We start from the raw sequence: 57,671 nt of genomic DNA, 5'->3' as shown, positions 1-57,671 counted from the left end.
GAATAATTCAGAATTAGCAGATTTGTATATGAAGCTTTCTATGAGGTATGAAGAAGAGTTTCCTGTTGAATGTGGTTTTGAAATTGCTACTAAAGAGCGAATGAATATGATAGATAAAATTCGCGTAGGGTCACTTTCAAATAAGGATATCAGAACTATCGATCCTATATTCTCTTATGGGAATGTAGATATATCTGACCATATAAAACCCAAAAAGAGATTTCTCTTTTTTTAATTGATGACGTGGCTTCTAACTAAAGCTAACAATGGTTTTCAAGTCGGACAAAAAACAGTTGGTTTTTGCTCCTTCGTCGCTATTTTAACCAACTATTTTATTGCCGCTTAAAACGGCGTTAATCTCAATTCATCACCCTTTATGTAATGCGAACCATACTCTTTGAAGCATTAGCTCTAAGCCGTTTATGTCCAATAACGTGCTAGAACGCAATAAAAACGGTTGTGAACACCAAGGGACTCTGTCGTACCATAACTACCAAGCGACTTTAAATAGGCACAAAAAAACGGATATAACCAAAGGCTATATCCGTTTTTTATTATCTGTGATTTATCCGCGCTTTATCTGTAATATTAATCACCGTTATTGTAGGTAAATAGCGGTGAATAAAATTACTCTGCGTCAGTCGCTTTCTCTTTCTTCACTACAGCAATGCTTAGCTCTTCAAGAGAAGCTGGGTTTGCTTCGCTTGGTGCCGATGTTAATAAACACGCAGCCGTTGTCGTTTTAGGGAATGCGATAACGTCACGGATGTTATCAGTACCCGTTAATAGCATAGTTAAACGATCTAAACCAAATGCCAAACCAGCATGTGGTGGCGTACCATATTTAAGTGCTTCAAGTAAGAAACCAAACTTGTCTTGTTGCTCTTTATCTTCGATACCTAAGATTTCGAATACCGCTTTTTGCATTTCACCTTTGTGAATACGCACAGAACCGCCACCAACTTCATAGCCATTAATAACCATGTCGTATGCGTCTGAGATTGCGTCAGCTGGGTTAGCTAGTAACTCTGCTGCGTTAACATCCATCGGTGCAGTGAATGGGTGGTGAACCGCGTGTAGGTTACCTTCTCCATCTTCTTCAAACATTGGGAAGTCAACAACCCAAAGTGGTTTCCACTCGTTTGAAGTAAGCTCTAAATCAACACCTACTTTCAGACGTAGTGCGCCAAGTGCTTCAGTTACAACTTTATTTGTATCTGCACCAAAGAAGATAATGTCGCCATCTTTCGCGTTAGTACGCTCAAGTAACGCAGTGATCACGTCAGCGCTTAAGAACTTAGCGACTGGTGATTGTACGCCTTCAGCGCCAGCTGCAACGTCTTTCACTTTCATCCATGCCATGCCTTTCGCGCCATAGATGCCAACAAACTTAGTGTATTCGTCAATTTGCTTACGAGACAGTTTAGCGCCGCCAGTAACACATAATACCGCTACACGCCCTTTCGGGTTGTTTGCAGGTTCTGCGAATACTTTAAATTCAACGTCTTTTAGTAAGTCAGCAACATCAACAAGCTCTAACGGGTTACGTAGATCAGGTTTATCTGAACCAAAACGACGCATTGCTTCAGCATAAGTCATGCTTGGGAACGCTGGTAATTCAACGTCTAAAATCTCTTTCCACATGCTCGTGATTAAACGTTCAGTCACTTCGCGCACTTGTGCTGCACTCATGAATGACGTTTCAATATCGATTTGCGTGAATTCTGGCTGACGGTCAGCACGTAAATCTTCATCACGGAAACATTTTACAATTTGGTAATAACGATCAAAACCAGACATCATCAACAGTTGCTTAAATAACTGTGGTGATTGTGGCAATGCAAAGAATTGACCTTTGTGTGTACGGCTTGGTACCAAGTAATCACGTGCGCCTTCTGGCGTCGCTTTCGTTAGTACTGGCGTTTCAATATCAAGGAAACCGTGGTCATCCATGAAACGACGTACAAAGTTACTTGCTTTAGCACGTACTTTTAAACGGTTACTCATTTCAGGACGACGTAAATCGAGAAAACGATATTTTAGACGTTGTTCTTCAGTATTGGTTTGGTTGAAATCAAGTGGCAGGATGTCTGCTTTATTGATCACTTCAAGTTCTAAACCTGAGACTTCAACACCACCAGTTGCCATGTCTTTGTTTACTTGGCGTTCGTCACGCGCACGCACCTTACCGGTGATCTTCACGCAAAACTCTTGACGTAGTTGGCTAGCACGTTCAAAAACATCGGCTAAATCTGGATCATAAACAACTTGCACAATACCTTCACGATCACGTAAATCGATAAAAATAACACCGCCTAAATCACGACGACGATTAACCCAACCACACAACTCAACCTGTTGGCCGATATGTGCTTCATTTACCTGTCCGCAATACACTGTACGCATCTGTATAATCCTACTAAATCGATGAATCGGGTAGCTACGCTTAGCTATCCTCAAAAAATTACCGTTATTGTAATAGAAATTAGCACGGCAACCAATAGCTATACTAAAACAACTTCAAGTAATGCCGAAACTACTAACAGTTATAGCCAAACGACTTAAAAAGCCGCTGATTCGTTGCTGTTCCAATTGCGTCTTGCTGGTTAAATAACCGTTATTTTATTAACAAAAAAGTCTTTTAAACCGATGAAAAAACCAACACGATAACGAAACAATGAAATTATTCACCCTATATACTGTTTAAGTAGAGACAAAGCGGGTCATTTTAACTAAAATACGCCGCCTTATTTTGATAATTTTTATTGCAGGTTATAACAATGCAACAACGCGATCAGATTTTCTCAGCCCCGTTAGATCAAATCGGTGATTTCACCTTTGACGAACGTGTTGCAGAAGTCTTTCCAGATATGATAAAACGTTCAGTACCTGGTTACTCTAATATCATTTCTGCGATAGGTATGATGACCGCGCGCTATGCCCAAGACAACACCCAACTTTACGATCTGGGTTGCTCACTTGGCGCTGCGACCATTTCAATGCGCCGTAACGTGCAAGCGCAGAACTGTAATATCGTTGCCATAGATAATTCACAAGCAATGCTTGAGCGTTGTGAACGCCATCTATCCGCTTATAAAAGCGATACACCAGTGCAAGTTCTGTGTGATGATATTTGTGCGGTAGAGATTCATAACGCCTCAATCGTTGTACTGAACTTTACTCTGCAATTTATTCCACCAGCAGAGCGCCAAGCTCTACTGACCAAAATTTATGATGGTTTAGTACCCGGTGGTATTCTTATCTTGTCAGAAAAATTCTGTTTTAGTGATGACAAGGTCAACGACTTACTCATCAATTTACACGAAGATTTTAAACGAGCAAATGGCTATAGCGAGCTAGAAATTAGCCAGAAACGCAGCGCAATTGAAGATGTCATGCGCCCAGACAGCATTGAAACCCACTTGAACCGTTTTAAAGAAATTGGCTTTAGCAGCGCAAATTCTTGGTTCCAGTGTTTTAACTTTGGCTCTATGGTTGCTATCAAATAAGCGGATCATTAACACCATGTTTAACATAACTATTTAGCACATACATCAAATTAATTTAAAGCAGTACACATAGGTTACCCATGATCGACTTTTCAAATTTTTACCAGATAATTGCGAAGAACAAATTACACCATTGGCTTTACACGTTACCAGCACAAATGCACGAATGGGAGCGCGAACATAAACATGGTTTTTTGCCGCGCTGGGAAAAAGTATTAAAAAAACTACCAAAAGTCGAAACCAAACACATCAATATCACTGACAAGTTTGAAGTTGGTGCGCCGGGTGAATTAAGCGAAAGCGACCTGCGTAAAACCGAGAGCTTATTACAAAAATTCCACCCGTGGCGTAAAGGTCCCTTCAACATTCATGGTATTCATATCGATACAGAATGGCGCAGTGATTGGAAGTGGGAACGTCTACGCGAGTTTATCTCACCACTAAAATACCGTTATGTACTCGACGTAGGTTGCGGCAGCGGCTATCACATGTGGCGTATGCTCGGTGACGATGCTGAATTTGTTGTAGGTATCGACCCAAGCCAATTATTCTTAGTGCAATTTGAAGCGATACGTCATTTTGCTAATAATGACCAACGCGTGCATTTATTACCACTTGGTATTCAAGAATTACCTAAATTACGTGCATTCGACACGGTTTTCTCTATGGGTGTCCTGTATCATCGCAAATCGCCGATTGATCACATTGAACAACTTAAAAACCAATTACGTGATGGTGGTGAGCTTGTTTTAGAAACGCTGGTGATTGATGGTGATGAACAAGCAGTATTAGTACCCGGCGATCGTTATGCACAAATGCGCAATGTTTGGTTCTTACCAAGTTGTGCCGCATTAAAACTGTGGGTTGAGAAACTGGGTTTTGAAAATGTCCGTATCGTCGATGTATCTGATACCAGCATTGAAGAGCAACGCGCAACTGAATGGATGAGAAACGAATCACTGGTTGATTTTCTTGATCCAAACGATCACAGTAAAACGATTGAAGGCTACCCAGCGCCTAAACGTGCTGTACTTATTGCCACTAAACCTTACGCCGAACAGCTAGACGAATAACACGATATCAGCACCGGAAACGGTGCTCGATAAAGAATATAGAGAATAGCTTATGCACATTGTCAATTATTTAGCATTAGGAATGGATACGTTGAAAACGCACCGTCAATTACTCACTGGCATTATCCTTAGCGCCTTACTTTCTGGATGTGCGAGTGTTGACCAGTTTCTAAATCAAGGCGGAACATCGACGCAAACACTGCATTCACAAATAGTACAACAGAGCCAACAAATCGAGCAATTAGTTAAACAGCAAAATACCATCTTGGCTGAATTACAAAAACAACCTGAATTATTTGCACAACAACAACTGGGTATCGCACAACTGAGTCATAAGCTTGAAAATTATATTAAATTACGTCAACAAGTAACCAACAATAGCCAACTTATCGCGAGTTGCCAAGCAGATAAATCTGTTGAAGCAATCAAGGATACTGAAAATTTTTCCCTTGTGCAGTCTTCAGAAGCGATTACGCCCATTGATAAATTAGTCATTGGCTCAGAAGAACTGGTATTACTCAGCGATCTGCAAAACAAATATAAAGCCCGCATTGATACAGGTGCAACAACATCATCACTTAATGCAACCGATATTATTGAATTTGAACGCGATGGTAAAAAATGGGTTCGTTTTAACTTCAGCCAAGCCATCGATAACGAAACACAAATTATCGAAGCAAAAATTGCGCGTACCATTTTGATCCGTCAAGCAAACAACAGTGAATCCACGCGTCGCACGATTATTGAATTACCCGTGCAACTCGGTGATATAAAAATGCTAACAGAGTTTACACTTGCCGACCGTAGTCACATGACGTTCCCTGTATTACTGGGTCGTACATTCTTAAAAGATATCGTCATGGTCGATGTAGCGCGTACTTATACACTGGCAGGATCTGCGATATAGTAATTTAAATATTCCATTAAGATAAAATACGCATCTACACTTTAGATGCGTATTTTATACAGACCAACACGCTTCATACTTTCGTTTTATACTGCATATAATGCTCCCCCTCCGCCTTTTTCCTCTCCTGTCATATAATAAAGCATAGCGATAAATTGCTATTTACAAATAACTGACGTATAAATATTTGATATATAAGAATTGTATGAGATATGATTATTATCTCAATAGCGATTATAATTTGTTGAATAATGTTATTTATTAAATAGATAATTATATTTTGGGAATGTAAGTGCCATTTTCGACTATAAATAATATGATTTATAATCAAATGACGGAACTATTTACCCACTTTAGCGAACTAACCCTCTTTTTCATCAGCCAACACAGGGCCAAATATCGAATGAAAAATACAACAGTATTTCGCACATTTAAAACATCAAAGATAGCTATTGCTAGTGTACTTAGTCTTGTATTTTTAAATGGCTGCGCCATGACACAAAATAAAGCTAATACTGCGATTGTGACAAAGCAACAAGCACAAATAGAAACCATTCTGCAGCAACAGCAACAAATATTAACGACATTGCAATCACAACCAGATAAGTTCAGCGAACAAGATAAAGCGATTGCCAAATTAACAGATCAACTTGACGAACTAGGAGCTAACCCTCCCGTGAAACAAACAACACCCATCGTGGTTCTCATGAAGCCAACAGCTAAAAATAATATCTCAGGTAAGGTGATCCTTGGTCAAGAAGAATGGGTATGGTTTGATAAATTGCAAACCAACTTTAAGTCACGTATTGATACTGGAGCAACAACATCATCATTAAATGCAACAGAGATAGTTAAATTTGAACGCGATGGTCAAGACTGGGTTAAATTCAACTTATCCCACAAAGATGATAAAACGGAGCTCCCAATGGAAGCACCTGTCGTACGTACAATCAAGATCCGTCAAACCAACGCAGTCGAAGCATTACGACGCTATGTAGTCAGCTTACCCGTCGAACTGGGCGATATTAAAACCGAAACAGAATTCACCCTAGCCGACCGTAGTCGTATGATCTTCCCTATCCTCCTCGGTCGAACTTTCTTAAAAGATATTGCGATTGTCGATGTTGCACAAGAATACACTCAACCTAAAAAACAACCTAAACCTGCCAGCAAAGGGGCTAACTAACCATGCCGTCTAAGATCCCATTTCGCATTTTTGTTGCAATACTTTTTCTCCTTGGTGTAGGCTCTATTGCCCAACGCCATTACAGTGGTGAGATCCCTTGGTTTCCCGGAGAAACCTACTCAACGTGGATGATTGAAGCGAAAGTTGAATTTACAGCGCAAGGCGACGCCGTTAATGCATCCTTCGCCACACCGTCTACCCAGTCTAACTTCACCGTATTAAGCCAAACAGCGGCATCGCCTGGTTATGGATTATCCTTTATTGATAATCGCGCACAATGGACAATTCGTAACGCCGAAGGCAAACAAGATTTATACTATAAAGTTAACGTATTGACGAATGACATCCCACAAGATGTCATTAATGAGCAAGACGTGACAATTAATAAAACCACCTGGCTACCACCGTATGATATAGCCGCAGAGCAACTCGTTAATAGTGCGATGGAAAAAAGCGCCGATGCTTTTTCATATAGCCGTGAATTACTCAAGCTACTGTCTGGCGATGATTTAGGTCAAAATGCGAAATTAATGCTACAAGAAAATAGCAAATCAAAATTATTTGTTGCTCTGCTAAATGAAGCCAATATCCCCGCATTACTGGTTAAAGGTCTGTATCTTGAAGATGGTCGTCGCCAGCAGCAATTACAACCATTTGTACTGGTATTTGGCGAAGATGATACGCGTTTAATCGATGTCAAATTAGGCAAAATAGCTGACGCGAAAAACTTGCTACTGTGGGAACAAAATGGCGAACCGACGTTAGATCTGATTGGTGGTACAAATTCTCGAGTTAGTTTCTCTGTTATTCAGCAAACTCAGCCTGTCATGCAAGTATTAAAAGAAAAATCAAACGATACGAACCTGTCAAACTTTAGCATCTATAGCCTGCCACTCGAAGAACAAGCACTATTCAAAGGGATTTTACTTATCCCATTAGGTGTGATGATCGTGGTAATGATGCGTATTCTTATCGGCTTACGCACGTCTGGTACTTTTATGCCCGTGTTAATCGCAATGGCATTTGTACAAACCAGTTTAGCAACCGGTTTGATTGGCTTTACGTTAATTGTCGGTGTTGGTCTTGTGATCCGCTCTTATCTGTCTCGATTAAACCTCTTGCTCGTATCACGAATATCCGTGGTGATCATTACTGTTATCGCCATTATTTCGCTGTTCTCAGTTTTATCATACAAAATTGGGCTCACAGAAGGATTAAAAATCACTTTCTTCCCAATGATCATTCTATCTTGGACCATTGAACGTATGTCTATTCTGTGGGAAGAAGAAGGCCCGAAAGAAGTACTTGTACAAGGTGGTGGCAGCTTGTTTGTGGCGGTACTTGTGTACCTCACCATTAGCAATGAATTATTACGCTATTGGGCATTCAACTTCCTTGGTCTGCAACTTATCATTATGGCAATCATCTTAATGTTAGGTACTTATACCGGCTACCGTCTGTTAGAACTACGCCGCTTTAAAGACATGCAAGGTGAGTAAAGATGACATTTTCGTTTTTTAAAGAATTCGCTACGCCGAATAAGTTAAAACAACAAGGTATTCTGGGGATGAACCAGCGCAATAATATGTACATATCGCGCTACAACCCCAGAAAGCTATTTCCATTAGTGGATAACAAATTAAAAACCAAAGAGATAGCCGAAGAGGCCAATCTCAGCACTCCAGAACTTATTGGCGTCGTTGATAGTCAACACTCTGTTAAATCAGTTGATAAGCTTATCGCAGGTTTAAATGGCTTTGTAATCAAACCGGCAAAAGGCTCAGGTGGTAAGGGTATTCTAGTGATCACCAAAGTAAAAGATGGTCGCTATTACAAACCCAGCGGCAGTGAATGTTCACTCGATGATATTGAACGTCATTGCTCGAATATTCTAGCCGGTCTATTTTCACTCGGTGGCGGTATTGATGTGGCTGTTGTTGAAGCGCTTATCGTATTTGATGATAGCTTTGAGGGTTATAGCTTTGAAGGTGTGCCTGATGTACGTGTGATTGTATTTAAAGGTATCCCGATGATGGCCATGATGCGGTTATCAACATCCATGTCGGATGGTAAAGCCAATTTACACCAAGGCGCTGTCGGTGTGGGTATTAACATCACTACAGGCGAAGCGCTCAACGCCGTGCAATATGATGAAGTTGTCACCCATCATCCTGATACACAAAAAGAATTAGGCCTATTAAAAGTGCCTCATTGGGAAGAAGTTATTCGTTTAGCGGCACAATGTTACGATATCTCAGGCTTGGGTTATTTAGGTGCCGATGTGGTGTTAGATCGTCATCACGGTCCTATGCTATTAGAACTCAATGCACGTCCAGGACTGGCTATTCAAATCGCGAATGGCATGGGGTTGCTACCAAGGTTACAACAAATTGAAGCGGCGAATACCGAGAGTATGGATCTAGACCAGCGTCTTGCTTATTGTAGACAACACTTCGGCTAAATGTTTTGTAGAAGCGAATAAATAATAAAGGCATACAGTAGATTTTGTATGCCTTTAATCATTGAGCTACTTTAAAAGACGAAACCTTTTAAGCCAATAAATGACGTAAATTCATTTCAAAAATCATTTTTTCTGCAGTACAAGTAAAGCTCAATGTTACTAAATAAGCATGTTCATCTTGCGCGGTAAAGGTAATCGTGACTTCTTCATCAAATTGCTCATTAACATAAGCCTCAAGCTCACTGCGTTTTTCATCAGCAGCCTGTTGCGAATCAAATGTAATAGGAAATGAGAGATCAGTATCATCAGGCTGAATAATACTGCCAATTTCAGCAAACGCACCACAGCAATCTTTAATATCAGTATTGTTATTATTCGACATAATTATTCTACCTATTGATTAAATCCACGATTAACACTGCAATAGTACCACTAAAGTATAACTTGTAAAAATAAAAAACCGCTTACACCAAGGTCTAAGCGGTTTTTATATTCAAATAATCGACTTTTTTAGCGTATATAAATTTGTTCGCTAAGGCAGATTAAATAACAATTCGAGCCGGAGCTGGTGCTTTGCTCATTGCTTTCAATTCTTGATCCATAATAAATAGACCGTAACCATTATCAACACCAACACGACGAATTTGGCTGACGATACCATTAAATAATGCTTCTTCTTCTGTTTGCTCTTCCATCAAGGTATTCAGATGAGCTACAGATTGGAAATCTCTTAATTCATGCGCTAAGCCAAGGATCTCAGAGATAGACTCAGTGATCATCACTTCATGTGCTAACGCTTGGTTAAATACATCAAGTAAATCTGTAAATTCAGACTCAGCGCCAGGAATAGCTTCCATTAATGGCTGAATGCCACGGTCGATCATATAACGAAATAATAGCTGCGCATGTACCTGTTCTTCAGCTGCGTGCTTATAAAAGAAATCACCCGCGCCAATAAAATCAGAGGCATAGCAAAAAGATGCCATGCTGCGGTAAAGGTGCGATGCGGTAAACTCTTTTGTCATTTGTTGGTTAAGCGCTGTCGCCATAACCTTAGATAATTTTGGCATAGTATAAGTTCCTTTAGAAAACAGTTTAGGCATGCTACCTCAACAAGTCTAAAATTAACAATAACTTTGTTAAATTAACGTCTTTTTTTTTAAATTCAGTTAGTTACAGCCCTATAAATGAGTCTTAGTCGTATTGAAATAAAATTACATATGAAATACTTTAAACATAAAAATGACCGAGTTAACACTATTTTGAAAATATAATACGTAATATTACTACAATTGATTTAAATCAATTTTTAATCCTTAAGATTACCTATAATTAAAATCAAAGGTATTCACTAAGAGGTAACCCTTAGTAAATAACTTTTAGATTTTAAATGAATTTTAAATGAATTTTAAGGATAGATTATGACTGTCAAAAACATAGAAACACTCAATGCAATGGTTGCGAAAGTGAAGGTAGCGCAACAAGAATTCGCTACATTTAATCAAGAACAAGTTGATAAAATCTTCCGTGCAGCAGCGCTTGCGGCATCAACATCTCGTATCCCGCTAGCACAAATGGCTGTTGAAGAATCTGGTATGGGGGTTCTCGAAGATAAAGTAACTAAAAACCATTTTGCATCTGAATACATCTACAATAAATATAAAGATACCCTAACGTGTGGCATCATTGAAGAAGATAACGAGTTTGGTACTATTACAATCGCAGAACCAACAGGCATCATTTGCGGTATCGTACCAACGACAAACCCAACTTCAACGGCTATTTTTAAAGCGTTAATTTCGCTTAAAACACGAAACGGCATCATCTTCTCGCCACACCCACGTGCAAAAAATGCCACCAATACCGCCGCTAAGATTGTATTAGATGCGGCAGTTGCAGCAGGTGCACCAAAGCATATCATCGGTTGGATTGATGAACCATCGATTGAATTATCTAATGCATTAATGCACCACGAAGATATCAACCTTATCCTTGCAACAGGTGGTCCAGGCATGGTTAAAGCGGCTTACTCATCAGGTAAACCTGCGATTGGCGTTGGTGCGGGTAATACACCGATTGTTATTGATGAAACAGCCGATATAAAACGTGCCGTATCTTCAATCTTAATGTCAAAAACATTCGACAACGGTGTGGTGTGTGCCTCTGAGCAAGCTGTTATTGTGGTTGACGAAGTATATGACGCAGTGAAGGCACGATTTATCACACATGGCGGCTACATCTTATCGAAGAAAGAAGCAGATAAAGTCCGTGCTATCGTATTAATCAACGGCAATATGAACCCTGCTATTGTGGGTCAATCTGCAATTAAGATCGCGGCGATGGCGGGTGTAACAGTGCCTCCTTTCACAAAAGTACTGATTGGTGAAGGTCCAGAAGTACACGTTGATGATGCATTCGCTCACGAAAAACTATCTCCAACATTAGGTATGTTCCGTGCTCGTGATTACAATCATGCTGTAGAGCAAGCGATCACTATGGTTGAGCTTGGCGGTATCGGTCATACATCTGGTCTTTACACAGACCAAGATGCCAACGAAGATCGTATCAAAGACTTCGGCGATAAAATGAAAACCGCACGTATTCTGATTAACCAACCAAGCTCACAAGGTGGTATCGGTGATTTATATAACTTCGGTCTAGCACCATCTCTCACGCTAGGTTGTGGTTCTTGGGGTGGTAACTCTATCTCAGAAAACGTGGGTCCTAAGCACCTTATCAATAAAAAAATTGTTGCAAAGCGAGCTGAAAATATGTTGTGGCATAAACTACCTGAATCAATTTACTTCCGCCGTGGTTCACTACCTATTGCGATGGATGACCTTGTTGGCAAAAAACGGGCTTGTATCGTTACCGACAAGTTCTTATTCAACAATGGCTATGTTGATGACTTAGTAACGATTCTAAAAGAAAAAGGCATTGATACCGAGATATTTCATGATGTAGAAGCCGATCCGACACTGGCTATCGTAAAGAAAGGTGCAGCAGTGATGAACAGCTTCCAACCTGACGTGATCATTGCCTTTGGTGGTGGTTCACCAATGGATGCAGCGAAGATTATGTGGGTAATGTACGAACATCCAGATGTACACTTCGAAGACCTTGCAATGCGCTTTATGGATATCCGTAAGCGTATCTACAAGTTCCCTAAAATGGGCATAAAAGCCATGATGGTGGCGATCACAACAACTTCAGGTACGGGTTCTGAAGTCACCCCCTTTGCAGTGGTAACCGATGAAGTAACAGGGCAAAAATACCCAATCGCTGATTACCAACTAACACCAAACATGGCTGTTGTAGATGCGAACCTAGTGATGAACATGCCAAAATCACTGACCGCTTTCGGTGGTTATGATGCCGTAACACATGCACTAGAAGCATATGTCTCAGTATTGCAAAATGAATACTCAGACGGTCAAGCACTACAAGCGCTTAAATTATTAAAAGAGTACTTACCAAGTTCATACAAAAATGGTGCGAAAGACCCAATTGCGCGTGAAAAAGTACACAATGGTTCAACCATTGCAGGTATCGCCTTTGCCAATGCATTCTTGGGTGTTTGTCACTCAATGGCACACAAGATCGGTGCTGAGTTCCATATTCCACACGGGTTAGCAAACGCACTACTTATTACCAATGTGATTCGCTACAACGCTACGGATATGCCAACCAAACAAGCTGCATTCTCACAATACGACCGCCCGAAAGCACGTGCTCGTTACGCTGAAGTAGCAGAACATTTAGGTTTCCGTGAAGGCAAAACAGCTGACAAGATTAACGCATTATTAAATTGGTTAGACGAACTTAAAACTGATTTAGATATTCCTAAGTCAATTCAAGCTGCGGGTGTAAACGAAGCCGACTTCCTTGCAAAGATTGACCAGCTAGCGATTGAAGCGTTTGATGACCAATGTACTGGTGCTAACCCTCGTTACCCGTTAATCAGCGAATTAAAAGCACTATTACTTGCTTCTTACTACGGTAACGACTACAAAGAAAGTTATGAAATAGAGCAAAAAGAAGAAATAGTTCAAAAATCAACTGTCGAATAAATAAAATCACCCAGCTAACCTTAATGAGTTAGCTGGGCTTTTTATTAATGATTACAGTTAGAATCATTACCTTCATGATAAAACAAAACCTGTTCACAGATTCGCCGTTGCTGCTCTGTTAACAGTAATCCACTCTTCCAACAGCCCTGTCTTAACGCTTGGCGAAACTCATAACAAATAGCCTGCGGTAAATTAACAGATACCTGTTCAAACATACTAAGCCACCTCTGCTACTTGCTCTATCGTCTCTTGAAGTGCTAACGCTGGTAAAGGGTTTCTAGAACCCACAGCTTGCTCAATTGAAGTAAAACCATCTTCTTTTAATAATTTAACTAGACCACGGTTTATTTCACTAATATTTTGCGGTCCATCAAAGATCATGGTGGTGATCATATGTAATAAATTAGCCCCAGATGTGATTTTTTCATACGCATCTTTTGCCGTAAAAATGCCTCCCACACCAATAATAGTAAGCTCACCTCGGGTACGACGATAAACATGACGAATAACATTCGTAGAAATACGCTGAAGCGGTAACCCACTCATCGCACCCTTTCCTTCAGGTAATAAACCAAGTTTAGATGGGTATTCAGCCGAAATATGCTCTTGGTTACAGCCTGGTTTAGCAAGATTTGTTAATACAAAACCATCCATTTTATACTCAATACAACCATCAACAATGACATCGATCTCGTCAAAAGTAAGATCTGCTGCTAATTTAACATAAATAGGTTTATCCGAAATCGTTCTAATATTTTCATTCACAGCGGCCAATAGAGCCCCTAAATTATCAGCATCAACAAAAGGTTCGCCATCTTGAGTATTTGGACAACTAATATTAATTGTATAGTAATCACCAATATCCTTAAATAAAGTCATCGTTTTAAGATAATCACGAATTGATTCTGCTAATACAAAGTCAGGGGAGACATTAGATTTAGCTGCATTAATACCAATACGTAAATCACCAAAATCAACGTCAGCGAGTCGAGCTGATATTTTTTCTGCGCCAAGGTTATTTAGGCCATACCACACCACAATAGACTTAGATTTTACCATCCGGAATAGACGTTTACCTGGATTTCCCGGACAAATTTCGCCGGTAAAAGAACCTAATTCAGCTAATCCAAAGCCCAAATATGGATAAATTTTTGTAAGTTCACCATCTTTATCAAAACCAGCTGATAAACCGACCGGATTACGATACTTGACTCCGTCGACCTCTGTGTTCAAACTCTTATGCCTATAATTAAATAACAATCCTGTGATTAATCGTGTTATTACATTACTGCCTAAAAACACCCCTATTTTCTTAAGCGCGTAATGGGCTTGCTCTGGATCCATCAAAAATATTATCGGACGAAATATCCGATACAATATTTTCAAAATATAATTCCTTAACCCAACAATAGCACTCATAGAAATCCCTTATTTGTAAATGTCTGCAATCGTTATTGATCGCCACAAACAGTAATGATAATCGATCTCATTCGCGTTTACAACGTACTAAGTATGTGTCTTTAAAATATCTATTATGTTAATCCGTTTCACGTACAACGATTTATTCAGTGATAGATAACATTGAGGCGTAAATAGGCGAGTATGATAATTTAAAGAATAATGAACGATAAAAACGTCTAAAAATGAAGCAAATAAAATTTATCTAAAATGGTTAGTAAGGTATAGTCAATTGGACAAAAGCTCTCACAAAGAGTCAGGATACTTCATCTTTTTAGTATTATTCACTATTCAACATTGTTTATTATGTTAATCACCGTTGAATAATTTTATTTTATACTTAGAGCATGACTGTGAATAAAATAAACGACTACTAAATTGGATCTATGTCTATTACCTATATTTAATTTTTGATAACAATAAATATATTCCCTATAATTATTTATACGTATTTACAATGCCACAATAAACAATTAGGTTGTTATTCTTAGGAAGGTAGTAAAGGAATAGAAATGGAAAATGTCTCATTAACGATTAAAGACCTTAAAGTCGGTCATTATATTAATCTTCCCATCGGTTGGACATCCCACCCTTTTATCCTTAATTCATTTATAATTAAGGATACAAAGCAATTACAAATATTACAGCACCTTGGCTTCGACACGATTGCCGTTGACCTATCTCGCAGTAAAGTGACGCCAATGCCATCAGCACAGCATACGACAGCTAACGAACTTGCTTTAGCGGCAAAAATAGCAGAACAAAAAACTGCATTAAAATACGCTGAAGAAGAACAAAAAATACAAGTATTACAACAGCAGATATGGTGGAAACAGATCCGTCAAGCGCGCTCAAAATACCAAAACAAGATTACGATACTAAAAGATATTTACAGCAAGCTCAGCTTACAACCCCAGCAAGCAATATCACAATTAGAAGTGCTTTCTGGTGAGTTAACAATAGCGGCTGCACAACAACATGATTATAGCTTTGTGTTATGCAATGAAGAATTATCTGGTGATCCGCTTTATCAAAACGCAATGAATATCGCCGTATTAAGCACACGCTTAGCGCAGCAATTGTCCTTTAGCGCACAGGATATTGCGATCGTGACGCAAACCGCGCTGCTTAGCCAATACGGTATGTTATGGGTGCCCGCTTCAATTCGTAATAAAAAATCAGAATTGACGAAGCCCGAAATTAATTATCTGAAACAACACCCAGCTTATGCATCGCAGAAACTACAAGGCATCGACGCGCTTGCCGATAGCGTGATTAATAGCATCTTACAGAGTAATGAAAAGTTTGATGGCAGCGGTTACCCACGTGGTATAAAGCAAGATAAGATGTCTAAATTCGCGCAGTTAATTGCGATCACCACCCGCTATAATGAGATGTGTAATGCTAATTTACCTCAGCATCGTTATTCACCTAATCTCGCCATTGGATTACTGTTTAAAGCCGCTAACAAGCATTACAACAAAACTTATCTTGAGCAGTTTATTAAAATGATGGGCATATATCCGATTGGTACAATCGTCAATTATGATAGCAACCAAGCGCAAGTACTGATGGGTATTATTAATAGCCTTCGAAAGCCCCTCATTGTCGACTTTAATAAACTTGAACCACTAAAAAAACAGCCGCTGTTACGCCACTGTGGTCAGGATAATATTACGATTGCTAAAGCGATTAGTTGCAATGATATTGCACCTGATAAGTTAAATAAATTTAACTTAATACAACGCAGTAATTTATACTTTCCGGCGAGTTAATTTAGATTACTGCTGACGTTAATTCATTATATTGCTACACTCCTATTTTAAATAAAGAACTAACAAGAACTCATTAAATTATGTCAAAACGCAACACTCAACAACGTCGCCATACCATCATTAAATTACTTGAAGAACAAGGTAACCTTAGCGTTGATGAACTAGCACAACGTTTTGAAACATCAGAAGTAACTATTCGTAAAGACCTAACAGCCTTAGAACAAAATGGTCTATTATTACGCCGTTATGGCGGTGCAATTCCGCTCCCGAAAGAACTATTACCTGAAATTGAAACAGATAAGGTATCCCAGTGTAAAACTGCAATTGCCATCGCTGCGGCGTTACGTATTCGCGATCATAATCGTATCATTATCGATAGCGGCACAACCACGGCCAGTTTAATTGAGCAGCTCGCAAATAAGAGAGGGCTAATAACCATGACAAACTCACTGCAAGTAGCGAATGCATTGAACGGCTTGGAAAATGAACCTACGTTATTAATGACAGGCGGTACATGGGATCCACACTCAGAATCTTTTCAAGGTCAAATTGCTGAACAGGTACTGAGATCATATGATTTTGATCAGCTGTTTATCGGCGCAGACGGCATTGACTTAGAGCGTGGCAGTACCACGTTTAATGAACTAATTGGACTCAGTCGCGTGATGGCCGAGGTATCAAGAGAAGTCGTTGTTATGGTCGAATCAGATAAGATCAGCCGTAAAATGCCAAACTTAGAATTAGCATGGGACACGATTAGTACGTTAATTACCGATGCTGATATTACTGATGAACAACGCACAGCAATTGAAGCAAAAAATATTACGGTCATCGTAGCACCGAGATAAGCTTCTATTCAGGTTTGTGGATGCAGAACAGATAACCACATATAATTAGCTAGGCTATCGATATAAAAATCCCGCTTACTGCAAATAAGCGGGATTTTACATAAAAGATTTATTATTGTGCTAAACGGTCAAGACTTAGAAACCGTAAGAAGCACCAAATGTGAACGCGAGGTTACGATCTTCATCTTTACCCATGTCTTCATCACGTAACTCAAAGTATGGGGCAATACCTGTGCCCATGAAATCATTCTTTGTTACACGCCATTCGGTGTTATAGCTGTCACGATCACCATTTTCACCAAATTTAGCCGTATCAGCAAAGCCACGTTGGTTATAAATAACATTCAGTTTAAGTTGAATACCGTTATCCATGTTGAAGCCAACTGCATTGTCATAACGGATCTCTTTCCAGTCACTTTCTGTCGTACTGTAATGGAAACGAGTACGGTTACTGACGAACAAACCATTATCAAAATTATAGCCAATTTTAACTAATGGGCGACGTTGACCAGAATCGCCCTCTACTGAACCATCAAGGCTTAAATCGTGGTAACCAATTGCAGTCCATAAACCACCATTTGTATAAGCCATTTGCTCAATACCAAATGTCGTATCAGTTACACTACGTACGCCATCGTGAAGAGTACCAGCAACTTCTACTAATAAGGTTGTCCCTGCAGAAAATGTATGACCCGCTTCAAGCGTATATTCAGTATCACGTTCAGTGTTACCCTTTACATTACCAGTAACATAAGAACCACCAGCGAATACAGGTGCAGCGATTGATGCGCAAAGTAGAGTTAATGCAAATTTTTTCATTATAGCCTCGATTATAGTTAAGCAATTTTATCATGTTAAATTGCTAATTTAAGTTAATCATTTCACTGACCACTTACCTGTCAGAAGATGAAACCAATGTAACACTTTATAGGCAGTCAATAATGCTGTTAGCTAGATTTGACGATCTTCATCACAACTTATTTTTCAATGTAAATTAAGTTAAAGAGGAATAAAGCAGCAAGGTAACAAATGGTCATATTTAAATTATATTTTTAATTATTAAAGTCACTACTGATCAATAGGTTAAGGTTGGTAACGGAATTAACAAGGTTTCTTTCTATAAAATATCTAATAATAACGCTAATAACTAATTATCATTTAATTTTTAATCCGATTAAATTTGTGAGCGATATAACGATTCCCGATAGAGAATGGAACCAATATATTGGAATATATAACTACAAAACAACTTATAAAAGCTTAACACGCAGAATAAAACACTTATCAAGTTGATTTAACTTAATTTACAGTGAGAATAATGATGTTAATGCGGTATTTAATGTCTATTTAAAGAGGTCCCCATCCTTTTCAGATTTCAACCAAATTAGGATTTACCACATAGGAACAAGTAGTGATTAACATTTTAATTACAATTGACGTGACAATAATAAAGAACGCAGTAGACTCTTTATTCTATTACCTATAACAATCATTATTGAGGCTTTATGATCAGTGAGTTGATTCGTTGCTTTTACCTTCGTAATAAGCAGACAAACTCGAAAGGCTTTTTCGATACCATCACGCGCTCTTTTCGAGTAGGGTTTCGTCATATCGATCTGAATCTACATATTAACAATGCAAAATATCTCATGTTTCTTGAAAAAGCGCGTTGGGATCATTCTATTCAGACCAATACATTCAACCCATTATTGAAGAATAAATTAAACTTCATCGTGGCAGGTGTGGAGGTCGGTTATATTCGTGAGATCCGTTTATTCAAAAAGTTCGATGTAGAAACCACTTACTTAGGCTGGGATGAGAAGTATTTTTACTTAGAGCAAAAATGTGTCGCCGATGGAAAGCTATGTAACTACAGTTTAGTGAAGGCTGTATTTACTCAGCGAGGCAAAGTAGTGTCTCCGAATAAAGTCATGGAAATAATTCCCATAGAGCAACGTCCACCACAGTTACCAGAACATATGCAAATATGGAAAGATCTCGGTATTGCCAAACGCAACTTTTCCACCAGCGAACCTGTAGATAAAGTGGCTTAAACCTATTTATGTGAGTTCACGTGCAATTACTACCACCTAAAAGTTGGTAGTTAAAACCATTTGCTATGCTGTGTTATATCAATTACATAACACCAGAACAATCGAATAGGGAATATTCATGTCAACAACACACCTCATTAAAGGCCTTACCTTTGGACTCATCAGCTGCATTAGTTTAACGTTACCAACCGCCATTGCAAAGACGAACACAGAAACAGTTGCCAACGTTAAACCATCAACCAGCGCTATTTATAGTCAAATGGCGATCCATCATCCGGTATGGGCAGCAAACGGCATGGTCGCCAGCCAAGAAGCGCTTGCAACAAAAATCGGTGTTGATATCATGAAACAAGGTGGTAATGCCATTGATGCAGCGGTTGCCGTTGGCTATGCGTTAGCTGTTACCCTGCCCCGTGCTGGTAATTTAGGTGGCGGTGGTTTCATGCTGGTATATTTAGCCGATGAACAACGATCTATTGCGATTGATTACCGAGAGGTAGCACCACAAGCTGCTTACCCTGATATGTATTTAGACGATGCAGGTAATGCAGACAGTCAACTGTCTCGCTTTCATGGTCTAGCCGTCGGGGTGCCGGGTACAGTATTAGGCTTTGAACTCGCATTAAATAAATACGGTAGTATGTCATTAGCACAAGTAATGGCACCCGCGATCAAATTAGCCCGTGACGGTATTGTTGTTACACCTGACTTAGCAAATTCACTCCAGGCAACGAAAAAGCGCTTAAGCCAATGGCCAAGCACACAGACTATTTTCTATAAAGCAGACGGTAGCAGTTATCAGCCGGGAGAAATATTAAAACAAACCGACCTTGCCAATACGCTAACAGCCATTGCTAAAAAAGGCAGTCCTGCATTTTATCAAGGTCCTATTGCCAAACAGATCAGTGATTCGGTACGTAATGCTGGCGGCATGATGACAATGCAAGATTTAGCCACGTATAAAGCCATAGAACGCCAACCTATTACGGGTGACTATCGCGGTTATCAGGTAATTTCCATGCCACCTCCTTCTTCTGGCGGCGTACATATTATTCAGATGTTAAATATGCTGTCACAATACCCGATTGATAAAATGGGCCATAATAGTGCAGCAACGATTCATGTGATGGCAGAATCAATGCGCCGTGCTTACGCTGACCGTAGTTTATATTTAGGCGATCCAGATTTTGTTAACGTGCCAGTTGCTGAACTAACCAACAAGCAATACGCAAAGCAACTAGTAAGCCAAATAAACCTTAACAAAGCAACACCAAGCAGCGACGTTTCACCAGGGAAATTATTGCCTTACGAGAGTAACCAAACAACCCATTACAGTGTGGTTGATAAGTTTGGTAACGCAGTCAGCAATACCTATACCCTTAATTTTAGTTATGGGTCAGGACTCGTTGCTGATGGAACTGGGGTGTTACTCAACAATGAAATGGATGATTTTTCTGCTAAGCCTGGTACACCAAATGCTTACGGCCTCATTGGCGGAAAAGCAAACGCCGTCGCAGCCAAAAAACGTCCACTTAGCTCAATGACACCAACCATCGTCCTAAAAGATAATAAACCTTATTTGGTCACAGGTAGTCCAGGCGGCTCACGTATTATCACCACAACGCTACAAGTGATCATGAATGTGATTGACCATAATATGAATATTGCAGAAGCCAGTGCAGCAACACGTATTCATCATCAATGGTTACCGGACATGATCCGTATTGAGAAAGGATTAAATATCGATACGATTAACTTATTAAAAAGTAAAGGACATAAAGTGGAAGTTAAACCCGCAATGGGCAGTACACAAACCATTATGCTGACAGAAGAAGGCGTTTACGGCGCATCAGACCCACGCAGACCGAGCGCGCTTAGCTTGGGTTATTAACAATCCAGAGCAATCAGTAAAAGAGAGGGACGTGATGCTCATCGTATCACGTCCCTTTTTGTTCTTTCGATTTCTAATTCTAATTCTAATTCTAATTAAAACTATAACTCACACCGACTGAAAAGAATTTTGTCGAGCTATCATAGAACTCAATGTTGGCATCATTTTCTTTGTTTTGATAAATAATATTAAGGCTAGTACCTTCGATATTAAACGGTTCAGAATAAGAATAAAAGAGTGAATAACGGCTAACATCGTCCTCTTGTACCTCTCCAAACATTGGATTCTCGGCATCGTATTCACGCTTACTAAATGCCGCTTGTACTGAGAAAAAATGCCTTTCATATTTAGTCATAATACTAAGGCTATAATGAAATTCATCAAAACTCTGACTTTCACCTTTAGCATCTTGAGCACCATAAAACACATTTGCTTTAGCGTATATTCCTTGCCATAGCGGAAATAAGCTTTCTAAACTAAGTCTTTGATAATCACTGTCTCGATTTAACGAGGCTTGTTCTTCTGCACTCATACTCTGACTACCGCTTTGCTCATTTTCTATCGAATATGATGCATACGAATATTCAATCTGAACAGGGGCAAATTTATAAGCTAAACGTACCGCACTCGAATCAATGTCGCTCTTTTCTCTTGGCGCGTTGATCAAAAATGGATCTGACCAAGTTTCTTTTAAAAACGGTACGTGCGGAATATAAGCAAATGTCATACTTTGGCGTTCGTCAAATTGGTGTTTCACACCTATTTCATATTGTATGGCACTATTTAAAATATTTTCAGGGCTCTGACCAAGAAAGTACTGAGTCTGAAGGTCTTCCGTTGTATAAGCCACACGAAAAAAAGGAAACAACACGCCACTCGAGACCGCGTCACCAGCATTGTTTAGATCTTGGGTCTGTTCATTATCATCATGAATGTTAAATTGGCCCTGCGTTTCACTGACGCCAGCATTAATACCGACCGTACCAGAAAAACCAGCGTTCTTTGCCAATGGTTTTGCGACTGCAACACTACCAAATAAACCACAGGTCAATAATAAAGTTAGTGAAAGTAAGCTATGGTTTTTCAAAATCATGTGTAAAAAAGTGCCCCAATAGTTAAGTTATTACCAATTAATAATGTCAAATATTGACCGAAATCAATTTAGTGACGAAAGCATAACATAACAACTAAAACATAAGACGCTTAATAATAGTGAATATGATTAATAATATTAACGAGCAGTAACCATTCAATAATTGGAAAATAAGAGTGATATCAGCCATATCAGTCAGAACAACTAAAAAAACGCTGAAATAATTTGTTTTATATTATAAGCTTAGATTACAACAACTGATATAGTTAACACCTTAAACGCTAAGCTATTGAATGCCGATATAAAGATCTATTTCAATAAAGGATGATTGAAAATATATGTACAAAATTCTCGTTTTATTCGCCCATCCTGCATTACAGAAATCACTCGCACATAAATCATTATTCCATGAAATTAAAAACATTGAAGGCATCACTTGCCACGATCTTTACGATGCTTACCCCGATTCATTTATTGATATTAAGCATGAACAAACCTTATTACTGAATCACGATATCATCGTATTTCAATTTCCACTTTACTGGTATTCATGCCCCGCAATTTTAAAAGAATGGCAAGATCTGGTACTTGAACATGGTTTTGCTTACGGTGAAAATGGCGATAAACTCGCTGGAAAAAAACTCATGCTCGCTATCTCTACTGGAGGTAGTGCTAACTCTTATTCCGATTCAGGTTACAATGAACACGATATTAGCGAATTCTTATTACCCTTTAGTCAGATGAGCAAAATATGTAATTTAGAATACCTGCCACCATTTGTGCTGCATGATATTCATAAACGTCATGAGTCACCGCGTATTGCGCGTAAAGCAACAGAGTATCGCCAACAATTATTAATGCTACAGCAAACAGATGATGGCTCTGTCGCAAAAAAAATAGAGGGTAACTAACCATGGAACATGGCGTATTATTTAATACTTTCATCTATCTTGCAGCAGGAGTCGTGGCAGTACCAATCGCAAAACGATTGGGGCTTGGCTCGGTACTGGGATATTTGATTGCAGGCGTGATTGTCGGACCTTATGCATTAAGCTTAATTTCCAATCAAGAAGATGTCATGCATGTTGCCGAATTTGGTGTGGTTTTAATGCTATTTTTAGTAGGCTTAGAATTAAGACCTGCTTTATTATGGCAATTAAAAATGCCCATTTTAGGAACAGGTGGCTTACAACTTAGTGCCACGACCTTGTGTATTTTCTTGCTATTACTTGCTTGTGGACTTGCTTGGCAAACAGCACTCGCTATCGGTTTAATTGTTGCCTTGTCATCGACTGCGATTGTGCTGCAAAATTTACAAGAGCGGGAATTAATGAAAACCGAAGCCGGTAAAAACGCCTTTGCGGTATTATTATTTCAAGATATTGCCGTTATCCCGATTTTATCTATATTACCGCTGCTCGTTATACAAGATACTGCGATTGTTGAATCGACAATACCAAGTTGGCAAAGTGCATTAATGATTGCAGGCGTTATTGCAGGCATTATCATTGGTGGACACTTTCTCGTGGTACCACTGTTACGTATTATTGCAGGTTCTCGCTCTCGAGAGATTTTTATTGCAACCGCATTAGCACTGGTTGTCGGTATTGCCTTGGCGATGGAAGCCGTTGGCCTATCTGCCGCGCTCGGTACCTTCTTAGCCGGTGTGGTATTAGCAGACAGTGAATACCGCCACGAACTTGAAAGTGATATTGAACCTTTCAAAAGTTTATTATTAGGTATCTTCTTTATCTCTGTTGGTGCCAGTATCGATTTTACCCTCTTACTTAATCAGCCTATGTTAATCGCCTTACTGGTGGCAGCATTAATTGCAGTTAAGTTTATTGTACTGTTCATCACCGGGATCGTATTTAAGATCCAACACAGTCAAAATTGGTTATTTTCCTGTGCCTTGGCACAAGGTGGTGAATTTGCATTTGTATTAACATCATTCTCTCTGCAACGCCAAGTACTGGATAATGAAACCGCTAGCCTGCTCGTATTAGTGGTTACTTTATCGATGGTATTTACCCCACTGTTGCTGATTATTTACGATAAAATCATCGCGCCAACATTCAAACGTAAAATACCGCAGGCCGAAAATACAGCAACTCCTGACCACTCGATTCCAGATAATGCCCACAGCTCTGTTATTATCGCTGGCTTTGGTGGCTTCGGACAAGTTGTGGGTCGATTACTGCATGGTTACCATATCAATACCACTATTTTAGAAAACGATGTAGGCCAGATAGAATTATTGCAGCAATTCAAATACAAGGTGTTTTATGGCGATGCAGAACAGCTTAATTTACTACATTCCGCAGGGGCCGATAATGCCAAACTATTTATTATTGCCGTCGAAAGCGCAAGCCGCACCAAGCGTATTTTAATTAAAGTAAAAAAACACTTTCCGCACTTAACTGTATTAGTCCGAGCAACAGATCGTAACCATGCCCAGCAATTAATCCGCCTTGGCGCTGATCACGTATTTCGGGAGTCACTCGATTCTGGTATCAGCCTAGGTGTTGAAACACTAAAAGCATTAGGGATGCGAGCCAATCAGGCTCATCGTGCAGGTCAAGTATTCCGCCGTCATGACGAAGCGGTATTACATGAAGAAGCAAAACGCATGCACGAACAAGAGCCTGAATTTGTGAACCGTAGCCTGACAGAACGACGTATACTGAAAAAACTATTAGGATTAGATGCGTTAACTTATTACGACAACCTCAATGAAGCTTGGTCAACAGAGGCTCACAGTAATGAAGATAAAAATACGGTTGGTAACTTAGCGGCCGCGCATAAACACAACAAATCGACAAGCGAGCAGACTTAGTCAATAAATAAAACGGCGCAGTTGATGACGATAGCTATTTGGCTACTCCTACCAACTGCGCCCTTTCGTTTTATTATCGAAATAGATCATTATTGTTTAAATCAGTTCACTCAGGTTGGCTGAGGCTAGAAGTGCCACTGTAAATAAACCGTTTGATAGTTACTGCCACCTTTAATACGTCCAAACACCGAGCTACTTTCAAAAATACCCGAGCGGTGATGGATACTGTAGCCAAACCAAGTTTTCGCTAACGCCTTACTTCCAAAAATATCCCCCACATTCACATCAAAGGAGAAGTCTAAATAATTAAGTAGCTTCGATGAGTTTTCATAACCACGTTTACTGTCTTCACCTGTCAATTCAAACCCTTCGATATAGGTAATATCAAATACATAAGATAAGCCTTCAGCAATACCTAAGCGCCAACGAGGTCCAAGTTTAAAAGTATAGAAACCTTTAATCGCAAGCACAACTTCAGTAATATCTTGTTGTACATCAGAGCTATAATGCCAAACAAGGCCAGGCGTGAAATAAAGATCAATAGGCATTGTTAATAAACTATCAGCAATTTGGGTACCATAAAATACAGAGCTCATTTGATTGTTTTCACTATCGCGTTCAGCTTGGAATTTTAAGATACCTCCAATATCCGACGGTGTTGCCCAACCATATGCTAAACGTAAGTATTCATCATTCTTATGTTGCGTTGAAGTTGGGTTAAAAGGCTTATCATATTCAGGATAAAAAGCGAAACCGAAAAAAGACTCAACCTGATAGTTTTTATTAACAGAATCTAGATCGTATACATCATCTTCTAAGCGCGTTAGACCCAATTGACCAATCAGATAGAAATTGCTCGCTACATGGTATGACCCTTCCAGACCACCAGTCATTGAAACGCCAGCACCAGCGTCCTCTTTATCAAAGCCATAATAATGATTGTTAAAATCAGCACTTTTCCATTGTAATTCTGCAAATGGTACTAATGACCAACTACCTTGCTGCCAATTATACTTAATCCGAGTATAACTATAGTTGCGCTGATAGTGATCGGATAAAACAGCAATATCAGATTCCCAAGGACCATCGATGTAGCGATATTGCAAACCAAAGTCAAATGACTGTCCCTTAATTGAATTTTGAAACGCTTTAGGCACATCATGGAAACGGAAACGACTATATACATTAACTTGATTGTCTTCATTTTTCCATAAATGAATACCACCTTCTAAGCCATGTAAAAAGCCATAATCATTTTCAAACCGCATTAATGGTAAAATATCATAAACAGCAGTATCTTCATTGTCATCTTTGACTGCAAACGGAATATCTGCACGGCGCATTCCAATACCAATACCCCATTTGTTGACATTTAATGCAGGTGCTTCCACAGTATCAACATCCAACGAATGTTCACGAACTTCAAGTACAATATTATCGACAGGTACATTTTCAGCATAACTAATACTTGAACATAAGCCTGAAATTAATGCTAAGCATATAATATTGTGATGGTCTAATAGCATATACGTCTTCAAAGGTTATAAATAATGGCGTATATTACTTATGAGAATTAGAAACCACAATATATATATAGCTATAGCCGTTAAAGTAGGCTTAGACTAATCATATGCTTGCTGGCAAACTTCATCACAGGTTCGAACTAAACGTACTGTTAAGCGCTCGCCATTCGAAATGTCATATAATAATCCATTTTGAAAGTCGATTTGCCACGCTTTACTTGGGTTACCATTACTTGGTGTACTCGACCAAGATTTAGATACCGCTGGAGATAATGGGTGATTGGGAAAGATGGATTTATTTAAGCTTGGCTCTTCGCATGCTGTTTCTATAATACTGTAAAGCTCTTTAATGTTAGGTAATCGCCAATCAGTATTACCATCATTTGTAGCATTAAATGCAGCTGGTTCTATCATCGCTTCCCACGACGTAAAATAACGAACCGTACCATTCTGACATCGATTTCCCATCAGGCCACGAACACAAATCTGCCATTCTAAACGGGTTGCTTTATCAAATAAAAATCCTTGCCTAGTATTAACAAAACGCTGAGTTGGTGTTGATATTTCAGCATTCTCATTACAGCGTTGTTCGAGTCCTTTGGCAGTCATCGACATCACGACTAATAAAATAGTGCTAGTAATAAGTAATAGACGCCGGGTTATATTAAAGCTCATCATTAACATCCTTTTATGACAACTAAATAGCTTATATCAACGTTTTTAATTACTGGTTTTTATTGCGAACTTTGATTACGCACTAAGCGTACAGCCCTTGGAATATTGGTTAAATTACCTTGAATATGACCGTATAAAAAATTAACCATCCAAGCTGATTCCAAATCGTCAATATCAATATCAGCAGTCCAGTAATTAAGACTTTGAGCATGAGGAAAAAACACAGTTTCAACGGCAGGTATTATTTGCGAATAATTGATAATACTTTGTAGTTCTAAACGAGTGGGTAAACGCCAATCATTGTAACCACACCAATCGAGTTCATTCATAGCGATTTTGAATTTTTCAGTGTCACAACTACTACTATCGACACAAATACCACCATTTTCGGTAACACCATGACCATTAAAGTCAGCATCACTCGATTTAAACCACGAATAAATATAGTCTGCATCGTTAACATCGCCACTACCAATCACCGTTTTAACTTCCCACATCAATTTTGTTTTATTATCTAAAACACAAAACCACTCAGGTGAATCCTCTTCCACGCTCACGCCCCCAGGTCCTATTTTGGTTAAATCTAACAAGTCTTCTAGCCGATTCTGCTTATCATCAAGACGGAGTCCAGCGGGGTTTAAATTAAGCCGTATGTCATAATCAGGTAGTAAAACACCGCCCCCCTCACCGGGGTAACTATTCCGCTCAACGTTACCATCACTGCCAGTGGGGCAACCCGTCAATAACAAACAGCTTAAAAATATGGCTAAATATTTCATAACAATACTCGAATAAAAACAATCAAAAGCGTGATGCACATCGAAGTTTAGATTACAAATATTGATAAGTCCGAAAAAAAAACCATCAATTAATAGACGACCGGTCTACTAAGGTGTATCGTTAACGCGTTAGAAATTAATCAAGATTTGTACGTCCAATTAAAAGACGATCGGTCATCCAGTATCGTACACGACTTAAATAAGGGTCTTCTATGCCTCAATTACATTCAATTAATCGCCGTATTACACTTGCTTCACGCCCTGTTGGCGCACCTACATCGACTAACTTTAGTCTTAAAGAAACTGTCATACCCTCTCCTGAAACAGGCGAAATATTATTACGAACAAATTATTTATCACTTGATCCTTACATGCGCGGCCGTATGAATGCCGGTGCATCTTACGCTGAGCCTGTCGATATTGATGGCACTATGGTTGGTGCTACAGTGTGCCAAGTTGTGACCTCTTTACACCCTGATTATCAAGTAGGGGAATGGGTTCTTGCTTATACAGGCTGGCAAGATTATGACATTTCAGACGGTGAAGGCCTGATAAAATTAGGCACAGAGCCAACTAATCCCTCTTATGCGCTTGGCATCTTAGGTATGCCTGGCTTTACTGCTTATATGGGACTGTTAGATATAGGTCAGCCTAAATCAGGTGATACGCTTGTTGTTGCAGCCGCAACCGGCCCCGTGGGTGCAACAGTTGGTCAGATTGGTAAATTAAAAGGCTGCTACGTGGTAGGTATCGCAGGCGGAGCGGAAAAATGTAAATACGCTGAAAACGTATTAGGTTTTGATAAATGTATTGACCATAAAGCTGACGACTTTGATGCACAATTACAAGCAGCTTGCCCTAACGGCATTGATGTTTACTTTGAAAATGTTGGCGGTAAAGTATTTGATAGCGTCCTACCTCAATTAAATACTGGCGCTCGTGTTCCTGTGTGTGGCTTGGTATCACAATACAATGCAACAGAATTACCATCAGGACCCGATCGTTTATCCTTGTTAATGGGCACCTTATTGGTCAAACGTATTAAGATGCAAGGCTTCATTATTTTTGATGATTATGCACATCGCTATAACGAATTTTTTGAGCAGATGATGATGTGGTTACAATCCGGTGAAATTAAATATCGTGAGCACATGATTGATGGTTTAGAAAATGCACCATCGGCATTTACAGGTATGCTACAAGGTGAGAACTTCGGTAAACTTGTAGTAAATGTGGCTAAGTAAGAGGTTAAAATGATTAAATTACACCATTTAAATAAATCACGATCTAAACGTATCATCTGGTTATTAGAAGAATTAGGTGTGGACTATGAAGTCATCGCCTACCAGCGTGATAGCCAAACATTCTTAGCACCACCGGAATTAAAAGCCATTCACCCTTTAGGTAAATCACCAGTAATCGAAGATGATGGACTTGTGATTACCGAATCAGGTGCGATCACAGAATACCTGATTAATAAGTATGCCGCAGAGACACTCGCACCAAAACAAGGGTCACAAGAATATGTCGATTATTCGCAATGGATCCACTTTGCTGAGAGCTCTGCTATTTTGCCGCTCCTGCTAAAAAGGTTTGTTGAAAAGGATGGCTGTAAAACAAATTTTATGGCGGCTTACGCTGATGCAGAAATAGCAAAAGTGATCAGTTACTTCGATGAATCGTTAGCGAATAAAACTTACCTTGTTGGAGAGCAATTAACGGGTGCTGATATCATGATGTCATTTATTGTTGAAATATTAGCAAACAATAATGTACTTGATAATTTTGCTCACCTTTCCCGTTACAGCAAACAACTTCACTCTCACGCTAGTTTATTAAAAGCGATAGAGATTGAAGCTAAGTACGAAAATAGCTGATTCGCTCAAATAATAATGGATGGATAAAATGCCGTAAAGCCCTAATAATTTGTTTATCAGGGCTTTTATCTTATGACAATCAACTGATTAATCATATTGACGAGAAAACACCCCGCTACAGTCGTCACCAATCAGATAGTTACCAGTCGATTTTAACATCACCTGATAATTACCATCGGATAAATTCTCAGCCCCAATGTCAAATGTCCAGCCATTACCACCTAGCATTAATTTATTACCATAACTACTCGTACAGATCTGCATTAATTGGGAATGTGAAGCAGATGCGCTTGAATCTAAATATTGATCATTATAAGTAACTTCGAGTACAGGTGGCTTAACATCTGTTCTTTCATTACCGAAATCATCAACAAGCGCAATGTCTAGATTAAGAGCCATATCATCGCCTAATAAAGGCTTACCAGTAATTAATGCGGGTTGGCAAGATAAAGTATCTACCACACTAGAATCGATCCCCTGTGACCCTAATGGTTGACCCAATGTATTCGCCGTTAGTGCCCAGCTTGTAGGGTTGAACAAAAACACGCTACTTAACTCAGGATCATCTTCAAATAGCTGTGTAAAAGTTAAGTTCTCATGTACTAACGTTTTGAAATTATTTACAGATATATGGGTTAACTGGTTTTGTGTATAAGATTGGCTTTTCGCGTCAATACCGATAGAGTTCAACTTATCGTTACCATAAAATAATGAGTTAATGACACTATTATTGGTACTTGGACCACCCATTTCAGAAAACCAAACACCACGCGAGGCGTTGACTGATGTATGCTGTGAAATAACATTGCCCGATGATCGATAAAATAAAATAGAAATACCATAACCTTCAAAATCATCAGTAAAGTAATCTAGATTATTTTCTACGGTGTTGTTATTTGAATTAATACTAAAATATAAATTCTCATGGGTATTATCCCACAAGGTATTGTATTCAATAATGTTATTCAAACCTTGTGATAAACTAATGCCCCATGTATTTTTATAAGAGGTGTTATAGGCAACATAATTATCATTACCTTGAATATTGATACCGCCACGATTTCGCATCAAATACTCATTACCATTACTATAAACCGTATTGTTCAGCACGTGCATATCCGAACTCCAATAACCAATAGTAATTCCATTGCCGTTATCAGAATTCGCAATATTATTACGGGCAATACCACCACTTACATTGTGTAACCATAAGTCATTGCCATTATTATTAAATACATTATTTTCTATGATTAAATCTTCACGCTGATCCGCTTTTGTATGAAGCACAAATAAACCATAACTCGCATTTTTAAATTCACAGTTTCGGACAATAATAGAGGTTCTTGCCCCTGTAGACACGAGCTTGTTCGATACCCCTTCACCATCAAATGTTATCCCGTCGATGACAATACCATCTCGACCGATATGTAATATTCCTTGATATGCGGATCCAGTACCTGTTAACGTCGGTGACTGTCCGGGTTCTGCGCGAATCGTTAAATTTCCTTTATAAACATTTAACCCTTCTTCATATGTTCTACTATCTGTAAATACAAGTTCATCACCCGGATTTGCTGCTTGGTATGCACTGCCTAAACTATCAAACTCAGAAAACTCACCAATTTCTAATATTTCAGCATATGTATTCCCAATCGAAAATATAGATATGATAAATACAAACAAGCACTTACGTGAATTCATGGTAATTTCCTTACATACAAGGCGATGAGTCATAAAATGAAAGTGAAACATGCTATTTGAAGTTATACGTAAGTTTAGACTAGAATCATAAACGTGCTTTAGATCACATTTCACAATCGACTAACAACAGAATAAGTTATTTATAATCATCTAGAAATGAGCCATTATTCTTTTCCAATGTAGGCTAGTTCATCCAATTCCAATTGTAATTTTTTGGTCAATTTACTCACAACTAAAGCATAAGATTGACCCGCTAAGTTTTCGATCATCCCTGCTGGCACATCCCCTTTAAGCTTTACGGTTATCCAATGCCTTTTGTTCATATGATAACCGGGGCTAATCGCCATAAATTCATCTACCAACACCTCAACATCACTCGGTTGAGCCTTCAAATTCACACTGCATCCAGCTTCATTTTTTGTCAAAAGAGCAAACATCTTACCCATCACTTTATAAACCAATACATCAGGTCCAAAGGGATAGTCTTGCTGGGCGGCTTTTAAATTATGAAGGTAATGTTCTAAGTGCACTTGTTCCATCTCGCTATCATCCTTAGCATATTATTTACTCACATTATGCCTAGTGATTGGCATAAGTGCAGTATCACACCCAGCTTGTTTAAACTCAAGTTAGGCATAACATGTATAATTGTTTTGTTATAACATAACATTATTCTTGCACACCTGTATTGTTATGTTATAACATAACCACAAATTCAATTGAAGTATTACAAATCGATATAAAATGCCAGCATTATCATCTGATACACCAGAAAATAGCCATGTAGTAAATCAAAGACAGCGATTATCTTTACTGCTATGCAGCCTATTCTCACGCCTTTCTATCTCCATCATCATCACTGTTTTTCTGTGGTTTACTCTGTTTAAATTCATAGGGTAATGACCATGATCAAAATAAATGATTTAAGCGTTGCTTATCAGCAAGATCTAGCACTGAGCCATATAACAACCACCATTGACAGTGGGGATTTAGTCGCAATTGTAGGGCCTAACGGTGCCGGAAAATCAACTTTATTAAAAAGTATCATGCAACAAATGACCGTAGAATCGGGATCTATTGAGCTTGGTCACTTAAGTCTAAACAACATTGCCTACTTACCACAAACGAACCAGATAGATCGTAAATTCCCTATCACAGTGACTGAGTTTGTTTCTGCTGGCGCTTGGCAACGTTGTAGTTTTTGGCGGATATTTAGTCGTAAGGAACAGCACTTATTACAACAGGCATTAGCAAAAGTAGATCTAGAAAATATGGCTGAACGTCAAATAAGTCAGTTATCTGGAGGGCAATTTCAGCGCATGTTATTTGCTCGTATGCTATTGCAAGACGCCGACATCCTGCTACTTGACGAACCATTTGGTGGCATTGATGCACAAACGACTGAATTATTAATACGCGTTATTCAGGAATGTCAGCAACAAGGTAAAACTGTGATCGCTGTTATTCATGATCTGGCGCTAGTACAACGTTATTTCCCTTCAACAATCCTAATTGCAACCACACTGATCGCAGCAGGAAAAACAAAAAATGTACTTACCCAATCACATTTGATCCAAGCGGGTTATCAACACTTTGCCCATTGTGCTGTTCATAACACGTTTAATAATCCTTTTCATAACATCCCAGACAACAGCACTAACGAAAATGCAGTGATTTCTGTGTCAGCTAATATCGAGAGTCAAGCATCATGAGTGCACAGTTATACGAATTATTTATCGCCCCATTTTCTGAGTTTGTATTTATGCAGCGGGCATTATGGGGGATTATCGTACTCAGTATTAGCGCAACACCAGTTGGCGTATTCTTAACTCTTAGACGCATGAGCCTAACAGGTGATGCAATGGCACATGCGATCTTACCCGGTGCTGCGATTGGTTTTCTTATCTCGGGTTTATCTGTCACCGCCATGACGATTGGCGGTATTGTCGCTGGGTGCGTTGTTGCGGTGTTAGCCGGTATGGTAGCCCGACATTCAAATGCAGAAGAAGATTCAAGTCTAGCCGCCTTCTATCTACTGTCACTCGCTATCGGTGTATTAATCATTTCATCCAATGGCAGCAATGTGGATTTATTACATGTGCTATTCGGTTCAACACTCGCGCTCAATGATGATGCCTTAATACTACTCACCGTTATCGCCACTATTTCTATTTCAGCACTCGCGATACTGTATCGTCCTTTAGTCATGGAATGTGTTGACCCTCACTTTTTCAAAACCATCAGTAAACTGAGTCCCGTTGCCCACTATGGATTTTTACTCCTCGTCGTACTCAATTTGGTTGCTGGTTTTCATGCATTGGGCACCTTAATGGCTGTTGGTTTGATGGTTCTGCCCGCTGCAATTGCGCGCTTTTGGTCTAATCGTTTAGGTGGCATGTTGTTAGTGGCTTTTATCACAGCAATAATCAGTGGCTATTTCGGTCTATTTCTTTCTTACCATGCAAGTTTAGCAACCAGCCCCGCGATTGTACTGGTACTCGGCATACTTTATATCGTTTCATTAATATTTGGCCGTCAAGGCGGATTACTCTTTAAAAATAACAGCTAGAAAAAACTCAACACGTTAATATCTAGCCCTATAAGGACAACAACATGTTTAAATCAACCCTTACTTCCTCCATGATAATTCTTGGTCTAAGTACCAGTACCGCTGTAATGGCTGAACAAAAAATTGCTGTCATCAGTAGTTTCTCGATTCTTGGGGACCTTGTATCAGAGGTAGGTCAAGAGCATGTAACCGTGATGAATTTAGTTAAGATTGACGGCGATGCGCACGTATTTAATCCGACACCTCAAGATGCTAAAGCAATATCAAAAGCACAGCTAGTTGTCACGAATGGATTACAATTTGAAGGCTGGATGCCACGTTTAATCGAAGCCGCTAACTACCAAGGCGTGCAAGTTGTTGCAGCTAACGGTATCGATGAGCTCAGCACAAAAGAAGGCCATAGCTGCGGACATGCGCATCATGACGACGAGCATAAACATCACGACGATGAACATGCACATCACGACGATGAACATGCACATCACGACGATGAACATGCACATCACGACGACGAACATGCACATCATGACCATGGCGATATAGATCCTCATGCTTGGCATAGCATAAAAAATGTAAAAGTTTACGTACACAATATCGCAAAAGGCTTGATTCAAGTAGACCCTGCGAATACAGATGACTATCAACAAAATGCGAAAGATTACATTCAAAAATTAGATAAGTTAGAGTTAAAAATAAACGCCCAGCTTGCACAGATACCAGCATCACAGCGTAAAGTGATCACCCCACACGATGCATTTGGTTACTTCTCGCGTGACTTTAATGTGACCTTCTTAGCTCCACAAGGAACCAGTACCGGATCAGAAGCAAGCGCAGCGGATGTAGCCGCATTAATTAAACAAATTCGTCACGACAACGTAAATGCTGTATTTATGGAAAACATCGCCGATAATCGTCTAATTGAACAAATAAGCCGTGAAACAGGCGTTAAAGTTGGCGGTAAATTGTATTCAGATGCGCTCTCTGCTGCAGATGAACCCGCAGCAACATACTTGAAAATGATGCAATATAATGTTGATACGATCGTGAATGCGTTGCACAAGTAAACCCTAACAAAAAGCCCGAGACAACAAAATATTGACCGTATTGTATGTGCCTAACGTTACTATTAGGCACATACCTCGCACCTAACGTAATAGAACAATAAGAGTCATTATGCCTCTAAAAAATAATCCAGTGTAAGTAGTATTAACTTACTACCTGCAGCAACAGACCTACTTTCGTTATTATGTAAACGCTCAGTTGTAAAGACTAAGCAATACTGACAATCATTTTAGATTCATTCTTGTCAATTATTTATTTTATTGGCAAGTAGATATCAGTAATTAATTCTCTCTCATCAGAATCCCATTTTACGTAGTGTAAAACGCAAGGCAGATCGCCTAGCTCTTCATCGCTATTTAGTAACCAATTAATCAAGGAACCACTAGTATCCATCAAATTCTCATGACTACCATAATGCCGAGCAACTGCACATCGACTCCCCTGAATAACACCGGATTTAACACCGTATTTATTATCAAGAACATCACCATCATGAGTTACACAAAGATCAAACTGAAATTCAGAATGTGGGGTATCTCTTGGGTCATTATAAGCTATACCAAAAGAAAGCTTATCCTTGTGAGGCTGTGATAAACTTATTTCTTTTCTCCAAGAGAGAAATTTTGCGGCTGTCTCAGGAAACAATGCTGGGTTACCTTTATGCTCGATCAGTGCCACTTTTTTTTCTTCAAAGTCTAAAATATTTATGTCCATAACGTTTTTTCTTATTATTGGTGCTCTAAATTGATATGTCGAACGCCACGAAAGCCACTCAGGGTTATCTCTAAATTGGGACGGTGATTGCTTAACTATTCTTCTAAACGCACGCGAGAACGCCTCAGGGCTTTCGAAATGTGCCTCGTAAGCAATATCAATAATGCTTAGCTCAGGTTCGGTTGCTAATCTCAAAGAGGCTCGCTTCATTCTGGCAAGCTGAACAAACTGAATACTGCTAACCCCCATGAATGACTTAAAGATACGATGAAAATGATATTTAGAACATATTGCCATTTCACTCAATTTTTCAAGTGATATATCTTCATCTAGGTGGTTATTGATGTAATCACAAACTCTTTTGATCCGCTCTTCATTATATTCTACAGCTCTCACTTTCTACCTGCGTATCCAATTAAAAGATTGAAACCATGATAACTGCAGGCATAAACTAATGCCTGATTGAAATTGCTACATTTCAATTTACCACAGACCCCTCATCTTATATTATGGCTATTTTAAGTAATGACACAGTGGTAAAATGGACCCCAATACCACGTGATCTCCTGTAATTCACGATTCATACCTCATCTATATTGATTAGGTATATAGGACAGAGCATTTAATGATAATTTTTATCAATAAACCGCTTCTGTCCATTCGATTAAATATTGCAAACGAGTGTGAATATTACATCGGGTCCGTTTTTAGCAATACAGTCAACAATTAAAACAGCGGAGACATACCTACAGGTCTCGATTCAAGTAATAACATTCCCAGTAATATTAATAACAAACCACCAATAATCGGCACAATAAACTTAGTTATATTAAGTCCATTTTTCGGCCCTTTATTACGCTTTCCTGTCGCTAAATAACGTCTTACAACTTGCTTACCGGTAATGGTCATTATCGCAATAGTCGATGTGGTAAGCGCAGTACCTAACGCCATTACCACAGCACTGACAATACCAAGCCAATAAATATCAAGCATATTAGCAAATAACAACACCATAATAGCGCCCGTACAAGGACGAATACCAATGCTCAAAATAATAGCCAAATACTCTTTAAATGAAGAGGCATCGTTAATTAACTCAGGTGCCACAACATGTTGATGCCCACAGCCACAATTATCATGATGTTCGTGGTCAACAAGCGATGAACTTGCTGGTGCAGCATATTTAGCAGCAGATACCGACGGTGTAACCAGTGTTAATCGTTTAATCACCCTATCCGATACGCCTTGATTTTCTATATCCTTGTGCTTTTTAATTACACGATACATCAAGACTAAGTTACGTAAAATAATAACAATACCTAATAAAATAACAGTATAAAAACTTAATGGAATGAGCAGTTCTGCTTTCTGGTTAACTTCACGCATCGATGCATCAAATAGCATTAATAATACAGATACTAGCCCCACAGCAACGAAGGCTTGCATAAGCGAAGACACAAGCGTGATAATAAGGCTTAACTTCACTTTAGCTTCTTGTGTCGCAATATAAGTTGTCACGATCAATTTGCCATGACCTGGACCAACTGAGTGCAAAACGCCATACATAAAGCTAAGTCCGAGCAGTGATAAGCCTGCCATTAAACTTTCATTTTTAGCGGCGTGTAATAATTCACTCAACTCATTATTTATCTGTTTTTGCCACTGCATACCAGTGGTAATAAGTGTTGGCCAAACCTGCCAAAGCACATAACCTAAAGCAAAAAATAAAGAAATCATGCCAAGGAAACGGAGTATTGGTAACAAAGGCGACTTATTTGTATTTTCCTTAGCCATTCGGCTATTCGAAACTAACGGTGTCATTATTTATCCTTGTATAAAAATAGCATTAAGGTTTGCAGTTGATAATGGCAGATTGAGTGAATAATTCGCCAATTGCATTATCTCTCTCAGCATCAACAGGTAATGACATAACATACGCAAGTTGTTCAGACGTAGGTGTCGCTTCAATAAGAGACAATTTACAATATTGATTCAGTTCCGACGAGAGCTGAATTGCATTTTTTGCCGGCCAACTCATATCAACATAATAACTTGGATCATAAATAAGTAACTTGAGTGATTTATCAGATAACACAAGGGGCTTTGCTAGCGGTAGATAAAATTGTAGCGTCGCCTTTATTTTGTCTTGCACTAAAGTACCCTGTTTCGCTAGTGCATACTTAACAGGCTTCCCCCCTTCATAAAAATAGGTAAGGTAATGATTAGTTGTCATATTTTTCATAATAAAATCAGCGAGGTTCTGTAACGTCTGCGCTTTATTTTTAGCAGAGAGATCCTCGCCATCTAACATGTAAGCAGAAGTCATCGCATCAAACTCCCATGTCATTAAAAATCCAGTGATCTGTTTTCCATCTCCTTGGATCTCTGTTTTCATATCAATCCACGAGTGTGGATGAGCAGTACTATTCATACTCATTAATGCACCAATGAGCACAATCACCACTTGCAATAAGCGCCCTATGTACTTTGGTTTTAATACATATAAAAACATCATTTCAACTCTCAAACAGTAAACGCCAAATAGTCGAAAACCTATATTTCCATACAAAAATAATGATTTCCAACACACTTCCGTATGTTATAACATAACAATGTGATTATAAAGAATGATTCGGCTTGATATATCGTAAATTAGGGTAAAGAAAGAGACGTACTGTTATTCTCGCTAGCCTCCGTAGGGCAAAACTAAATTAACGTATCTAACACGCTAAATGTTTGGAGCTTATCCAGATCAGGTAATGCGGCAAATAACTCTCTAATCTGCGAAACGCGTGTCATTGATTCCGCTTCTACATATACAATTAAATCGGTATCACCACACAAAGTATGCGCGCGAGTTATTTCACTAATACCCTGTAAATACGGCGCAATTGACTTGGCATCGAAAGGTCTAAATGTCAGTTGAAAATAGACAGCTACTTTTGTCCCTTCATCACTGCTCACATCGATGGTATAACGTAGGATAACGCCTGAATCTTTCAAGCGTTGGATCCGATCATTCACAGCTGTGCGCGATAATCCAATATCCTCGCCAATGCTGGCAATTGAACGTCGTGAATTAGCAACGAGTGCATCAATAATTGCTTGATCGAACTTATCCATAAGTAGCTCTGCTTATATCTTATAAAACAGCTACTTTACACTGCTTAATTGCTTTAACCAAGTTAAACACACGGTAGACAAAATCACCGTAATAACGATATTTTGTCATATCAAAACGTTATTTTTCGCATTGTGCATAATACCTCGCTTAATTATCCTATTGGTTCATCAACAAAAGGATTTAAGCCATGACACAATTAACCCCTCAACTGCGTTATTTACCAAGTGCACAACAACAAGCATTATGGCTAGAAAATGTATCAATTCAGCAGTTAGCGTCTCAAGTCGCCACGCCTTTTTACTGCTATTCGAAAGCTGCACTACTTAGTAATATCCATGCTTGCAAAGCCGCATTTGAACCAGAAAACATCCATATTCACTACGCCATGAAAGCGAACAGCAATCTGTCATTATTACGCATTATCGCAGAACAAGGATTAGGTGTTGATATTGTCTCTATCGGCGAAATGCGACGGGCACTCAGCGCCGGATTCAAAGCTCAAGATATTGTCTTTTCAGGCGTAGGTAAAACAACCGCAGAGCTCGCCGAAGCCGTACTTGCAGGTGTCGGACAATTTAACCTTGAATCTAAAGAAGAATTAGCGGTTTTAATCACAATTGCAGATAAATACCAACAGCTGGTTTCTGCACTCATTCGCGTCAACCCTGAAGTCACTGTTGATACGCATAAGAACATCACCACTGGTGCTAAAGGCAATAAATTTGGTGTTAACTTTAGCGATGTATTACCAATGTTAGAAACAGCTGAACATTCGCCTTTCTTAAAAATAAAGGGGCTGGCAATGCATATCGGTTCACAAATACACACCACACAGCCCTACTTAGATGCGATAGCCAAAATACAGAGATTGATAAACGAGCTTAAAATACAAGGCTATCTCCTAACCCAGCTCGACCTCGGTGGTGGCTTTGGTATTCAATATAAAGACTACCAACAACTTACTCGCAATACAGAACAACAAGAACAACAAGAACAACAAGAACAACAAGAACAACATTATTTAGCATTTAGTGATTTTTCTAACGCGATAAAATCAGCCCTCGCTCATTGGCAAGGACGCATTAGCATTGAACCCGGGCGCTCATTAATGGCCGATATCGGTGTAATGGTATGCGAAATAACGTATATAAAAGAAAGCCGACCAACGTCATTTGTCGTATTAAATGCGGCAATGAATGATTTAATGCGTCCAGCGCTGTATCAAGCAACCCATGCATTAATACCCGTACAGTCACCTTCTAGCTCATTACAAACCAAATACGACGTAGTCGGCCCTATTTGTGAAAGTACAGATACATTTTCCAAATCAGCGTCGCTGCCAACTGATTTAGCCGCTGGAGACTTAATGTGTTTCTTATACACAGGTGCATATTGCGCGGTAATGAGTAACAGTTATAACAGCCGCCCTATCGCCGCCGAAGTTTTAGTCGATGATGCTCAAGCACATGTGATCAGACAAGCTATTACCCAAGATGACTTAATGGCATTTGAACAACCTTCAGCATTAAAACTGTTTTAAATCCCATGCTCTTCCGACCAATCTTTTAAGCGTTTTAAAATATCCAAGGCAGTACGACCGAATTCGGTGATCTCATAGGTTACCGCAATCGGTCTGTCACTAATCACTTTACGTATAACTAAGCCTTGGCTCTCTAATTCTTTTAGACGTTGATCGACCATCTTCTTGCTAGCACCACCTAACATGCGAGATAAATCATTAAAACGCACAGGCCCATCTTGTAGATGCCAAAGTATCGACGCTTTCCATTTTCCACCTAGCATGCGCATACCACGTTCAACTGAACAAGGTTCTTCACAAGAGTTTATAACTTTTTTTTGACCATTAGCCATTGTTTCTATTGTTGTTTTCATCATCCACCACAAGGTTACTAAAAGTATACTGGTTGCTTTTGTATCCCAGAGTATCAAAATATAACCTAAACGCACCAATTAAATTTTTATATATTCAGGAAATAGCCCCTATGCCGACATTAATTTCTTACGATGCCCACACCCGCAACGCCTTAGGGTCAGTAGAGATAACCACTGCAGAACAAATCCCCGCATTAATTATTGAATCGAAAAAAGCTCAAAAAAAATGGGCAACGTTATCATTATCAGAACGCCAAAAACTTGTGGTCAAAGCCTATCAGCGACTGGAACCAATGCAAAATAAACTGGCTACGCTTATCAGTAAAGAGATGGGTAAAGACTACCGTCGTGCCAGTTATGAAGCAGGTGGTACGATCCAAAGTGCCGCTTATTTTGCCAATGAAATTGCACAAGCGCTCACATCTGAGCGCCTTGATCGTGGCACCGAGTTACAATACCGACCACTGGGTATTGTCGCCGTGATATCCCCTTGGAACTACCCACTGGCGATGGCGAATAATTTATTAATGCCGGCCTTAATTGCGGGCAACACGGTTATTTTGAAACCATCAGAAGAAACGCCATTAGTCGCAGAATTATTTGTTAATACACTCAATCTAGTATTACCAAAAGGCGTACTACAACTGGCTCTCGGTGATAAACAAACCGGCCAAGCACTTGTCGCCAGTAATATTAATATGGTTGCGTTTACCGGTTCAATGTCTGCGGGTAAACATATCATGGAAAATGCTGCTCCAGGGCTAAAACGCCTTGTGATGGAGCTCGGTGGTAATGATCCTATGATCGTTATGGCCAACGCTAACATTGATGCTGCCGTGCAGTTTGCGGTTGCCAGCTCATTCGAGAACGCTGGACAAATGTGTACATCTACCGAGCGGGTTTATGTTGATGCCCGTATTGCAGATGAATTTGAACATAAAGTGGTAGCACTTGCTCGCCAATATCAGGTCGGCGCTTGGGATAACCCCCGCGTAAACATCGGTCCTCTCGTTAATCCAACACAACATGGTAATGTCTTAGCTCAATTACAGGATGCCACAGCAAAGGGGGCCAAGATATTATTGGGTAGCGATGATCAACCACAGCCCTTCATCCAACCAACCGTCGTCACAGGCATTACGCCTGATATGCATTTAGAACAAGATGAAACATTTGGCCCTGTGGTCGCGATTAGTCACTTTGAACATATAGATGAAGCCATTATCCGTGCAAATGACAGCTGCTATGGCCTGGGTGCGGTTGTTTTTGGTGGTCAAGGGGCGAGTGCAGTAGCAGAACAACTTGAAGCAGGCATGATTGGTGTTAATCAGGGCGTCGGCGGCGGTAATGCGCCTTGGGTTGGAGCGAAACAAAGCGGTTTTGGCTTCCACGGTTCAGCCGCTGGTCATCGTCAATTTTCACAAGTACGCGTTATCAGCAAATAACACGCCCCCCATTTTTAAAAAAGGACTGATTTAATGATGACTCAATTCCCGAATACTGAAACCAAACGTACTGAAATCAAAAGCACTGACTTTTTTGTTGCGGCCTATGAACCTGGGGCTGAACATCCCGCGCTACCAACATGGGCAAATAGTAAAGCAAATTTAGCTGCACTATCGCCTGTAGAAAATAATAACATCACACGAAAAGAAGTGACACAAGTACCCGGTACTTTCCAGCTCCTTAATGTATTTTCGAAGGAAGAATGCCAACGTTTTATTCAAGTCAGTGAGTCCATGGGCTACTTACCCGATGCTGCAGTTTCATTACCACGTGATGTTCGCCATAACGACAGCCTAACGTGGGTAGTTGATGAACAAACTGACCGAATTATTTGGGAGAGAATTAAACACTTCATGTCCGATGAACAAGGTATATTCGGTAATAAATCGGCCGTTGGCATTAACGCTCGTTTTCGGTTTTACCGTTATAGTAAAGGCGATTACTTTAAACCCCATTCAGATGGTTCTTGGCCGGGTAGCCGAGTTATTAATAATAAATTAATTGCTGATGCCTATGGTGACCGTTTTAGCCAGATGACATTTTTAATCTTGCTCACTGAAGATTTTGACGGCGGTGCAACCCGATTTTTAGTCAATGCGAATAATTCTAGTCAACCCGCTAGCCGTGGAGATCAAATAACAGAAGTAGATATTCGCACACCCGCTGGCAGTGTCCTTTGCTTCCCTCATGGTATGCACCCTTTGCACTGTATTCACAGTTCAGAACCCATTTATAACGGGGTTAAATACATAATCCGCACGGATGTATTATTTGAATTGTAATGGACTGTCATCAAGCCATAGATTTAAATTTAAAAACTAATCACATTCCTGTATGGTGATGCTCAATAAACTGCCTATTTACATTGTCTGTAATTACAGTGTAAACAACACCATTTGTACGACATCAGGGAATAGTTATGAAAATAATCAGCCAAAAAATGCGTAAATTATTATTAGTTATCGCGTTACCAGTATTAGCCTCGGGCTGTGCAGGCAATATCGAAAAACTTAATGCCGATACTGAGTTTGGCCCTGCGCCACAAGCGTATCAACAAACCATTAAGGATTACTTCGCACAAGAGTTGAATAATCCTGAAGTTGCTGAGTACGTGATTAGTGAACCGATGAAATTTTATCGTTCAAAACCATCACTTGCTGGTCTTGGTGGCGGTATCAAGTGGCATGCTTGGGTAGCTGAAGTTGGTATTCCAGGCAAAGCAATATACAAATTCCTATCGGGAAGCAATAACGAGCTTATCCATTATTATGTTCGTTTTGACGGTAACGATATTGAAACTGTATATGAAGGCAATGGTTATGCATCATTGAAAAATGAAACTGGCTTTACTGTTGGTGAATACGCCACAATCGACAACATTACAATTACTGCAGAAACAGCGCAAGTAATTGCCGAAGACAAAGCGTCAGAAGATGCAGAATTGATCCGCAGCTTTGAATCAATCCGTGAATTAAATAAGCTATATAAAGAAGGTATTATTACCGAAGAAGAATATAGCCTAAAGAAAAAAGCAATATTAAAAATCTAATCCATATTCTAGTTTAGATTAAGCAGAAGCCCATATACACATGGGCTTCTACATTTTCACCATTAACCAAGCTACTATTAAGCGTATATTTTTACATCTTGCGGCACTGAAATATAACCTTGATATCCCTCTGCACGTAACTGTTTTATTCTTTCGAGTTGCTGACGGTTTTCTATCGCGGTAATAATCACATCAATATTTAATCCTTTACCAATATTGATCAACGCACGACATAATTCATTGTTCTGTTGATTATTACTATAAACAGATAACGATTGATCTAATTTCACATAATCAGGTTTCAATTGCTGTAAATAACTTAATGAACCCATTTGACGACCGCATTGATCAATACCAAAATGAGCGCCGTATCGACGAACAATACCTGCTAATTGCGAACTCTCGTGAGGATTATTACTCGCGGCTGACTCGGTTATTTCAAAATAAATTTGGTTTGCGGATAACGTATTTTGTAAAAAATGCGCTAACCAAGAATGAAACGTCGGATCTAGCAAACTATCCTGAGTTAAATTAACAGCAACAGGCTCTTTATTTAGATCAAGTATATTTTGCGAAATTAAGCTTTCTAATAAACAGCGATCAAGTTGACTGCCTAACGATAATAGCTCAACATACGGCATAAATTTACCCGCTTTAACCTGCTGACCATCAATATTCAAACGGCAGTAAAGTTCTCGCTGCAATACGTCACCACTATCCATCTGCAAAATAGGCTGCCATTGGAATACAAACTGGTTGTGATTAATCGCAGTTAACAGACGTTCGCGCCACTCTTCCCGGTTGAATTCATGTTGGTAAAGGTGATCAAACCAACTGCTCGTCTTATTATCTGCAAGCGCTTGTTGCAGTGCATTATCCGCTTGAGCCAATAATTCAGAGGGTGTAATCTCATCATTTCGTTCGGTTATCCCAATCGCAAAGTCACGATTAGGCATACAGCCAGCTTTAGCCATCTCTTGATTAATTAAACGAATGAGCGCTTGTAAGTAAGACGAAATTTGCTGATGATCACCTTTGGTAATTAAAAACGCAAACTCGGTATTTGAAATACGAGCAATAACACATTCAGCAACACCCGGTAATTGCTCAGTCATACGTAATGCGAGTACTCGAATACTTTCATCACGAACCTGATAACCATATTTACTGTGTACTTCATTCAGCCAGTCTAATTTGGCTAGCAACAAGCCTCCATAACTTGGGTCTGTTAACCAACTTGTGATTTGCCCTGTTAAATATTGTCTATTTGGTAAATTCGATACACCATCAACAAGGTTGTCATGCTTTAAACTATCGACTTCATCGTCCAGAGTTTGAAATACTTGTTTAAGCTGCCCCGACATCGAATTTATTGCTTTTACTACTACACGCAACTCTGCAGTAGCAGGTAAGTCCATATCGGGATTAAATACCCGTTGCGATATATTGCTGGCATGGCTAGCAATATCATTTAACGGTTTAAGTAAATGTTTAAGATGAAAATGTAGCACAAAAATAGAGAGTAAAAATAAAAGAGAGATAATCAATAACGTATTATTCATTACCCGCCACAATTCACGATAACCTATCCCAGGATGCGCTTCTATTTTTAACTTTGCGAGTTGTAACCAACCGGATTGAATTAAACTTTCTTTGGCTTGAACTTCAAATAGTCCAAGATCAATGAACCACTGCGGTACGCCTTCAACGACAATTGGATTTTCCCATGATTGCTGTTTTTGATCGGCAAGCCAAGTTAAATTAATCTTACGATAAAAACCGCCCTCAAAAATGACATTGACCAAAGTGTCAACCGCAGCGATATCACCCGTTTGTAAATGTGGCTTTAACATCAAACTTAATGATGTAGTGGTATTATTAAGTTCAGATTCCATCTGATTAGCCATGAAATCACGTGTTTCTGTAAATTGAAAATACACCAGACTCGACATTACCAAGACAAATAAACCGAATAATAATGAATAGATCTGTTTAAACAAGGTCATTAATTTTACTCCAACTTCAGCTTAGGTTGCATCATATTAGACACACCCATACGCTGATTTAAATTACTCCAACGTTTTAAACGTTGTGATTTACCAGCCAAAACTCCTTGGCCCTTTTCTTTGTTCAGCCATAATTGCTTACCGTTAAAACTGTATACAGGTAGTAAGTCATTACGTTGATCTGCAGGCTTTATTTCACCATCAATATTATCTAAAATTAATGGTATAGAACCCGGGGTTGGATAATAAGCAACAACCATATGGTATTGATTTAGAGTCAATGATTTAACCATAGTGATACGCATTTTTTCATCTTCAATACCGAGCTCTAATAAGCTAAAGTATTTCGCAATAGCAAAATCCTCACAATCGCCACCATTAGCACCGATAAACTCCAGTGGCGTAGCCCAATAATTCTCTTTTCCCCAAAGCTTAATATCATCGATAAATACCAGCTGATTAAAAAAACTATTAACCTTATTCAACTTTTCTTTCGATGAGAGCGCTCTGCTTGATGCCAAAATCTGTAACCAAGTACGCCCTCTGAGAGCAGCCCTTTCACCATAATTTTTATCTAATGCAATAATGATTTCTTGATCGTTTAAGCGTGATGTTGGATTTGCAGATAACTCCAATAACCAGCTAGAGAAAAATAACAATATAACGACTGCACACCTATGGTTCACTTTATTTGGCACTACAACTAACCTACTACAAGATGACTATGAATTAATGTAAGCATTATTTATCTACACTGTAAATATTCCATTTCATATCTTTACTGGTGTCTTCACTCGTTAACTCAGCCACAATACGTCTATTTTTGGCGTGTGCGCTTTTTGTATTACCATCATCGAGTATCTGCTCAAAACCATAGCCAACCGCAGACACTCTGAATGTCGCAATACCAAAGTTATTCACCAAAATGTTCATCACAGCTTGTGCCCGATCTTGAGATAAACGCATATTTAATGATTTACTGCCTAATTTACTCGTGTGTCCTTCGATAACAACTTCGGTATCAAGGTGCTTTTTCATAAAATTAGCTAACGCTTCAATATCACCAAAATATCGTTCATTCACGACTGCCGAATTACTGGCAAAGTTAACGTTTAGCGCTTGCCTCACTTTATTAATAATATCGGCACCACAACCAGAATTATCGACTCGAGATCCCGAAAAAGAAGCAGGACACTTTTCTCTGCTCGTGATAACACCATCGCTATCAGCATCACTCAAATCCTGCAGCTGAATCTGTGTATTATCTGCCATATCAACAATAGGTGTAGTACATGCCATTAATAACAATGACGAAATCAAAACAATAATATATTTCATTACTTCACGCCTCCAGCATATTCATGTTCACCCATCCAAATATCAGGTCTGGTTACCCGTAATGAATCTAATAATTGTCCTGTCGCATTTAATAAACGATAACGCGCAATAATTTCACTAAATTCAGCATCCACAAATTCTTTACGAGCTTCGAATAATTCATTTTCAGTATCAAGTAAGTCCAATAGACTACGCTGGCCTAATTTGAATTGCTGTTCATAAGCGGCTTGTGAATCTTTCGATGCCACAACATGTGCTTGTATATAATATTTTTGTTCGTTCAATAGTTCATATGCATTCCAGGCTAAGTTATATCCTTCTGTCACCTGACGATATGCACTTTGATTTAGCTCACTTGCTTCTGTAATTTTATAAGCCATTTCCCGTGCGTACGCTTTATCACTGCCACCAGAATATAAGTTGTAAGAAAAACGAATCATTGCAACGACGTCATTGTTATGACCGCCGACACCCGATATGCCATTATGGCCATCTTCACCATCAAGATCGTTGTTAAAGTTAGCATCAACCTCAAACGTCACTTTCGGGTAATAGTTAGAATTCGCAGCATCATATTGATAATGAGCAGCTGTAATGTCATTAGTCGATGATTTAATCATGGGATGGCTCGCCAATGCTAGGTCTAAACCAATTTCCCTGTTAGCAGGTAATAAGTCTGCGTCAGGTACCGGAACGATAAGGTTGTCAGCGCGTTGATCTGTCACTCGATAAAACTTCGATTCTGTATCAAGGTAATTATTCTTTGCTGAAATCACATTAGATTGCGCTCGAGCCAAACGTCCTGTGATTTGAGAAAGATCAGCAATACTACCTAACCCAGAATCTGTCCGCTGTTTTATCTGACTATAAATGGTCTTATGCGTCGTTAAATTCTTTTCGGACAATACGAGAATCTGCTCCGCTTTTAATAAATTGGTGTACACTTTCGTTACTTCTAGCGCCACATCTTCTGCCGTACTAAATAATCGCCATTGTTCAGCACTGGTTTCATAGATAGTACGGTTCACATCACTCGACGTTTGAAAACCACTAAATAGACTTTGCTTTAAGCTAATACCAAATTCACCACGGCGTAGCTCTTCAGTATTATCATAATCATTGGTATCACTCTTTCTCGTCCCCGGGCTGTCAGTATATTCATAGCCATAACCCCCCGTGAGATCAATACTCGGTAAATACCCAGATGATGCTTGCTTAACCTGTTCTTCACGTACTTTAAATTTACTAAAAGCAATACGTATCTCAGGATGCCCGCTTAACGTCAGCGCAACTACCTGCTCTAACGATTGGGCATTTACCATTGCCGGAAAAACCATAGCAGAACACATTATCGCGGTATAAAGGAAACCCTTATAGCCTCTTTGCTCCGAGTGAAAATGAGTGATATTCATGTTAGCTCCATTAATATTATATGTTTTCAATAGCAATTTATAACTCCCTAAGCGCCATTGCTTTAGCCCTTAAAATAGGATTTAATATATATTCTAATACCGTACGTTTACCTATCATCACATCAACAGATGTCATCATACCGGGAATTATTGGCATATCCTGATTACCCTGAATATCAGAAATTTTAGTGCGGACACGGATAATATAAAAACTATTACCGTCTTCATCCTGGGTTGTATCCGCACTTATGTGCTCAACAACCCCTTTTAAACCTCCGTAACGGGTAAAATCATACGCAGTGATCTTCACCACCGCCGGTAACCCCAGATGAATAAAGGCAATATCTTTCGGTCTTATTTTGGCTTCAATCAGTAATTTATCTTCGGTTGGTACAATCTCTAGTAACACCTGGCCCGGTTGCACCACCCCACCCATCGTGGTGATATGTAACGTTTTGATAGTCCCGACTACAGGTGAAATGATTAATGCTTTCTCTACCTTATCTTTAACCCCAACTTGCGCTTCAGTAATACGTGAGAATTTACCTTGCAATTCATTTAACTGCGCTCGTGCATCTGCACGATAATTAAGTACCGCCTCACGACGCTTTAACACCGCTTCTGCCATCACCGATTTTAATTTTGGTACTAATAAGCGAAGAGAATCAAGCTCACCTTTAATGCTATTAACACTCCGCTCTAACTTGAGTAACTCCACCTCAGGTACGATGTTTTTTTTCGCTAAAGGTCGCGTCAATTCAATTTCCCGCGAAGCCAATTTATAATTTATTTCCAAGGTCTTTATTTTTGACTTTAATTCCCTGCTTTCTTCATAACGCTGTTGAATCTGCTGACCCTGAATAGCAACCTGATTGCTAAGACTATCTAACCGAGCCTGATATTCATCTTGTTGACGTACGACAAGATGCGGTAAATTCTGATTTAAATCATCAGGAAATATCAAGGTGTTTTTGGCTATCTTAATTTGTAATTTCCAGTCTGGAACATCGGCAACCAAGATACTCGTTAACTCACTGCGCAAACGAATAATATCCGCCCGCAAGCTATCAACTTCTTGACGTTGTTGTGCTAAATCGGCTCGAAAACGTGTATCATCGATTCTCGCCAGTGGCTGATTTTTACTGACTATCATGCCTTCAGTCACATATAACTGTTGTAAAATACCGCCATCTAAACTCTGAATAATCTGGATCTGCGAAGAAGGTACTACCTTACCCATTCCCGTTGCCACTCGGTCTAATTTGGCAAAGTAAGCCCAAATAATAAAGCTAAGTACAAATGCGGCCAACGCCCAAATAGTTAATCTGTGAACCTGCGGCGTTTGCGCTAACATAGCACCGTACACATCATCGGCCATCTCTAGGTCTTGCTTACTAACCTTCATTGGACTGCTCCCGGAGTCAACAGTCCATTTTTCAACTTATTTAAAATAACCTCTTTACTGCCATCAGCAACCAAATGACCTTTATCTAATACTATGATCCGATCCACTAACTGTAATAGATGCATTTTGTGCGTGATCAATACTAACGTGCGATCTTGCGCGATGACTTTCATGGACTGTATAAACTGCTTTTCTGCTCGCGCATCCAAACTTGCAGTGGGTTCATCAAGTAATAATATTTGTGGTTCGTTTAAGATCGCGCGCGCTAAGGCGATAGATTGACGTTGACCACGAGATAATGCTTTACCGCCTTCACCGACTTGTAGATCTAAGCCCTGCGAATCAAGATCTGTAAATATATTTACCCCAGATAATTGCACCGCGCGAATAAGCTGATATTCAGTTACTTGTTTAGCGCCAAACAAAATATTTTCGCGAATAGTACCGTGAAACAAAGTGATATCCTGTGGTAAATACCCAAAGTTACGGCGTAAATCACTTGGATGAATCTGCTTATGATTCATCCCATCATAGTGCAGGCTACCCGTGGTCGGCTGATATAAACCTAACAAGAGTTTAGCGAGGGTACTTTTCCCTGAACCATTACGCCCAATCACAGCGACTTTTTCACCTGGTTTAATCGCTAAAGACAATGGATATAAACTCGGTTTATCAATGTCAGGATAGCTAAAACCAAGTTGTTCTAAAGTGATATTACCTTCAAGTTTACGACGACTAATCAAATGTGCTTTGTCTTCAAATTCATCTTTCTGCGCCATGATCGCATCAAGTTGACGCATAGCGCTCATGGTTTGATTAGAGCGAGTCATTAATGATGCTATTTTTGCCATCGGTGCTATTGCGCGACTCGATAACATAACCGCAGCAATTATAGCGCCCATCGAAATAGCATTATCCGCAACTCGATAAACCCCTAAGACCACCACACCAATTACCGATACTTGCACAATAAAACTTGCAACGTTAGACACGGAATTGGTTAATACTTTAGATTTAAGCTGCCAGCTAGATATATGGCCAAGCATCTGCTGCCAACTGTTTTGCACCACACCTTCCGCGCCGTTGGCTTTAATCAGTTCTAAAACCGATAAACTTTCAATTAAATGACCGTGTCGCAGGCTAGAAAATTTATTACTTTCTTCGATGGCATGACGTAAACGCGGCTGAATAAGCAAGCTATAACCTATGATCAATAAGGTTGCGATAACAGAAAATACCACAAGGTCGCCTGCGACAAGCCAGATAATAAACATGAATAACAGCGCAAAAGGCAGGTCAACTAAGGCGGTGATAGTCGCCGAAGATAGAAACTCCCGCACACTGTCAAATTCACTGAGCTGCTTGGCCATGCCTCCGACGCTGGCGGCGCGTTTTTCTAGTGGCATACCAATCACTTTAGCAAACAATTTAGCTGAGGTTTGTAAATCAATCTTCTTACCTGCTACATCAATAAGGTAACCACGTAATTGCTTCATGATAAAATCAAATATGTAAGCAATGGTCGCACCAATCGCTAATACCCAGAGTGATTCAAAAGCTAAATTGGGCACCACTTTATCGTACACATTCATCACAAATAACGGGGATACTAAAGCAAACAAGTTAACTAAAATAGACGCGATAATGACATCACGATAGATCGGCGCAGCAGACTTAATTGTTTCCCATAACCAATGCTTTTTAGTTTCATGTAGGTGTACATCAAAATCACGGTCACCATGATATTGCTGCTTGATCAAAAACAGATAACCAACATAGATAGCTTCAAGTTCAGCGATCGTTAATGATATTTCACCGCCAGTTTCAGGCATTGAGATAATGGCTTTGTCTTGACTAAAATCCAGCTCCTGCAATACGCAGGCTTTTTGATCTTTTAATAACAAAATACACGGTAATAGCATACCCGGTAATTCATTCAGACCTTTTTGACTGAGTTTAGCACTCAGGCCCGCACGCCCAGCCGCTTGTGGCATTAACTCGGGGGTAAGATTCGCTCCCGATATAGACAGGCCAGCAGTGAGCGCATCCGCGGAACAGGGATTGCCAAAGTGTTCAGTGAGCAAAATTAAGCAATCCAGTAGTGCATCCTCAGTAATATGCTGAGAAGATTTGATCGTCCACTGTGTCTTATTTGCAGTTTTAGTCGAGTCCACGTGTAATATTTCCCTCAAATTACTTTAATAAACAAACCAGTTGATTTAGAAGATCAATGGATCTGCAACATCATCGAGTATGCTATTAATACCGCTAGGGCTGCTAATATCCACATTTGTATAAGCGTCTCTGAGATCTACACTATCCAAAATAATCACTTGGCTGACTGCAGAACCAGCACCTTCTGTATGAATATTTATAGTTGTAGTAACGGTTCCACCCGTTGCAGTGGCAAAGCTAAAGTCAAGGTAATCATCAAGCTCTCCGCTATTTACACTTTGTAATAAATCACTAAGATCGAGCTTATCTTCATTTATATTAAAATCGGTAATATGGTCAACGGCTGGCGCTTGCTCGGTACCCTGATCACCATCCAACCAAACTGCAGTATCAATACCTGTGCCACCGGTTAATATGTCATTACCCGCACCACCAATTAATATGTCATCATCAGCTCCGCCGCTTAACGTATCTCCGCCCTCTTGGCCCATTAATAAATCATCGCCAATACCACCACTGAGGTCATCGTCACCAGCACCAGCAACTAAGGAGTCATCACCCGCATTACCAATAAGCGTATCCGCATTATCACCACCAAGCAGGATTTCATCGAATTCACCACCTGTGATAGTTGCACCACTGACTTCTTCAAATGTGACTTCAGCTTGATCATTTGCACCGCTATTATTTAATGTATAGTCGAAACTTACGTCATTGATGTTACTACCTGAAGCAACAGTGACCTGAATAGTCTCAAGCGGCGTACCATTACCAATAACCGTTGCATTTGTCTCATCACTAATAGATGAGATTTCAGCTGATGCTCCTTTGGTGTCGTTGTGCATTAATGCCAACGTAGGGATCTCTAATGTTGTAATACCATTTTGGTTAGTTAGGATTAGATCTCGGTTAGCGTCAAGATTTGCTTGATATTCCAAATTGATCGTCATATTAAGCTGTGTACTATCGCCATCATTATCGACAATAGTGATTTGGAAAATATCTTGTTCACCAGTAATAGTGTTATCTAATTCAATGTTGTAGCTGTAATTTAAGGTAGCGAGATCTAAGGTCAAAGTCCCCCCTTTCACTGTTACAACTGATATTACCGAGTTTGCATCACCAGGTTGATAGGTATAAGTCACACCATCGATAGCAATTGTTGATATGTAGCCACCATCAGCACCTAAAGCAGCACCTGCATTTCCACTTGCAGCTAATAATGAAACGTTACCGTTAAGAATACCGCTATCAATCGTACTCAATAAAGTGTCAGATAGCTCAGCTGCCGATGTTATTCTGATGGTATTAGGTTCGAGTTCACCGCTATCATTCGTATTCGGATAACCAATAGGATTTAATTCATTTAATGAAGTGCTACCACCAATACCAATCGAAAATGAGGTATCGATATTATTGTTATCAAGGAAAGCTTCCCAGGTTGCCTGATCAGTGCTGTTAATGCCATGACTACCCGTTGGAGCGCCATCAGACATAAAGTAAACAAGTGATTTATCAGCTGCGTTACCAGCAGGAACTTGATAATTGTCCATTACTGAATCGAGCGCGTTATCATAATACGTTCCACCACCCGGTTGAATCTGGGTGTCTAAATAATCCATCGCCTTAAATAAATCATCTTCAAACCACGGTGACTTAGTCGCTGCATAATTAAAGGCTACAAATTGGACATTAACATTACCAACCTTATCGTACTCAGCAAGCATACTCGTGATGGCTTCTTTCGCGACTTCCATACGGGAACGCCCAGTACCATCGCCTGCTGACCATCCCATTGAACCTGATTTGTCTAATACAATGATTAGATTAACGGTATATGCTTCTGATGCGGCTTCCAGTGTCAGCTCAACATTGTTGGCTACAGGTGCATCATCGACAATATTGACGTTGAATTGTGCAGTAGTTTGATGCCCGTTATTTTGATCCGTTAACTGATAATTAATAGTATCGACAGTACCATTACCGGCAACTTGAACTGCATTAGTTAAGGTATAAGTATAATCGCCCGCTCTATGACTACCGTCATCTTCGACATAAACGGTTAATGAACCTTGATCCATATTAACGGTGACACTTGAGCTAGAACCCGCTGCGATCCCATCCACGGAAGTTATTACTGTTGACGCGCCAATACCCGCATCATTATCTAATAAATTCCCCGTGAGAACCGTTGTTGAAACGCCCTCTGCAGTGCCATCTGTTAGGCCTGATTCAAACACTGTACCGCTATCATCAAATGCGGTTGAATCACCAGAGTGTTCAATAGTTAAGGTAGCATCACTGCTGTCACCATCCGAATCAACAATATTGTAATCAAATGTCTCATCTGGAATTACGCCGTGATCCGCAGGAATAACAGCGCCTGTTAATACAACGTGAGAATTATAGTACTGGTATACGGAGATGTAGGACACTTCAGTGCTAAATATAAATTCTTCAGATACTGTATTGTCGGGCTCTCCACTTACCCATTTTATACTATCAACTAAATTACCACTGGCATCATAACCATAGACACTGATGTACTCATTATTACTTAATTCAGCAAAGCTTAAACTCACTTTTTTAGTTGATACACCTAAATCAAGTACGATTGATTCACCGAAACCAACCGTAGAAGAGTCACCACTACCAACACCAATACCATTATTTGAGATATTTGAATGTGCAGTATTTATCGCGCTATTAAGATTACTTGGGTTTAGTCCTAACTGAGGTGAATCACTCTGATAAACATCATAAGAATCTGCATTAGAATCATTAAAGCCGTAAAGAATTATACCCGAGTCATTCCAACTAGATGATTCTAAGTTTCCATTAGCAATCGCTGTATCAGCCAAGTCAGAAGTGTACTGATAACTGCCATCATCATGAAAAGTAATTAAACCATTAGTAGTATCTAGCGTTAATTCACCGTTAACTAAATTTTGACCATTCACGCTCGTTAAAGTAACGGTATCGACACCTAATGTATCAGCACCGTCATCTTGGCCACCCGCACCAGTAATAACGTTGCCGTAAATCGTGCCGCCGTAACCCACGCTATCGACATCATCAACAGATACAGGGGCTGTATCTGTTACTATCACATCAAGTTCGACAGTGCTTGATGCGGTTTCATTCGCGCCGATACCATCTACTTCCGTTGAGGTAGCTGTAAAACTTAATGTGTGCGTTGTACTATCACCCGTAGCCAGTCCATTAAATGTTAATGTAGCTAAATCCCAATCACTGATATCAATTGTAGAACCATCACTGGTAACAGAATTAGTACCATCACTGATAACTGCACCGACTGGCACACCACTCACCGTTATGACAAGACTCTCTGAACCATCTAGATCAACCAAAGCTGCATTCACACTTGAAAGTGAAATATCAGTACCTTCGACACCTTCATTCAAACGTACAGGATAAAACCCACCATCATTATTGCTATTCTCGACATATCCACTACGTTGACCATCTAACGAATCCACTTCGTTGATATCTGTATACGTTGGTAATACGGATAACTCTTGCGCTGCGCCACCATTAATTTTAACGCTAACATCGTAAGAACCGGCACCAGAAGCATTATAAGCATACATCTCAAAGCTGTAATAACCAGATTCAGATGGTACAAATGCCGTCGATGTGTAACTCCCCCAACTGTCAAACCCTTGAGAAAATACTTGTTCGCCGCCGATCTCCATATGGAAAGTATCATCGCGATAACCGGTAAACTCATAGCTATTGCCAGCTTCAAGGTAAATTAAACCAGTAGCTTTAACTGCACTATCCGCTGCGAGGTTAATTGTACTGCCTGCGTCAGTAAGTGATAACAAATTATCGGTACTGTCTGGTGTTTCATTGGCCAGAGCCTGTTCCATGTAACCGGCGTTACTACCAGATACATCTGATATATTAAACGCCGTCACATTATTAAATGTTTCAACGAACAAACCAGCACCTTGAGGGGCTACATAATTGACAGAACTCACTACACCGCTTGATACCGTTAATGTAGGTGCATCGGCGACCGCTTCAACATTCACTGTTGCTGTTACCGAATTACTCCACTCTGCACCATCTGATACACTAAAATCAAAATCACTATAATCTTGTCCCGATTCATGTTCATCATTCACAAAACGTAGATTATCGGCATTAATATCTGTAATAGATACAGTTTGACCATTTGTGACACTATTCCAACTCGAACCATCATATAATTGCAGCTCCCCATCACTGGGCAAGCTATCAATACGAATACTCACTAATGCATCACTGGCATCGCTATCAGCGAAATTAAAGTCACTTACACTCAGTATGTAAGGCGTATCCTCGATGGCATCGATAGTCGTAGCACTCGTTGTTGGAGCTATATTAATTTCGACAGTTTGCTGAGCTGTTGCACCTTGATTACCTACAATATCAACAATACGTAGATCATAATCAAAATCTGCGCTATGCGTATTAGCAGTATCATCATGAGTCCAACTAATCCCAGTTACACTACTCACATCAACCCAAGTTGTGCCGTTATCTGTGCTGATTTGCAGGGTTTCATCTGACTGTAGTGTATTGGCTAGGCTACCATTAACAATTAGGTTGGTATCCGTTGTTTTAAAGTCGTTATTATCAATACCAGTGTCATCAGTGATCGCCGCAATTGTAATTGTGTTTGCTGATACTGTTGTATCAAAAGTAACAGCATGCTCAGCCGCGTTACTTACTATCGTATTACCCGCCGTATCTGATGAAGCCACGCTTGCATCAATGGTATTGTCCGCTTGTAAATCGGTGGTATTTACATCAACGCTGTAGTTACCTGAACCATCAACCGTCGTTGTGTAAGCAGTGCCGTTAACGGTCACTGTCACTGTATCGCCAGTGCTAATATCACCGCCGATTGCAGTACCGCTCACCGCTATAGTTGCTGCGCCAGCTTCAACTGCATTGATAACATCATCGCCTGCAACAGTCCCAATTGTGATGGTGCCTGCGTCAGCAACCGTATCGAATGAGATCGCATGTTCTACCGCGTTACTGACAACCGTATTACCTGCTGCATCAGATGAAGCCACGCTTGCATCAATAGTATTGTCTGCTTGTAAATCTGTGGTATTCACATCCACTGTGTAGTTACCTGAACCATCAACCGTTGTTGTGTAATCTTGGCCATTCACCGTCACGGTA

The 57,671-nt window shown here is 39.6% G+C and carries 47 protein-coding genes (1 of these 47 running past the window's edge); 23 read left to right on the top strand and 24 right to left on the bottom strand.

Annotation, left to right across the window (positions count from 1 at the left end; translation table 11 throughout):
• Positions 1-235: the 3' portion of a hypothetical protein gene (locus tag AKG98_RS18755; RefSeq protein ID WP_067049563.1), read on the top strand. Its footprint begins 2 nt before the window's first position; 235 of the gene's 237 nt are visible here — the last part of the coding sequence; only part of the start codon is in view: it crosses the left edge, with 1 base visible at position 1; it ends in the stop codon at positions 233-235.
• Between the two features lie 392 nt (positions 236-627).
• Here the strand turns inward: AKG98_RS18755 and aspS are convergent, their stop codons facing one another.
• The gene (gene aspS, locus AKG98_RS18750; RefSeq protein WP_067049560.1) at positions 628-2,406 is read right to left on the bottom strand and encodes an aspartate--tRNA ligase; all 1,779 of its coding nucleotides are present in this window, start codon (positions 2,404-2,406) and stop codon (positions 628-630) included.
• 374 nt (positions 2,407-2,780) lie between these two features.
• Here aspS and cmoA point away from each other — a divergent pair, with 374 nt between their 5' ends.
• The 6 genes from cmoA to AKG98_RS18720 all read left to right on the top strand — a co-directional run bounded on the left by cmoA (position 2,781) and on the right by AKG98_RS18720 (position 9,136).
• The gene (gene cmoA / locus AKG98_RS18745; protein ID WP_067049556.1) at positions 2,781-3,509 is read left to right on the top strand and encodes a carboxy-S-adenosyl-L-methionine synthase CmoA; all 729 of its coding nucleotides are present in this window, start codon (positions 2,781-2,783) and stop codon (positions 3,507-3,509) included.
• 80 nt (positions 3,510-3,589) lie between these two features.
• Complete coding sequence (gene cmoB / locus AKG98_RS18740; protein ID WP_067049553.1) at positions 3,590-4,582, top strand: tRNA 5-methoxyuridine(34)/uridine 5-oxyacetic acid(34) synthase CmoB; 993 nt, start codon at positions 3,590-3,592, stop codon at positions 4,580-4,582.
• A gap of 52 nt (positions 4,583-4,634) precedes the next feature.
• Positions 4,635-5,489, top strand: coding sequence for an ATP-dependent zinc protease (locus AKG98_RS18735; protein ID WP_228140362.1), 855 nt, complete (start codon positions 4,635-4,637; stop codon positions 5,487-5,489).
• A gap of 493 nt (positions 5,490-5,982) precedes the next feature.
• Complete coding sequence (locus tag AKG98_RS18730) at positions 5,983-6,675, top strand: ATP-dependent zinc protease (RefSeq protein WP_228140361.1); 693 nt, start codon at positions 5,983-5,985, stop codon at positions 6,673-6,675.
• A gap of 2 nt (positions 6,676-6,677) precedes the next feature.
• Positions 6,678-8,174, top strand: a complete 1,497-nt coding sequence (locus AKG98_RS18725; RefSeq protein WP_067049546.1) for an inactive transglutaminase family protein — start codon at positions 6,678-6,680, stop codon at positions 8,172-8,174.
• A 2-nt stretch (positions 8,175-8,176) separates the two neighbouring features.
• Positions 8,177-9,136 carry an alpha-L-glutamate ligase-like protein gene (locus AKG98_RS18720; protein ID WP_067049544.1) on the top strand — a complete coding sequence of 320 codons (960 nt, stop codon included), beginning with the start codon at positions 8,177-8,179 and terminating at the stop codon, positions 9,134-9,136.
• Positions 9,137-9,224: 88 nt separating this feature from the next.
• Here AKG98_RS18720 and AKG98_RS18715 read toward each other — a convergent pair whose 3' ends face one another.
• Together AKG98_RS18715 and AKG98_RS18710 are read right to left on the bottom strand one after the other, a co-directional pair.
• Complete coding sequence (locus tag AKG98_RS18715) at positions 9,225-9,518, bottom strand: DUF406 family protein (RefSeq protein WP_067049541.1); 294 nt, start codon at positions 9,516-9,518, stop codon at positions 9,225-9,227.
• Positions 9,519-9,678: 160 nt separating this feature from the next.
• The gene (locus AKG98_RS18710) at positions 9,679-10,206 is read right to left on the bottom strand and encodes a ferritin (protein ID WP_067049538.1); all 528 of its coding nucleotides are present in this window, start codon (positions 10,204-10,206) and stop codon (positions 9,679-9,681) included.
• 351 nt (positions 10,207-10,557) lie between these two features.
• On the opposite strand from AKG98_RS18710, the gene adhE reads away from it, so the two are divergent.
• A complete protein-coding gene (adhE, locus tag AKG98_RS18705; protein WP_067049535.1) occupies positions 10,558-13,206 on the top strand; it encodes a bifunctional acetaldehyde-CoA/alcohol dehydrogenase in 2,649 nt (882 codons plus the stop codon).
• Positions 13,207-13,250: 44 nt separating this feature from the next.
• Here the strand turns inward: adhE and AKG98_RS22350 are convergent, their stop codons facing one another.
• Positions 13,251-13,421, bottom strand: coding sequence for a DUF1315 family protein (locus AKG98_RS22350; protein ID WP_157534166.1), 171 nt, complete (start codon positions 13,419-13,421; stop codon positions 13,251-13,253).
• A gap of 1 nt (position 13,422) precedes the next feature.
• Positions 13,423-14,592: a quinone-dependent dihydroorotate dehydrogenase gene (locus tag AKG98_RS18700; RefSeq protein WP_198155566.1), complete on the bottom strand. Its 1,170-nt coding sequence runs from the start codon at positions 14,590-14,592 to the stop codon at positions 13,423-13,425.
• A 584-nt stretch (positions 14,593-15,176) separates the two neighbouring features.
• Here AKG98_RS18700 and AKG98_RS18695 point away from each other — a divergent pair.
• Together AKG98_RS18695 and AKG98_RS18690 are read left to right on the top strand one after the other, a co-directional pair.
• On the top strand, positions 15,177-16,439 hold the full coding sequence (locus tag AKG98_RS18695) for an HD-GYP domain-containing protein (protein ID WP_067049529.1): 1,263 nt from the start codon (positions 15,177-15,179) through the stop codon (positions 16,437-16,439).
• Positions 16,440-16,519: 80 nt separating this feature from the next.
• A complete protein-coding gene (locus AKG98_RS18690; protein ID WP_067049526.1) occupies positions 16,520-17,287 on the top strand; it encodes a DeoR/GlpR family DNA-binding transcription regulator in 768 nt (255 codons plus the stop codon).
• Positions 17,288-17,422: 135 nt separating this feature from the next.
• On the opposite strand, the gene AKG98_RS18685 is transcribed toward AKG98_RS18690, so the two are convergent.
• Positions 17,423-18,106, bottom strand: a complete 684-nt coding sequence (locus AKG98_RS18685; protein WP_067049523.1) for an oligogalacturonate-specific porin KdgM family protein — start codon at positions 18,104-18,106, stop codon at positions 17,423-17,425.
• A gap of 686 nt (positions 18,107-18,792) precedes the next feature.
• Between AKG98_RS18685 and AKG98_RS18680 the strand changes: the two genes are divergently transcribed.
• The gene (locus tag AKG98_RS18680) at positions 18,793-19,341 is read left to right on the top strand and encodes a thioesterase family protein (protein WP_067049520.1); all 549 of its coding nucleotides are present in this window, start codon (positions 18,793-18,795) and stop codon (positions 19,339-19,341) included.
• A gap of 118 nt (positions 19,342-19,459) precedes the next feature.
• A complete protein-coding gene (gene ggt / locus AKG98_RS18675; protein ID WP_067049517.1) occupies positions 19,460-21,232 on the top strand; it encodes a gamma-glutamyltransferase in 1,773 nt (590 codons plus the stop codon).
• Between the two features lie 91 nt (positions 21,233-21,323).
• Here the strand turns inward: ggt and AKG98_RS18670 are convergent, their stop codons facing one another.
• A complete protein-coding gene (locus tag AKG98_RS18670; RefSeq protein WP_067049514.1) occupies positions 21,324-22,325 on the bottom strand; it encodes a DUF2860 family protein in 1,002 nt (333 codons plus the stop codon).
• A gap of 338 nt (positions 22,326-22,663) precedes the next feature.
• Between AKG98_RS18670 and AKG98_RS18665 the strand changes: the two genes are divergently transcribed.
• A complete protein-coding gene (locus AKG98_RS18665; RefSeq protein WP_067049511.1) occupies positions 22,664-23,236 on the top strand; it encodes an NAD(P)H-dependent oxidoreductase in 573 nt (190 codons plus the stop codon).
• 2 nt (positions 23,237-23,238) lie between these two features.
• Positions 23,239-25,161 (top strand): monovalent cation:proton antiporter-2 (CPA2) family protein, encoded by a 1,923-nt coding sequence (locus AKG98_RS18660; RefSeq protein ID WP_067049508.1) that lies wholly within the window; start codon positions 23,239-23,241, stop codon positions 25,159-25,161.
• Between the two features lie 125 nt (positions 25,162-25,286).
• Here the strand turns inward: AKG98_RS18660 and AKG98_RS18655 are convergent, their stop codons facing one another.
• The 3 genes from AKG98_RS18655 to AKG98_RS18645 all read right to left on the bottom strand — a co-directional run bounded on the left by AKG98_RS18655 (position 25,287) and on the right by AKG98_RS18645 (position 28,138).
• A complete protein-coding gene (locus AKG98_RS18655; protein WP_067049505.1) occupies positions 25,287-26,687 on the bottom strand; it encodes a MipA/OmpV family protein in 1,401 nt (466 codons plus the stop codon).
• 96 nt (positions 26,688-26,783) lie between these two features.
• On the bottom strand, positions 26,784-27,362 hold the full coding sequence (locus AKG98_RS18650; protein WP_228140360.1) for a DUF1566 domain-containing protein: 579 nt from the start codon (positions 27,360-27,362) through the stop codon (positions 26,784-26,786).
• Positions 27,363-27,418: 56 nt separating this feature from the next.
• Complete coding sequence (locus AKG98_RS18645; protein ID WP_067049499.1) at positions 27,419-28,138, bottom strand: DUF1566 domain-containing protein; 720 nt, start codon at positions 28,136-28,138, stop codon at positions 27,419-27,421.
• Positions 28,139-28,350: 212 nt separating this feature from the next.
• Between AKG98_RS18645 and AKG98_RS18640 the strand changes: the two genes are divergently transcribed.
• Together AKG98_RS18640 and AKG98_RS18635 are read left to right on the top strand one after the other, a co-directional pair.
• Positions 28,351-29,382 (top strand): NADP-dependent oxidoreductase, encoded by a 1,032-nt coding sequence (locus AKG98_RS18640; protein WP_067049496.1) that lies wholly within the window; start codon positions 28,351-28,353, stop codon positions 29,380-29,382.
• A gap of 9 nt (positions 29,383-29,391) precedes the next feature.
• On the top strand, positions 29,392-30,015 hold the full coding sequence (locus AKG98_RS18635; protein WP_067049493.1) for a glutathione S-transferase family protein: 624 nt from the start codon (positions 29,392-29,394) through the stop codon (positions 30,013-30,015).
• 87 nt (positions 30,016-30,102) lie between these two features.
• On the opposite strand, the gene AKG98_RS18630 is transcribed toward AKG98_RS18635, so the two are convergent.
• Both AKG98_RS18630 and AKG98_RS18625 read right to left on the bottom strand, forming a co-directional pair.
• Complete coding sequence (locus tag AKG98_RS18630; protein WP_067049486.1) at positions 30,103-31,716, bottom strand: right-handed parallel beta-helix repeat-containing protein; 1,614 nt, start codon at positions 31,714-31,716, stop codon at positions 30,103-30,105.
• Positions 31,717-31,880: 164 nt separating this feature from the next.
• Positions 31,881-32,255, bottom strand: coding sequence for an MmcQ/YjbR family DNA-binding protein (locus AKG98_RS18625; RefSeq protein WP_067049483.1), 375 nt, complete (start codon positions 32,253-32,255; stop codon positions 31,881-31,883).
• Between the two features lie 366 nt (positions 32,256-32,621).
• Here AKG98_RS18625 and AKG98_RS18620 point away from each other — a divergent pair, with 366 nt between their 5' ends.
• The 3 genes from AKG98_RS18620 to AKG98_RS18610 are packed head-to-tail and all read left to right on the top strand — an operon-like array spanning position 32,622 to position 35,349.
• Entirely contained in the window at positions 32,622-33,428 is an 807-nt protein-coding gene (locus tag AKG98_RS18620) for a metal ABC transporter ATP-binding protein (protein ID WP_067049481.1), read from the top strand.
• Complete coding sequence (locus AKG98_RS18615) at positions 33,425-34,285, top strand: metal ABC transporter permease (RefSeq protein ID WP_067049480.1); 861 nt, start codon at positions 33,425-33,427, stop codon at positions 34,283-34,285. Before AKG98_RS18620 ends, AKG98_RS18615 begins: the two co-directional genes overlap by 4 nt.
• Before the next feature lie 44 nt (positions 34,286-34,329).
• Positions 34,330-35,349: a metal ABC transporter solute-binding protein, Zn/Mn family gene (locus tag AKG98_RS18610; RefSeq protein WP_067049478.1), complete on the top strand. Its 1,020-nt coding sequence runs from the start codon at positions 34,330-34,332 to the stop codon at positions 35,347-35,349.
• 250 nt (positions 35,350-35,599) lie between these two features.
• Here AKG98_RS18610 and AKG98_RS18605 read toward each other — a convergent pair whose 3' ends face one another.
• From AKG98_RS18605 to AKG98_RS18590, 4 genes are all read right to left on the bottom strand, one after another.
• A complete protein-coding gene (locus AKG98_RS18605) occupies positions 35,600-36,457 on the bottom strand; it encodes a GyrI-like domain-containing protein (RefSeq protein ID WP_067049476.1) in 858 nt (285 codons plus the stop codon).
• Between the two features lie 330 nt (positions 36,458-36,787).
• Positions 36,788-37,882: a nickel/cobalt transporter gene (locus AKG98_RS18600; protein WP_067049474.1), complete on the bottom strand. Its 1,095-nt coding sequence runs from the start codon at positions 37,880-37,882 to the stop codon at positions 36,788-36,790.
• A gap of 25 nt (positions 37,883-37,907) precedes the next feature.
• The gene (locus tag AKG98_RS18595; RefSeq protein ID WP_067049471.1) at positions 37,908-38,576 is read right to left on the bottom strand and encodes a DUF1007 family protein; all 669 of its coding nucleotides are present in this window, start codon (positions 38,574-38,576) and stop codon (positions 37,908-37,910) included.
• 191 nt (positions 38,577-38,767) lie between these two features.
• Positions 38,768-39,184, bottom strand: coding sequence for an Lrp/AsnC family transcriptional regulator (locus AKG98_RS18590; RefSeq protein WP_067049468.1), 417 nt, complete (start codon positions 39,182-39,184; stop codon positions 38,768-38,770).
• A gap of 188 nt (positions 39,185-39,372) precedes the next feature.
• Between AKG98_RS18590 and lysA the strand changes: the two genes are divergently transcribed.
• Positions 39,373-40,725, top strand: coding sequence for a diaminopimelate decarboxylase (gene lysA / locus AKG98_RS18585; protein ID WP_067049465.1), 1,353 nt, complete (start codon positions 39,373-39,375; stop codon positions 40,723-40,725).
• Here the strand turns inward: lysA and AKG98_RS18580 are convergent.
• On the bottom strand, positions 40,722-41,078 hold the full coding sequence (locus tag AKG98_RS18580; RefSeq protein WP_067049662.1) for a helix-turn-helix domain-containing protein: 357 nt from the start codon (positions 41,076-41,078) through the stop codon (positions 40,722-40,724). The genes lysA and AKG98_RS18580 overlap by 4 nt on opposite strands.
• A 110-nt stretch (positions 41,079-41,188) precedes the next feature.
• Here AKG98_RS18580 and AKG98_RS18575 point away from each other — a divergent pair, with 110 nt between their 5' ends.
• The 3 genes from AKG98_RS18575 (at position 41,189) to AKG98_RS18565 (ending at position 44,133) form a co-directional block, all read left to right on the top strand.
• Positions 41,189-42,523 (top strand): aldehyde dehydrogenase, encoded by a 1,335-nt coding sequence (locus AKG98_RS18575; RefSeq protein WP_067049463.1) that lies wholly within the window; start codon positions 41,189-41,191, stop codon positions 42,521-42,523.
• 33 nt (positions 42,524-42,556) lie between these two features.
• On the top strand, positions 42,557-43,366 hold the full coding sequence (locus tag AKG98_RS18570) for a 2OG-Fe(II) oxygenase (protein ID WP_228140359.1): 810 nt from the start codon (positions 42,557-42,559) through the stop codon (positions 43,364-43,366).
• Between the two features lie 137 nt (positions 43,367-43,503).
• On the top strand, positions 43,504-44,133 hold the full coding sequence (locus AKG98_RS18565) for an SHOCT domain-containing protein (RefSeq protein ID WP_067049458.1): 630 nt from the start codon (positions 43,504-43,506) through the stop codon (positions 44,131-44,133).
• A 77-nt stretch (positions 44,134-44,210) separates the two neighbouring features.
• Here AKG98_RS18565 and AKG98_RS18560 read toward each other — a convergent pair whose 3' ends face one another.
• The 7 genes from AKG98_RS18560 to AKG98_RS18530 form a co-directional block, all read right to left on the bottom strand.
• Positions 44,211-46,139 carry an EAL domain-containing protein gene (locus AKG98_RS18560; protein WP_067049455.1) on the bottom strand — a complete coding sequence of 643 codons (1,929 nt, stop codon included), beginning with the start codon at positions 46,137-46,139 and terminating at the stop codon, positions 44,211-44,213.
• Positions 46,140-46,144: 5 nt separating this feature from the next.
• Positions 46,145-46,801, bottom strand: a complete 657-nt coding sequence (locus AKG98_RS18555; RefSeq protein ID WP_067049659.1) for a transglutaminase-like cysteine peptidase — start codon at positions 46,799-46,801, stop codon at positions 46,145-46,147.
• A gap of 79 nt (positions 46,802-46,880) precedes the next feature.
• A complete protein-coding gene (locus tag AKG98_RS18550; protein ID WP_067049452.1) occupies positions 46,881-47,477 on the bottom strand; it encodes an OmpA family protein in 597 nt (198 codons plus the stop codon).
• Complete coding sequence (locus AKG98_RS18545; protein WP_067049450.1) at positions 47,477-48,889, bottom strand: TolC family outer membrane protein; 1,413 nt, start codon at positions 48,887-48,889, stop codon at positions 47,477-47,479. Before AKG98_RS18545 ends, AKG98_RS18550 begins: the two co-directional genes overlap by 1 nt.
• 37 nt (positions 48,890-48,926) lie before the next feature.
• The gene (locus AKG98_RS18540; RefSeq protein ID WP_067049448.1) at positions 48,927-50,294 is read right to left on the bottom strand and encodes an HlyD family type I secretion periplasmic adaptor subunit; all 1,368 of its coding nucleotides are present in this window, start codon (positions 50,292-50,294) and stop codon (positions 48,927-48,929) included.
• Complete coding sequence (locus AKG98_RS18535; RefSeq protein WP_067049446.1) at positions 50,291-52,468, bottom strand: type I secretion system permease/ATPase; 2,178 nt, start codon at positions 52,466-52,468, stop codon at positions 50,291-50,293. Before AKG98_RS18535 ends, AKG98_RS18540 begins: the two co-directional genes overlap by 4 nt.
• 45 nt (positions 52,469-52,513) lie before the next feature.
• A partial coding sequence (locus AKG98_RS18530; RefSeq protein ID WP_157534165.1) for an Ig-like domain-containing protein occupies positions 52,514-57,671 on the bottom strand: 5,158 nt, incomplete at its 5' end.

Origin of the sequence: Moritella sp. JT01, assembly GCF_001574435.1 — a bacterium.
GTDB lineage: Bacteria > Pseudomonadota > Gammaproteobacteria > Enterobacterales > Moritellaceae > Moritella.
Note: the sequence above shows the minus strand (reverse complement) of the source record. Positions and strands in the feature narration are given on the sequence as shown.

Coding starts and splice junctions, on each gene's coding strand:
- lysA (WP_067049465.1), top strand. CDS start 39,373: ATGACACAATTAACCCCTCAACTGCGTTATTTACCAAGTGCACAACAA.
- AKG98_RS18685 (WP_067049523.1), bottom strand. CDS start 18,106: ATGAAAAAATTTGCATTAACTCTACTTTGCGCATCAATCGCTGCACCT.
- AKG98_RS18695 (WP_067049529.1), top strand. CDS start 15,177: ATGGAAAATGTCTCATTAACGATTAAAGACCTTAAAGTCGGTCATTAT.
- AKG98_RS18670 (WP_067049514.1), bottom strand. CDS start 22,325: ATGATTTTGAAAAACCATAGCTTACTTTCACTAACTTTATTATTGACC.
- AKG98_RS18620 (WP_067049481.1), top strand. CDS start 32,622: ATGATCAAAATAAATGATTTAAGCGTTGCTTATCAGCAAGATCTAGCA.
- AKG98_RS18570 (WP_228140359.1), top strand. CDS start 42,557: ATGATGACTCAATTCCCGAATACTGAAACCAAACGTACTGAAATCAAA.
- adhE (WP_067049535.1), top strand. CDS start 10,558: ATGACTGTCAAAAACATAGAAACACTCAATGCAATGGTTGCGAAAGTG.
- AKG98_RS18655 (WP_067049505.1), bottom strand. CDS start 26,687: ATGCTATTAGACCATCACAATATTATATGCTTAGCATTAATTTCAGGC.
- AKG98_RS18540 (WP_067049448.1), bottom strand. CDS start 50,294: ATGAAGGTTAGTAAGCAAGACCTAGAGATGGCCGATGATGTGTACGGT.
- AKG98_RS18630 (WP_067049486.1), bottom strand. CDS start 31,716: ATGAATTCACGTAAGTGCTTGTTTGTATTTATCATATCTATATTTTCG.
- AKG98_RS18545 (WP_067049450.1), bottom strand. CDS start 48,889: ATGAATATCACTCATTTTCACTCGGAGCAAAGAGGCTATAAGGGTTTC.
- AKG98_RS18735 (WP_228140362.1), top strand. CDS start 4,635: ATGCACATTGTCAATTATTTAGCATTAGGAATGGATACGTTGAAAACG.
- aspS (WP_067049560.1), bottom strand. CDS start 2,406: ATGCGTACAGTGTATTGCGGACAGGTAAATGAAGCACATATCGGCCAA.
- AKG98_RS18660 (WP_067049508.1), top strand. CDS start 23,239: ATGGAACATGGCGTATTATTTAATACTTTCATCTATCTTGCAGCAGGA.
- cmoA (WP_067049556.1), top strand. CDS start 2,781: ATGCAACAACGCGATCAGATTTTCTCAGCCCCGTTAGATCAAATCGGT.
- AKG98_RS18635 (WP_067049493.1), top strand. CDS start 29,392: ATGATTAAATTACACCATTTAAATAAATCACGATCTAAACGTATCATC.
- AKG98_RS18680 (WP_067049520.1), top strand. CDS start 18,793: ATGATCAGTGAGTTGATTCGTTGCTTTTACCTTCGTAATAAGCAGACA.
- AKG98_RS18715 (WP_067049541.1), bottom strand. CDS start 9,518: ATGTCGAATAATAACAATACTGATATTAAAGATTGCTGTGGTGCGTTT.
- AKG98_RS18580 (WP_067049662.1), bottom strand. CDS start 41,078: ATGAAAACAACAATAGAAACAATGGCTAATGGTCAAAAAAAAGTTATA.
- AKG98_RS18710 (WP_067049538.1), bottom strand. CDS start 10,206: ATGCCAAAATTATCTAAGGTTATGGCGACAGCGCTTAACCAACAAATG.
- AKG98_RS18725 (WP_067049546.1), top strand. CDS start 6,678: ATGCCGTCTAAGATCCCATTTCGCATTTTTGTTGCAATACTTTTTCTC.
- AKG98_RS18665 (WP_067049511.1), top strand. CDS start 22,664: ATGTACAAAATTCTCGTTTTATTCGCCCATCCTGCATTACAGAAATCA.
- AKG98_RS18610 (WP_067049478.1), top strand. CDS start 34,330: ATGTTTAAATCAACCCTTACTTCCTCCATGATAATTCTTGGTCTAAGT.
- AKG98_RS18645 (WP_067049499.1), bottom strand. CDS start 28,138: ATGAAATATTTAGCCATATTTTTAAGCTGTTTGTTATTGACGGGTTGC.
- AKG98_RS18690 (WP_067049526.1), top strand. CDS start 16,520: ATGTCAAAACGCAACACTCAACAACGTCGCCATACCATCATTAAATTA.
- AKG98_RS18720 (WP_067049544.1), top strand. CDS start 8,177: ATGACATTTTCGTTTTTTAAAGAATTCGCTACGCCGAATAAGTTAAAA.
- AKG98_RS18615 (WP_067049480.1), top strand. CDS start 33,425: ATGAGTGCACAGTTATACGAATTATTTATCGCCCCATTTTCTGAGTTT.
- AKG98_RS18590 (WP_067049468.1), bottom strand. CDS start 39,184: ATGGATAAGTTCGATCAAGCAATTATTGATGCACTCGTTGCTAATTCA.
- AKG98_RS18600 (WP_067049474.1), bottom strand. CDS start 37,882: ATGACACCGTTAGTTTCGAATAGCCGAATGGCTAAGGAAAATACAAAT.
- AKG98_RS18640 (WP_067049496.1), top strand. CDS start 28,351: ATGCCTCAATTACATTCAATTAATCGCCGTATTACACTTGCTTCACGC.
- AKG98_RS18565 (WP_067049458.1), top strand. CDS start 43,504: ATGAAAATAATCAGCCAAAAAATGCGTAAATTATTATTAGTTATCGCG.
- AKG98_RS18650 (WP_228140360.1), bottom strand. CDS start 27,362: ATGATGAGCTTTAATATAACCCGGCGTCTATTACTTATTACTAGCACT.
- AKG98_RS18550 (WP_067049452.1), bottom strand. CDS start 47,477: ATGAAATATATTATTGTTTTGATTTCGTCATTGTTATTAATGGCATGT.
- AKG98_RS18595 (WP_067049471.1), bottom strand. CDS start 38,576: ATGATGTTTTTATATGTATTAAAACCAAAGTACATAGGGCGCTTATTG.
- cmoB (WP_067049553.1), top strand. CDS start 3,590: ATGATCGACTTTTCAAATTTTTACCAGATAATTGCGAAGAACAAATTA.
- AKG98_RS18560 (WP_067049455.1), bottom strand. CDS start 46,139: ATGACCTTGTTTAAACAGATCTATTCATTATTATTCGGTTTATTTGTC.
- ggt (WP_067049517.1), top strand. CDS start 19,460: ATGTCAACAACACACCTCATTAAAGGCCTTACCTTTGGACTCATCAGC.
- AKG98_RS18625 (WP_067049483.1), bottom strand. CDS start 32,255: ATGGAACAAGTGCACTTAGAACATTACCTTCATAATTTAAAAGCCGCC.
- AKG98_RS18730 (WP_228140361.1), top strand. CDS start 5,983: ATGACACAAAATAAAGCTAATACTGCGATTGTGACAAAGCAACAAGCA.
- AKG98_RS22350 (WP_157534166.1), bottom strand. CDS start 13,421: ATGTTTGAACAGGTATCTGTTAATTTACCGCAGGCTATTTGTTATGAG.
- AKG98_RS18575 (WP_067049463.1), top strand. CDS start 41,189: ATGCCGACATTAATTTCTTACGATGCCCACACCCGCAACGCCTTAGGG.